Here is a 57671-nt window from a genome sequence, read left to right as displayed (position 1 = left end):
CCAGGACGCCACCTGGTTGGTCGACCTGATCACCGTGGACGACGCGCTCGTGGGCTCGTTCACCCGACTGCTCGACCGGGTGGCCGCGGTGGACGACCTGGCGGCAGCCCGCTCACTGGTGGGTGCCCTGCCGGCGGTCACGGCGGTCACGCGGGAGGGCGACGTGGTCGCCCGCTGGTACGCGGCGGGTGGGTCGGGTCGCCAGCCAGGACTGATCGAGTTGCAGGCCGCAGTCGATGAGACCGAGGCGTCCCTGGCAACGGTCACCCACGAGGCGGAACGCGAGGCCTTCGCAATGCAGCGGGCGGGCGAGCAGTTGGCGGCGGCGACGACCGAGGCGGAGTCATTGCTCGACCGCCTGCACGAGTCCGATGCCCAGTTGTCGGCGGTGACCGAGCAACTGGGTTCCCTGTCGCAGCGGCAACGTGAGGCCAGGGCCGAGGCCGAACGCCTCTCCCAGTCGATCGAGCAGGCGACTGCCTCACGCGGCAGCGACGAACAGACATTGGTCGAGCTCCAGCAGCGTCTTCAGCTGGCGTCCAGCGAAGAGGAACTGGTCGAACCCGACCCGACCACCCGGGACACCCGGGCCGCCGAGGCCAGACTGGCCCGGCAGTCGGAGCTCGAGGCGCGCCTGGCTCTCCGCACCGCTGAGGAGAAGGCCAAGGCGTTGGCCGGCAGGGCCGATTCGCTGTCGAGGGCCGCCTCGAACGAGCGCCAGGCCCGCGCAAAAGCCCTCGCTCGCGCAGAGCAGCTCCGCCGGGAGGCTGGCGCTGCCCGGTGCGTGCACGAAGCCGCCCAGTGGCTGGTCGGACAGGTTGAACTGGCCCGAGAGACGGCCACCGAAGAACGTGCTGCTGCCGAGGAGTCACGTCAGCGTGCCGAGGCAGCCCTCGGGGTCGCCAGACGTGCAGCCCGGGACGCGGGCAGACAACTGGACGAAGTGGTGCAGGGTGCTCACCGCGGGCAGCTCAACCGGATCGAGTTGCGCATGCGCATCGAGCAGCTCGAGGAGAAGGCGATGGCCGAGCTGGGTCTCGCCTCCGACGTGCTGGTCACCGAGTTCGGCCCCGACCAACCCGTTCCGGTGCTCGTCCACCCAGACGGGCGACCCGTGGATCCCGCCGACGACGAGCCGGCTCCCGACCCGGTGCCCTACGAGCGCGAGACGCAGGAGAAGCGCCTGCGAGCGGCCACCCGCAACCTCGAGCTGCTGGGACGGGTCAACCCGTTGGCGCTGGAGGAGTTCGACGCCATGCAGGAGCGCCACCAGTTCCTGGCCGAGCAACTCGACGACCTCAAGCGCACCCGTACAGATCTGAACGACATCATCGACGAGGTGGATGCGCGAGTCGAGCAGGTGTTCGCTGAGGCCTACCGCGACGTCGAGCAGGCCTTCGAGCACGTCTTCGCGCGATTGTTCCCCGGAGGTGAGGGCCGCCTGGTGCTGACGGACCCCGGCCAGTGGCTGACCACCGGGATCGAGGTCGAGGCTCGTCCGGCGGGCAAGAAGGTGAAGCGGTTGTCGCTGCTGTCGGGTGGGGAGCGGTCGCTGGTCGCCGTCGCCTTCCTCGTCAGCCTGTTCATGGCCAGGCCCAGCCCCTTCTACATCCTCGACGAGGTCGAGGCCGCTCTGGACGACACGAACCTAGGGCGGCTGCTGGGCATCTACGAGGAGCTGAGGGAGAACTCCCAGCTGCTCGTGATCACCCACCAGAAACGGACGATGGAGATCGCCGACGCCCTCTACGGTGTCACCATGCGCGGCGACGGGGTGTCGACCGTGGTCTCGCAGCGACTACGGGAGTTGGCTGAGGCCTGACCGGTCTGGGCTCCGCGACGACAGTGGTCCCCGACCTTGTCGAGGACCCTTGGCGGACACCTTGGTCGGCCCCGGCCGTTCCGCCCTCGTGTCGCAGCGGGAACTCTTGGCCGGCGAGGCACAATGGTGCCAGCGATGGCGCTTCCCCAGGACGACATGCCCCAGCCTTCGCGGCCGGTCGAGTTCGACCCGGGGTGGCCCCTGCGCCCACGCCCTGCCCACAGCTTGTCTGGAAGGAACCCCGGTGACTCTTGCCGCTGCCATTGTCGTCACCCTGGCCGTCGTCGTCGCCTCCGTCGTCGCCCTGATGGTGGCGCTCGGACTGCGTCGCACCTCTGTCGCCGACGCGGGCCTGCGTGGTCAGCTCGCAGAGGCCGGTCGGCACCTGAACGGTGAGGCCGAGGTCCCCGCCAAGTTCGCGCAGCTGGTGGCCCGCACCGGCAACTGAACGACCGGCGAATCCCTCGGGTCGTCCCACCGGCCCACCGGGCCGATCGCACCCTCCCGGGAGGGGCCCGCGGCGCGTCGCCCTAGGATGAGGGCGTGCCCACAGACCTGACGTTCATCTTCTGGATCATTCTCGGTGTGGTGCTGGCGGCCACGGCCGTCGGCATCGTCGTCGCGCTTCGCGAGCGCCGACAGCTGCCCCCGGTCGTGCCGACCCCCGAGGTCGAGGCCCCGGAGGCCGAGCCGGAGACCCGGCCCGCCCCACCCACCGTCGAGGCGCCAACCGAGGAGGCGCCCCCGGTCGAAGCGCCCACTGCCGCGACCTCCGCCCCCGAACTGGAGACGATCGAGGCCCCCACCTCTCGACTGGCACGACTCCGCCGCCGACTGGCCACCTCGAACAATGCCCTCGCTCGTGGCCTGGCCGACCTGCTGAGTCGCGACCGGATCGACGACGAGACGTGGGACGACTTCGAGATGACACTGATCAGCTCTGACCTGGGCGTGGGGCCCACCACGGAACTGACCACTCACCTGCGGCAGGCGATGGCGATCGACGGGGTGGCCGACCCCGCCCAGGCCAAGGCCACCCTGCGCCGGGAACTCGTCCGGCTCGTCGACCCGACCCTCGATCGCACCCTGCACGTCGAGGGTGCCGACGGCAATCCCGGAGTCGTCATGGTGGTGGGTGTGAACGGGACCGGCAAGACCACCACCGTGGGCAAGCTGGCCCGGGTACTCGTGGCCGAGCAGAAGACGGTGCTGCTGGGAGCCGCCGACACCTTCCGTGCGGCGGCCGCCGAGCAGCTCACGACGTGGGGTGAACGTGTCGGGGTCGAGACGGTTCGGGGCCCCGAGGGCGCCGACCCGGCGTCGGTGGCCTTCGACGCCGTCGCCCAGGGTGTCAACGCCGGGGTCGACACCGTCATCGTCGACACCGCCGGGCGCCTGCACACCAAGACCGGTCTGATGGACGAACTGGGCAAGGTCAAGCGGGTGATCGAGAAGAAGGCGCCGGTCACCGAGGTGTTGCTCGTGCTCGACGCGACCACCGGACAGAACGGGCTGGTCCAGGCTCGCATCTTCGCCGAGGTGGTGGATGTCACCGGCATCGTGCTCACCAAGCTCGACGGGTCGGCCAAGGGCGGCATCGTCGTGCAGGTGCAGCGCGAACTCAAGGTACCCGTCAAGCTGATCGGGCTCGGTGAGGGCGCTGACGACCTGGCCCCGTTCGAGGCAGAAGGGTTCGTCGCGGGACTGCTGGGGGAGTGAACCCGTGCCCCGTCGGTGAGCCCGGCGGCACCCGGCGTCGTCTTGGGTGGCGCACATAGATTGACGCCATGATGGAACTCACCGGGGCCCCGCTCGCCGTCATCGCGGTCGCCGCCGCAGTTCTGCTCCCGCTGGCTGCGCTGTTCCTCACCGGATCGACGTGGTGGCCACGCCTGGCCCGGGTGCTGCTCGTCGTGCTGTGCCAACTGGTCGCAGTGTCGGCCGTGTTCGTGCTGGTGAACCGACATTACGAGTTCTTCGCCACGTGGGACGACCTGTTCGGGGTCCCCGGTCAGGTCGAGAAGCTCACCCAGGCCAAACCTGTCGGCGCCCCGGTGCCGGTCGAGCGCATCGCCATCTCGGCCGACAATCCCCACCCGGGCGGCGAGATGGTGACCATGCACCTGCCCGACTCCAGCCCCGACTACTCCACCGGGGAGGTCTACCTGCCCGCCGCCTACTTCGAGCCCTCCCAGCACGACCGTCGGTTCCCCGTGGTGGTGATGGTGGGTGGACTGCACATGTCGGGCCCCAAGTTCGCAACGTTGTTGGATGCGCCCAGCCTCTACTCGGGTCTGATCGATGGCGGGAAGGCCACCCCGTTCATCGCCGTGCACGTCGGTGGGAGTGTCACCACCGGGGTCGACTCGGAGTGCGTGGACGTCAGGGGAGCCCGGCAGGAGACCTTTCTGTCCACCGAACTCCCCGCCGCGATCGCCAGCCAGTTCAGGGTCACCGAGGACCATCACCGGTGGTTCATGTCGGGCTGGAGCACCGGTGGCTTCTGCACCGCCCTGATGGTGGCCAAGCACCCAGACGTCTACGGCGGGGGAGCCGCTCTCGCCCCCTACTACCATCCGTTGTTCGACACGCCCTCGCTGCTCGCCGACCCCGTCGCCACCCGCGAGGCGAATGACGTAACAGCGATGGTCAGGAGCAAGAAGGTCCGGCAGTTGCCCCTGTTGAACGTGATGTCGACGGCTGACAACCAGTCATGGGGGCCGCTGAAGCCGACGGCCGAGACCGCCGACGGCAGGAACTTCCACAAGGTGGCCCGCACCACTCCCGGGGTCGCCTTCCAGTTGATCAAGGGTGGGGGCCACAACTTCGGCACCTACCTACCCCTGTTCGTGCCCAGTCTGACCTGGCTCGCCACGATGGGGCTGTGAGACTGAGCACGCCGGACGTCTATCCTTGACCGACGGGTGAGAACCACGACGATGGGATGACTTGTGTTCGACACACTGCAGGACCGCCTTGCCGCCACCTTCAAGGGGCTGCGCGGCAAGGGTCGGTTGACCGAGGCCGACATCGACGCCACGGCGCGCGAGATCCGCATCGCGCTGCTCGAGGCCGACGTCAACCTGCAGGTGGTCAAGGACTTCATTGCCGCCGTGAAGGAGCGGGCGCGCGGCTCCGAGGTGCACCAGGCGCTCAACCCCGCCCAGCAGATCATCAAGATCGTCGACGAGGAACTCGTCCACATCCTCGGCGGCGAGACGCGCACCATCCGCTTCGCCAAGAACCCGCCGACCGTCATCATGCTGGCCGGCCTGCAGGGCGCCGGGAAGACGACCCTGGCGGGCAAGTTGGCCAAGTGGCTCAAGGACGAGAAGCACTCACCCCTGCTCGTCGCCGCCGACCTGCAGCGTCCCAACGCCGTCAACCAGCTGCAGGTGGTCGGTGAGCGGGCGGGCGTGCACGTGTTCGCCCCGCAGCCCGGCAACGGTGTCGGTGACCCCATCGAGGTGGCGCGGCAGTCGATCGAGGAGGCCAGACGCCGCCAGTTCGACGTGGTGATCGTCGACACCGCCGGACGACTCGGGATCGACGCCGAGCTGATGCGGCAGGCAGCCGACATCCGTGCCGCCGTGCAACCGGACGAGACCCTGTTCGTGGTCGACGCCATGATCGGACAGGACGCCGTCAACACCGCCCTTGCCTTCAACGAGGGCGTCGGCTTCGACGGGGTCGTGCTCACCAAGCTCGACGGTGACGCCCGCGGCGGCGCAGCCCTGTCGATCGCCCGGGTGATCGGTCGTCCCATCATGTTCGCCTCGAACGGTGAGCAACTCCAGGATTTCGACGTCTTCCACCCCGACCGCATGGCGAGCCGGATCCTCGGCATGGGCGACATGCTCACCCTCATCGAGCAGGCCGAGAAGACCTTCGACGCCGAACAGTCCAAGGCCGCCGCCGACAAGTTGCTGGGCGGCCGCGGCGAGTTCGGTCTGCAGGACTTCCTGTCGCAGATGCAGCAGATGCGCAAGATGGGCCCGCTGTCGAAGATCTTCGGCATGCTGCCCGGCATGGGGGCGATGAAGGACCAGATCGCCAACATCGACGAGAAGGAGGTCGACCGCATCGAGGCGATCATCTACTCGATGACACCGGGCGAGCGGGCTGACGTCGCCATCCTGAACGGTTCGAGGCGCTCACGCATCGCGAAGGGAGCCGGTGTCGAAGTCCGCGACGTGAACCAGCTGGTCACCCGTTTCGTCGAGGCCCGCAAGATGATGCAGTCCATGGCACCGATGCTCGGCGGCGGTATGCCCGGCATGGGCGGCGGAGCCCAGCGTCGTCCCGCGAAACAGCAGGCCAAGAAGGGCCAGAAGGGCAAGGCAGCCAAGGCCAGGCGTCAGCCGCAGGACGCCCCCGCCGCACCGTCGGGCGCCCCGGGTGCCGCCTTCGGTGCCGGCAAGACGCCCACCGCCGCCGAGCTCAACCAGGCCATGCAGGACTTCCAGTTGCCGCCCGAACTGCAGAAGATGTTCAACCAGGGCAACAAGGGTCCTCGCTGAGCCACCCGGCGGGGACCACCCCTGCCGTCGCCCCCGCCGCGCTGTGTGCTTGGATCGTGGCATGACCCACAGCCACGCCCCGCACGACCTGGACGCCGACGGTGCACAACTGTTCCACGACCACGGCGACGGCCTCCACAGTCACGGACCCGGTGGCCACAGCCACGCCGCCGACGGCCACCACCACACCAGTGTCGACCCCGGTCGCCTCCACCTGCGCGGTGTCGTACTGCCCGAAGGGGTGGAGCGCGACCTGTGGATCGTCGACGGGTTGCTCAGCTTCGAACCGGTGGCCGACGCCACCACCGTGTCCGGCCGCTGCTGGATCCTCCCCGGACTGGTCGATGCGCACTGCCACATCGGTCTCAACCACGCCGGTGCCGTCGGCAGGGACGAAGCCGAGACGCAGGCGCTGACCGATCGTGACGCCGGCACGTTGCTCGTCCGCGATGCTGGTTCCCCGGCCGACACCCACTGGATCGACGACCGGGACGACCTGCCCCGGGTCATCCGCGCGGGGCGGCACATTGCTCGCCCCAAGCGCTACATCCGCAACTTCGCCGAAGAGGTCGACCCCGACGAGTTGGTGGCCACCGTCGAGAGACAGGTGGCCCGGGGCGACGGATGGATCAAGTTGGTCGGAGACTGGATCGACCGCGAGGTCGGTGACCTCGCTCCGCTGTGGCCCAAGGAGGTGGCGAGGCAGGCCATCAAGCGTGCCCATGAGTTGGGGGCCCGGGTGACGGCCCACTGCTTCGAGGAGCAGTCCGTGGCCGACCTCGTCGACGTCGGGATCGACGGCATCGAGCACGGCACGGGCATCAGCGACGAGGTGATCGACCAGATGGTGGCCAGGCAGGTGGCCCTGGTGCCCACCTTGGTCAACCTGCAGAACTTTCCCGACTTCGCCGCAGCGGGGGAGGCGAAGTTCCCCACGTATGCCGCGCACATGCGCCAGCTGTTCGCCACCCGCTACGAGGTGCTCGGCAAGGCGCGTGAGGCCGGGGTGCCCATCTTCGCGGGCACGGATGCCGGTGGTCAGATGGCCCATGGTCTGATCGCCCACGAGGTGGGGCAACTGGCCCACCTGGGCGATGCGGAGTTCGCCCTGGGGGCCGCCTCATGGCGGGCCCGTCAATGGCTGGGTCGTCCGGGCATCGAGCACGGAGCCAGCGCCGACCTCGTCGTCTACGACGCCAACCCGCTCGAGGACCTGTCCGTGGTGCACCACCCCAAGCTAGTCATACTGCGTGGCCGGGTCGTCCTGACCCGCTGAGCGTCCATGAACGAGCCCCGAGCTGGCGAACGTCGAGCCGACCGGCCGGAACGGGGAGTTTCGCCTGCGGGGGTGGTCCGTGGCAGAATGTCGGATGCATCTGTGCCGACATGCCCTCTCAACGTGTCGGCGCTGGACAACCGAACCCAGAGGCGCGTGCCCCACACGTGACCGGCGGGGTTCAACCGCCCGCCGCAACCCTGCGGCTCTTCCACAGGAGACACCACACACGTGGCTACCAAGATTCGTCTGAAGCGACTCGGCAAGATCCGCTCGCCCCACTACCGCATCATCGTGATCGACTCGCGCTCCAAGCGCGACGGCAAGGCCATCGAGGAGATCGGGCTCTACCACCCGAAGAACGACCCCTCGGTGATCCAGGTCAACTCCGAGCGTGCCCAGTACTGGCTCGGTGTCGGCGCCCAGCCGACCGAGGCCGTCGTCGCCCTGTTCAAGCGTTCGGGTGACTGGCAGCAGTTCACCGGCGAGAAGTCCGACTCCGGCATCGAGGTCGCTCCCGAGAAGAAGTCGAAGCTCGACCTCTTCAACGCAGCCCTGGCCGAGGCCGACGGCGAGCCGAGCACCGACGCGATCTCGAAGAAGAAGGCCAAGGACGAGGCACCCGCTGAGGCCCCCGCCGCTGAGGCCGAGAACACCGAGGCCTGAGCGTGCTGCAGGAAGCCCTGGAGCACCTCGTCCGCGGCATCGTCGGCAACCCCGACGACGTGCGGGTCAAGGACAAGGAACTGCGCCGAGGTCGCATGCTCGAGGTGCGCGTGCACCCCGACGACATCGGCAAGGTGATCGGACGCCAAGGTCGCACCGCCACGGCGCTGCGTACCGTGATCGCCGCCTTGGCGGGGCGGGACCAGGTTCGGGTCGACTTCGTCGACGTCGACCGCCGCCCCGGCTTCCGTTCCTGACCCTGCGCCGCCGACGCCGGTTGACCGGCGACCAGACCTGACCGTTGCCCCGCACCCACCAGGTGCGGGGCAACGCTCACATCCACCCCCGTTGGAGGAACCATGGCCGACCTGATCGAGGTCACCGTCGGTGCGATCGGACGCGCCCACGGCATTCGCGGTGACGTCACCATCGACGTGCGCACCGACGAGCCCGAACGGCGATTCGCCGAAGGATCCACCCTGACGGCCACCGACCGGGAGGGCAGGCGACGTCCGTTGACGGTTGACGACGTCCGCTGGCACTCGGGACGGCTGTTGGTGACCTTCGCCGAGGTGGCCGACCGCAGCGCCGCCGAGGCCCTGCGGGGCGCCGAGTTGTCCGTCCAGGTGCCCGCCGACGAGGTGCCCACCGACGAGGGGGAGTACTACGACCGCCAACTGGTCGGACTGCTGGCCCTCACCACCGAGGGCGACGAGATCGGACGAGTGACCCATGTCGTCCACCTGCCCGAACAGGACCTGTTGGCCATCGACGCCGACGGCACCGAACGGCTCGTTCCCTTCGTGCTCGACCTGGTTCCCACGGTCGACCTCACCGCGGGAACGCTGAGCGTGCGCCCGATCCCCGGCTTGTTGGACGATCAGGCCGAGGTCGCCGGCGGGCAGTCATGAACCAGAACGCGCCCGTCGGACCCACCGCTGTCCAGCGGATCGACGTGGTCACGATCTTCCCCGACTACCTCGCCCCGCTGCAGCTGTCGTTGGTGGGCAAGGCGATCGGTTCGGGGCTGCTCGACCTGGGCGTGCACGACCTGCGCCAGTGGACCCACGACCGGCACCACACCACCGACGACACCCCCTACGGAGGGGGAGCCGGCATGGTGATGAAGCCCGAACCGTGGGGCGAGGCCTTCGACGCGCTGATCGACGACGACCAACCCCCGACCGTGATCGTGCCCACCCCGTCGGGTGACCGGTTCACGCAGGCGATGGCCCAGGAACTGTCCGGCCACCCCCGGCTGCTGTTCTGCTGCGGACGCTACGAGGGCATCGACCGCCGTGTCTTCGACCACGCCTCCAGTCGGGCTCAGGTGCGAGAGATCAGCCTGGGTGACTACGTGCTCAACGGTGGCGAGGTCGCGGTGCTGGCGATGGTCGAGGCCATCGTCCGGCTGATCCCGGGGGTGATCGGCAACCCGGCGAGCCTCGACGAGGAGTCCCACTCCGAGGGCCAGGACGGTCTGCTGGAGTACCCCGTCTACACCAAGCCTGCGAGCTGGCGCGGTCTGGAGGTGCCCGAGGTGCTGATGAGCGGCCACCACGGACGAATCGCCGCGTGGCGCCGTGAGCAGGCCCTCGAGCTGACCAGGCGGCGTCGTCCTGACCTGCTGGACCCCACCCAATAACGAAACGTTCCAGTTGGCATATTTCCCCTAGTCGGAGCGCAACTGTCGAAATGTCGCGGTTGGGCCGATTACCCGGGGGCGTCGGTTCACTCCCGGGAGCCATGTGGCTAAGGTGCTGTGCGTGGCGACAACACTGACAACTCACCAGAGAGCAGTCCGGTCCACGGTGGCAATGAAGGCCGTCATGGCCATCACTGGCTTGCTACTGGTCGGCTTCCTGCTCGCACACATGTTCGGCAACTTCAAGATGCTCCTGCCGGATGACGGCAAGGAGTTCAACGCGTACTCCCACTGGCTGCGCGACTTCGGCTACCCGGCCATCCCGCACACGGTCTTCCTCTGGATCTTCCGGATCGTGCTGCTGCTCTCGGTCTTCCTGCACATGTACTCGGCCTTCAAGCTGCGCGTCCGCGCCGCTGCCAACACCGGCGGGTCGCGGTACGTGGTCAAGCGGAACATGGAGAAGAGCTACGCGGCCCGCACCATGATCTGGGGCGGCATCATCATCGTGCTGTTCGTGATCATGCACATCCTGCAGTACACCGCCCAGGTGCTGAAGTTCGGCTACGCCTCGGGCGTGAGCACCCTCGAGCCCTATGACCGGGTTCTCGCCGGCTTCTCGCAGTGGTGGGTCGTGCTGATCTACGCCATCGCGATGGGTGCGGTGTGCATGCACCTGTGGCACGGCGTCTGGAGCGCCCTGGCGACGCTGGGTGTGCAGGTCTCGGCCGCTTCCCGCAAGGTGCTGAAGGCCGTCGCGTACGTGATCTCCGTGGGCCTGTTCCTGGGCTTCATGATTCCGCCGGTGCTGATCCTGTTCGAGGTGATTGGAAAATGAGCGAACTTCCCCAGACCGAGGCCCAGACCCTGGTCGAGGCCGATGCCGAATCGATGACCCCCGAGACGGGATCGCAGTCGTCACCCGACTCCGCTGCCCCGGCGGCCACCGACTACTGGACGCAGGGCGACGACATCGCCGACACCAAGGCCGACCTGAGCCAGCCCATCGACAAGATGTGGGAGGCGCGCAAGTTCTCGGCCAAGCTGGTCAACCCCGCCAACCGTCGCAAGTTGACGGTCATCATCGTGGGCACCGGCCTCGCCGGTGGTGCAGCGGCGGCCACCCTGGGTGAGGCGGGCTACAACGTCCTCAACTTCTGCTACCAGGACAGCCCCCGACGTGCCCACTCGATCGCTGCCCAGGGTGGCATCAATGCGGCCAAGAACTACCGCAACGACGGCGACTCGGTGCACCGTCTCTTCTACGACACCGTCAAGGGCGGCGACTACCGCTCCCGCGAGACCAATGTGCACCGCCTCGCCGAGGTGAGCGCCAACATCATCGACCAGTGCGTGGCCCAGGGTGTCCCCTTCGCCCGCGAGTACGGCGGTCTGCTCGACACCCGCTCGTTCGGTGGCGTTCAGGTGCAGCGCACGTTCTACGCCCGCGGCCAGACCGGTCAGCAGTTGCTGATCGGCGCCTACCAGGCCCTCGAGCGTCAGGTCGCGGCGGGCACCGTCAAGATGCACACCCGCCACGAGATGGTCGAACTGATCGTGGTCGACGGTCGTGCCCGTGGCATCGTCACCCGTGACATGGTCACCGGCCGCATCGAGGCCCACTACGCCGATGCCGTGGTGCTCGCCACCGGTGGCTACGGCAACGTGTTCTTCCTGTCGACCAACGCCATGGGCTGCAACGTGACCGCCTCCTGGCGGGCCCACCGCAAGGGTGCGTACTTCGCGAACCCGTGCTACACGCAGATCCACCCCACCTGCATCCCGGTGCACGGCGAGACCCAGTCGAAGCTGACGCTGATGTCTGAGTCGCTGCGCAATGACGGACGCATCTGGGTGCCCAAGAAGGCCGAGGACTGCGCCAAGGACCCCCGCGAGATTCCTGAGGAGGATCGCGACTACTACCTGGAGCGCATCTACCCCAGCTTCGGGAACCTGGTGCCTCGTGACATCGCTTCCCGTCAGGCGAAGTACATGTGTGACGAGGGACGAGGAGTGGGCCCTGCGGTCAAGGAGCGTGACCACGACGGCAACGAGCGCGAGATGCGTCGCGGTGTCTACCTCGACTTCGCCGAGGCCATCGGACGACTCGGCAAGGACGCCGTCGAGAAGAAGTACGGCAACCTCTTCGACATGTACGCCCAGATCACCGGTGAGAACCCCTACGAGGTGCCGATGCGCATCTACCCGGCGGTTCACTACACCATGGGCGGACTGTGGGTCGACTACGACCTGCAGTCGTCGATCACGGGTCTGTACGTGGCCGGGGAGGCCAACTTCTCCGACCACGGGGCGAACCGCCTCGGCGCGTCGGCGCTGATGCAGGGGCTGGCCGACGGTTACTTCGTCCTGCCCAACACCATCAACGACTACCTGGCGGGCGCACCGTTCGACAAGATCGATGACTCCCACCCGGCCGCCGCTGAGGCCCTTGCCGCAGCGAAGGGTCGCATCGAGAAGTTGCTGTCGATCAACGGCACCCGCACCGTGGACTCCCTGCACAAGGAACTCGGCACCATCATGTGGGAGTACTGCGGCATGGAGCGTTGGGAGGACGGCCTGAAGACGGCGATCGAGAAGATCCGCGCCCTCAAGCAGGAGTTCTGGACCAACGTCAAGGTCACCGGGGTGAACGAGGACTTCAACCAGACCCTCGAACGTGCCGGTCGTCTCGCCGACTTCCTCGAGCTCGGCGAGCTGATGTGCATCGACGCCCTGCACCGTCGCGAATCGTGTGGCGGACACTTCCGTGGCGAGAGCCAGACGGAGGACGGCGAGGCTCTGCGACACGACGACGAGTACCTCTACGTCGGCGCCTGGGAATGGGGCGGTGAGGCCAGCAAGCCCGTCCTGCACAAGGAACCTCTGGTCTACGAGGCCATCGAGCTCAAGCAACGGAGTTACAAGTGAAGGTCACACTGCGTATCTGGCGTCAGGCCAAGGCCGACGCACCCGGCGGCATGGTCACCTACCCGCTCGACGGGGTCAGTCAGGACATGTCGTTCCTCGAGATGCTCGACCTGTTGAACGAGCACCTGACCGAGCGTGGCGAGGAGCCCGTGGCCTTCGACCACGACTGCCGTGAGGGCATCTGCGGGATGTGTGGGGTCGTGATCAACGGCCTCGCCCACGGTGGCCAGCACACCACCACCTGCCAGCTGCACATGCGCTCGTTCGCCGACGGGGCCACCATCGACATCGAGCCCTGGAAGGCGGGGGCCTTCCCCGTCATCAAGGACCTGGTCGTCGACCGGTCGGCCTTCGACCGGATCATCCAGGCCGGGGGGTTCATCTCCGCCAACACCGGATCGGCGCCGGAGGCCCACTCGGTGCCGGCTCCGAAGCGGCAGGCGGACCTCGCCTTCGACAACGCCACCTGCATTGGCTGCGGCGCCTGTGTGGCGGCGTGCCCCAACGGCTCGGCGATGTTGTTCACCTCGGCGAAGATCACCCACCTGGCGATGCTGCCGCAGGGCCAGCCGGAGCGTTACTCGCGCGTCAAGTCGATGGTGGCCCAGCACGACGAAGAGGGTTTCGGCGGCTGCACCAACATCGGTGAGTGCGCCCAGGTCTGCCCCAAGGGCATCCCCCTGGAGTCGATCAGCCAGTTGAACCGTGACCTGATCGCCTCGCTCTTCAAGGGCGACGGCAAGCAGGGCTGAGCCAGAACCCCAGCGCGTCACGACAGGTCCCCGGCACCGAGGCATCGGTGCCGGGGACCTGTCGTCCTGTGTGGTGGAGACCCTCGTGGGTGCTGCTCCGGCTCAGGAGTTGAGCCGCTGGACGATGGTGTCGAGATGCTGCGCGGTCTGCACCAGAGGCAGGTCGGGATTGTCGGCGTGCATGGCCGGTCCGACCGCGTTGTAGTCCATCCCCACCACGAACTGCCCGATGATCAGCACGCGGTTGCCTGAGACGACCACGAGGATGCCGTTGAACAGACCGTCCTGACCGTCCTTGCGGAGCATCTGCACCGAGAAGTCGACGCGTGCACCGGCGACCGTGGTGGTCTTCTCGTTCTCCGCAGTGGCCGCCGCCCCGCCGTAGCCGTGCACGCGACTGGCGCAGGTGGTGTTCCAAGAGCGGATCGTGTCGGCCAGTTGGGTGGCACTGGCGGCGGAGTCCATCTGCAGCAGGTGTGCGCGGCTGAACGTGCCGCCTTGGGGGAGGGTGAAGATCGCAGACTTGGACGACACGATGCCGGGCTGCTGGGCCAGGCCGTCCTCGCAGATCCAGAAGGTCTGCTCCTCCGATGCCGTGGACAGGCCGTCGGTGATGAACGGCGTCGGTACGTCACCGGGCTTCTGCAGGTAGATCTCGGCGTTGGTCGGCAGGTTGGCCACCGTGATCGGGTCGCTGATCCCGGCCGTGTCCGGGCTGGTCGGGCTGCTCGCGGTGGACGAGGGCGTGCGATCTCCGGTGGGCGTGGGGGACGTCGAGGGAGATTGGCTGGAGCTGGTGCTGGGTACCGTCGCACTGGGTACTGGTGCGCTGGGTGTGCCGGCGATGTCGGGTCCGGATCGGGGCATCCCCCCGGTTCCGAGCACGACACCGACCCCGGTGAGAGCAGCCAGGCTCAGGGTCGCCCCCGCGATCGTCACGCGTCGGGTGAGGCGGCGACGATCGCCCAGACGTCGGATCTGGTCGGGTGCAAGCATGGGAACCCCTCGGGTGTCTCGTGAGAAGGAACTCCAGGCCTGGTCCAGATCGGGCTTCGGGTGGATGTCAGGCATGACGGACCTCCAGATCATCGGAGAGCAGACGGGCCAGGGCGGCTCGTCCGCGTGACAACCGGGCCTTGACGGTCCCGGTTGGTGAGCCGACCTCGTCGGCGATCTCGGCGACGCTGAGGTCGCACAGGTGATGCAGCACGATGACTCGTCGCTGATCGGAGGGGAGTTGGTCGAGCGCCCGATCCAGGGCGATGCGGGTGGGATCGGGTGCGGAGTGGTGCTGCTGGGGCTCGAGGGCCCGGTCGGGTTGACGGAAGGCGCGGCGCGCCTTCCGCCAGCGGGAGACCGCCAGCCGATAGGCAGTGGTGCGTACCCACGCCTCGGGACTCTGCGCGGCGTCGAGCTGCTTGCGGTGGTCCCAAGCCCGGATGAACGCCTCCTGCACGCAGTCCTGTGCCTCGGCCAGGTTGCCGCACATCGCGTAGATGTGGGCGACCACCCGGGAGAAGGAACTCTGGTAGAAGGCGTCGAATGTCTGTTCGTCCATGCCCCTCGCCACCTCCTTCCAGACGGTTCGATGGTGTGCTGCGGCTTGTCACTGTGAGTACGCACCCCGCCGCGATCTGGTTGCACCCGATTGCGGCTGTTCTGGATCCGGGGCGGTCGCCGACCGGCTCTTCGCCCAATTCGCGCTCGGGTGGCCAGCATGGCAGAATGAGCAGCTGTTGCCCGTGCTGCGGCTCCTGCCATGGGGGGATCGTCCGAGGTCAGGCAACCATCCATTGAACTTTTCACGGGTGACCCATGGCACCGGCGAGGAAACAGCATGAGCCAGCTGATCGATCAGATTGACCAGTCGTCCCTGCGTGACGACATCCCCACCTTCCGCCCTGGCGACTCGGTGAAGGTGCACGTGAAGGTCATCGAGGGCACCCGCTCCCGTGTGCAGGTCTTCGCCGGCGTGGTCATCTCGCGCACCGGTGGCGGCGTTCGCGAGTCGTTCACCGTCCGCAAGGTCTCCTTCGGCACCGGCGTCGAGCGCACCTTCCCGCTGCACTCGCCGATCATCGAGAAGATCGAGGTCGAGCGCCACGGTGACGTGCGTCGCGCCAAGCTGTACTACCTGCGCGGACTGCGCGGCAAGGCCGCCAAGATCAAGGAGAAGCGCGACGCCTGAGTCGGCTTCCCGTTGAACGTCCCGGTCCCCCTGGGGGGCCGGGACGTTCTGCGTCCGGGGTCGGCACGAGTCCCACTGTCGGGGGCGTCGACCGTCGGCACCGAGGAGGTGTCGGTCGTGGGCCTCTAGGATGGGGAAGCCACGAGGCGCCACCGTGCCTCATCGTCCGAGGAGCCCGCGTGACCGACGAGCCGACCACCACCCCGGAGTCGGGCGACCACTCGGGTCAGCATCCCTCGGGTTCGGGCCCGGATTCGCGGCAGTCGCGCTCACGCAGCCCCTTGGCGGTTTTGCTGGGGTGGGCCAAGGAACTCGTCGTGATCGCGGTGATCGCCTTGGTGATCTCGTCGTTGATCCGCGCCTTCCTGGGGCAGGTGTTCGTGATTCCCTCGGGTTCGATGGAGAACACGCTGCAGGTCAGTGATCGGGTGGTGGTCAGCAAGGTGACCCACTTCAAACGAGGCGACGTGGTGGTGTTCAAGGATCCCGGTGGCTGGTTGCCGGCGGCTGATCCGTCCACCGGGTGGCGGCGTGGTCTGGAGTTCGTGGGGGTGCTGCCCAACTCCAGTTCGCAGTACCTGATCAAGCGTGTCATCGGGGTGGCCGGCGACACCGTGACGTACACCACGGGGGGCAAGCTCACCGTCAATGGCCGTCCCCTCGAGGAGGCCTCGTACCTGTACTCCGACGCCCAGGGCCAGGTCGCGCCCGCTGAGGTTCCCTTCGAGGTGGTCGTCCCCGCGGGCACCGTCTTCGTGATGGGCGACCACCGCAACGACTCGTTCGACTCGCGCTGTCACCTGGCCGACATCACCAATGACGGCAGGCCTCGCGGTGCCAGCGCCTTCGTCCCCGTCGGCGACGTGGTCGGGCCGGCGGTTCAGATCGTCGCCCCGCTCGACCGTTTCCACCAGCTGAAGCGCCCCGCCACCTTCGCATCCGTTCCTGCCGGGGCCGCCCCGCCGGCCCAGGCGAAGATCGTCCCCGAGGGGGTCGGCTGCCAGTGATCCGTCCGGGACGAGGCCTGTACGGCTACGAACGGGCCCTCACACGCGCTGGCTTCTCGCCGATCGCGGGGGCGGACGAGGCCGGACGCGGTGCCTGCGCCGGTCCGCTGGTGGCCGCCGCCGTGGTGCTCGCCGACACCCCCGCGCGGCAGATCACGGGGCTGCGGGACTCCAAGTTGCTGACCCCCAAGGCGCGGGAGCGGTGCTTCGACGAGATCATGGCGAAGGCCGTCGCGGTGAGCTGCGTCAGCATCGAGGCGGACGAGTGCGACCGGCTCGGCATGCACGTCGCCGACATCCAAGCCCTGCGGAGGGCGGTGTCACGGCTCGAGGTCACCCCCGAGTTCGTGCTCACCGACGGTTTTCCCGTCGATGGCCTGGGGGTGCCCGGTCTGGCGGTGTGGAAGGGCGACCGGGTGGCGGCCTGCGTGGCGGCTGCCTCGGTGATCGCCAAGGTGACGCGCGACCGGATCATGACCGACATCGCCGCCCACTATCCGCAGTACCGGTTCGACGTCCACAAGGGCTACTGCACCCCCGAACACCAGGCCGAACTCGACCGATTCGGGCCTGCGGACATCCATCGCCGCCGGTTCGAACTCGTCAGGCGAGCGGCTACAGTGAAGGCACCATGAGCGCCGAAGATCTCGAAGCGTACGAGTCGAAACTCGAACTCGACCTGTATCGCGAGTACAAGGACGTCGTCGGCATCTTCACCTACGCGGTCGAGACCGAACGACGGTTCTACCTCTGCAATGCCGTGGACCTGAAGGTGCGCACCGAAGGTGGCGACGTCTACTACGAGGTCTCAATGGCCGACGCGTGGGTCTGGGACATGTACCGCCCAGCCAGGTTCGTGAAGTCGGCGAAGGTGCTGACCTTCAGGGACGTGTCGATCGAGGAGATCGTGCACTCCGACCTGCAGGTGCCCGACCAGAAGTGACCCCGCGGCCGCGGGCACACGGTCCGCGCCAGGTCGCAGGATCCCTTGGAGTTGTGGACAACTCGGGTCGAGCGGCTGCTTCGCCGGTGAGCCTGTGGACATCGGCACGTCTGGGCCCGGCGCGCGTATCACTTCCCTGTGAGGGAGGTGGTCACCATGGCGGTGGCACGGATCACGGGTGTGCTGGGTCGCTGGGGCGAGGACCAGGCCGCCCTTCACGTCGCCCACCTCGGGTGGACGATTCTCGACCGCAACTGGCGGTGCCCGGTCGGTGAACTCGACCTGGTCGGCAGACAACCTGACGGCACCATCGTGTTCATCGAGGTCAAGACCAGGTCGGGGCGAGGCTACGGGGATCCCCTCGAGGCGGTGACCGTCGCCAAGGTGCGCAAGCTGCACGAACTGGCGCTGTGGTGGCTCCGGGAGCGGAACGTGTCGGCACGCCGGGTCAGGATCGACGCCATCGGCCTGGTGCGTGACCGCGACGGGGTCGACCTCACTCACGTCCGCGGGATCACCCGATGAGGGCCTCGGCATTCTCGGTGGGCCTGATCGGGCTGGAAGGCCAACTGGTCGAGGTCGAGGCGGCCCTGGGAGGTGGACTGCCCCGCACCGTGCTGGTCGGGCTACCTGACACGGCACTGTACGAGGCCCGCGATCGGGTGAAGGCGGCAATTCAGGGCTGCCGGCTGAAGTGGCCCGACCAGTTGGTGACCATCAACCTCACCCCCGCCTCCCTGCCCAAGTCGGGCACGCACTACGACTTGTCCATCGCCGGTGCCGTGTTGGCGGCCCTGCACGTGGTGCCGCCTGAGTCGGTGCTGACGACGGTGCTGCTCGGGGAACTGGGTCTGGACGGACGTGTGAGGGCCGTGCGGGGAGTCCTGCCGGGCCTGCTGGCGGCGGTCGAGGCCGGCATGACTCGCGCCGTCGTGCCCGCCAGCCAGTTGCGTGAGGCGAGCCTGGTCGAGGGTCTGGCGGTGTGGGGGATCGACACCCTGCCCGACCTGGTCGAGGTGCTCCAGGGGCGCCCCGTCCACCCCACGCTGACGCCCCGCGCGGACGAACCACCGGCCGATGCCATCGGACAGCCTGACCTCGCCGACGTGGCCGGCCAGACGGAGGCACGGTTCGCACTCGAGGTGGCCGCCGCCGGACGCCACCACTTGTTCCTGCACGGGGCTCCGGGTGTGGGCAAGTCCATGCTGGCCAGCCGCCTGCCGACGATCCTTCCCGACCTGAGCCCGGCCGAGGCGCTGGAGGTGTCGGCCATCCACTCGCTGGCGGGGATCCTCGATGGTGATCTGGTCACCCGACCGCCCTTCGCCGACCCCCTGCACAACGCCTCCATGTCGTCCCTGGTGGGGGGAGGTCCCAGGATCGCCCGCCCGGGCAGTGTCTCGTTGGCGCACCGGGGTGTGCTGTTCCTCGATGAGGCCCCCGAGTTCCCCAAGAACGTGATCGAGGCGCTGAGGACACCACTCGAGACGGGGTGGGTGACGATAGCCCGGTCCCAGGTGACCTGCAGATTCCCGGCCCGGTTCCAGTTGGTGTTGGCGGCCAACCCGTGCCAGTGCGGCAACTTCGGGGTGGTCGGCCTGCACTGCAAGTGCGCCCCGATGGCGGTGCGCCACTACCAGGACCGCATCTCGGGGCCGATCATCGACCGGATCGACCTGCAGCAACATCTCGTCCCCTTGAGGAATGCCAACCTGAAAGCCTCCCTGTCCCGTGCTGAGTCGTCGGCCGTCGTGGCGGGGCGGGTCGCCGAGGCCCGTGAGCGGCAGGGTCGACGCCTCGCTCCGCTCGGATTCCAGGTCAACGGTGAGGTTCCCGGCAGCGTGCTGCGTCACCATCTGCCCCCACCGGGGGGTGGCGAGTTGATCGACCTGGCCCTGGTGCGGGGCCAACTCAGCGCACGCGGTGTCGACAAGGTCCTGAGGGTGGCGTGGACCCTGGCTGACCTGGGTGGACGAGACGCCGTCGAGGTCGCCCACGTTCGGGCTGCCTTGGCGATGCGTCGTGGCGAGGGTGCCGAGGTGGCGGCATGAGTTGGTCGGCTGAGCGTCAGGCCAGGGCCTGTCTGGCGGCAGCCAGTGGGGGAGGGATGCGAGCTCTGGCTGATCTGGTGGCTGAGCACGGCCCCGTCGAGGTGTGGCAGACCCTGCGCGAAACCTCGAGGACGAGCTTGGCGGAACGAGCCCGCTCGGTCGACGCCGAGGAGGTGGAGCGAGCCACCAGTCGGCTCGGTCTCAGGTTCGTCGTCCCGGGCGACGATGACTGGCACACCGGTCTCGATGCCTTGTCCACACCCGATCCCGGGCGACTCGACCCCGGACTGGGCGGCATCCCGCTCGGTCTGTGGCTGCGCGGTCCGTTGTCGCTGGATGGTGCCCTCGCGGTGGGGCTGGTGGGGTCGCGCGCATCGTCGACCTATGGGGAGCGGGTCGCGAGCGACCTCGGCGCGGACCTCGCCGCCGGTGGTAGCGGCGGGGAAGGATCCTGTGTCGTGGTCAGCGGAGGCGCCTACGGCATCGACGCCGCCGCCCATCGGGGAGCTCTGTCGGTGGGGTCCACGATGGCGGTGATGGCCGGTGGACTCGACGAGTACTACCCCAAGGGGAACGAACGTCTGCTGGCCACTGTGGCCGAACGCGGGCTGCTGGTCTCGGAGGTCGCTCCCGGCGGGCGTCCCACCAAGGCTGGCTTTCTGGCCCGGAACCGCATCATCGCTGCCCTCTGCGCAGGTGTGGTGGTGGTCGAGGCTGCGCACCGTTCTGGGGCGCTGAACACAGCCGCCTGGGCCAGTCGGCTACGCAGGCAGGTGATGGCCGTGCCCGGACCGGTCACCTCGACCCTGTCGCTGGGCACCAACCGACTGCTGCAGAGCGGCGAGGCCGCGCTGGTGTCGAATGCCGGTGATGTGCGCGAGTTGCTGCTGCCACTCGACGCCACCCGCGAGGCTGCTGAGCGACCCGTTCAGGGCAGCCTCTTGGACGAGTTGCCGGAGATGCTCGTGCAGGTGCGGGAGTGTCTCTACCCGCGGCGCCCCACGTCGATGGACGAGATCGCCGAGGCGACCGGGCTGCGGCCACCCGAATGCTTGGCGGCTCTGGGTGAACTGGAGGAGCGGGGTCTGGTCGCCGCTCATCCCGCCGGATGGGTGTTGGCGCAACCGCGACGACCGACATGACCAGTGCTCATGCCGGCCGTCGGGTCGGGGCCGGGCGGTCAGGCGAGGAGTCGGTACCCCGACCCCTGCGCGTACCAGACGCCGGTGCCCTGCCAGGACTGGTTGCCAGCGTTGAGGTAACCCAGGATCTGGCCGGTGCCGGAGCTTCGACCGAGCAGGTCGCGGCGTCCGTCCCCGTTCAGGTCACCCGTCGACCACATCTGGTTCATCCCGCCCCAGCCGTGGCCCACCTGCTTCGACTCGGTCGTGTTGCCGCCGGAATTGAGGGCGTAGGCGAACAGTCGGCCGTACTTGTCGACCGCGAGCAGATCGGGCGTCGGATCGCCGATGAACTGGTCGACGGTGGTCAGCATTTGCATGTTGTCCCAGTTCTTCCCGACCACACTGGCGCCAGTGAGGTAGCCGCCCTTGGGGTTGAAGGAGTACCGGATGAGGTTCTGTCGGGCGTCGACGGCCATCAACTCGGGCAATCTGTCGCCGTTGAGGTCGTTGACGATCACCATCAGGCGGATCGAACCCCATCCCCGGCCGATCTTCTCGCCCGCGGCATAGCCACCGGTGGGCACGCTGCGGTAGAGCCACAGGCTTCCGTCGTCCCGGCGGGCGACGAGTTCGGTGAGCCCGTCGCCGTTGATGTCACCCATCTGGCTGATCCAGGTGGTGGTGGCCCAGCCTCGTCCGATCTCGAGTGGCTTGCCGCCACTGACGTCGGCCTGTCCGGGGATCCACCACAGCTTGTTCTGGGCGGTGTCGACGGCGATGACGTCACCCAACTTGTCGGGGAAGCGTGCTGTGACGAGTTGGAAGCTCCCGTCGGACTTCTGCAGCAGTGCCCCGTTCTGGAACTGCTGCACCAGGGCGCCCGACGAGGTACGGGTCTGGTCACCGACGGCGAGTCCGAGCTGGGTCTTCAGCGTCGGGTGACCGTTGAGCCAGGTGAGCACGGGCGGGGTCACGAGGGCTGCCGCCGTCGAGCTCGTCCAGTGCACCTCCCCATTGGGGAAGGTGGCGACCAGCCCACCGGAGCGGGCCACGGGATTGCCCTGCATCCAGCCCAGCGCGGCGTAACCGGCAGCGCGGGCCCGAGCAGCCATGGGTGCGTTCAGCTGGAGGATCTGCCCCCCGCTGGTGAGGAACAGGGTCCCGCCCTTGAAGTCGACGACTCGTCCGCCCATGAGGTCTCGTTCGAGTACGAAGACCGGCCCGAGCGAGCCGGACTCCCCGCCCAACTGCTGCCAGCGGCTCTGCAGCCGTGTCGTGGTGCTGAGCGCCGCCGCGACCTGGGTGCGCAACGTGGGCAGGTACGCCCGCAGATTCGTGCCGGGGCACTCGGTCTGCATCACGTCACCGTGTCCGGAGATGATGTTGATCTGCTTGCCGGCCAGCGTGACCTGTCCCTGGGCCGGGCGGTAGTTGTTGGCCAGCTTCCAGGCGATGATCCGCGTCAGCGAGGACTTCGTCGCCGCCGTCACCGCAGCGGTGTTGGAGTCCATCATCACGCTGACCCCGAACGTGTCGGTGTTCCACAGGGTCGCGTGGGCGCCGTGCACGGGGTACTCAAGGCCGCCGTGGCGTCCCTCGAAGATCTGCCCGTACTTGTCGACCAGCGCGTTGTAGCCGATGTCGCACCAGCCCCGGTCGAGCACGTGGAAGCGGTAGATGCCGCGCACGATCGAAGCGGACTGGTCCTTCGTGTAGGAGTTGGACCCCGCCGTGTGGTGCACGATCACCGCCTTGGTGGTCGTGTCGTAGTCCGGGGGCACGCAGTCGGCCCCGTTGGTCGACAGCAAGCTCTCGTCCGCGCCCCACGCCGCTCGCGTGATGACCGCCGGACGAGGCGTGTAGCCCGAGACGGCCTGGGTGGTGACCTGTGCCGGAGCGGCGTCGGAAGGCACCTGCTGAGGGTCGATCAAGGTGGCCTTGGCGTCGGTGACCGAGCCGCCATCGGTGGTGATCACGCGGGCTTCGACACCAGAGGCCTGCTCGGTGTAGACGGGGTCAGTCCCGGGCCGGCCCCGCTCGCTGGAGTCGACCTCGAGCACGTCCCAGGCCGACCAGGTGGATCCGTGCAGCACGCGGTACTGGACGGCGACCTTGCCGGTCTGCGACGACCAGGTGAATCCGACCAGGTCGAAGGGGCGGGTGGCGGTCTGCCCCATCTCGGCGACCACTGTGTAGGCCTTCTGGTCGACCGTCACCTTCTTGGAGGAGGTGGCGGGTGACAAGGAGACATGCTCGGTGTCGACGCGGGGGGCCGCCTCGGCCGGGGGAGCGGTTGCGGTGAGGGAGATGCTGGCCACCATGGCTGTCATGGCCGTGGCGGCGAGCACGTGGCGTCCGTACCTCATGGGCTGCTCACATTCGTGTGTCATGTATCGGTGCTGGATCTGTCGGGTGACTGGGTCGCGGATCGGGGTCGTTGGCCGCGTCTCGGGGGTGGTGCGTGGGGGGATCGCAGGCGAACCTGCCACTCCATCATGAACACATTCGAGGGCCATCCGCACCCCCCAAGGTGCGCCCTCCGCGAGCCGCGGGCGGTCCTGCCGTGGAAACGCTGCAGGGCTACTTGAGGTTGCCCGCTCTGCGAAGCTGAGCGATGTCGACACGATGCGGAGGGCAACGATGCGGATCTACGCCAGCGGGCGGAGGGCCACCAGACAAGCCGTGGGAGACCTCCTGGTGGTGTGCTGGGTGGTCGGCTGGGTCTGGGCCGGGGTGGTCGTCCACCGGGTGATCGCGCACCTGGCCGACCCGATCCGCCAGACGGCGAACACCTCCGGCAGCATCGCCTCCCAATTGCGGGAGGCCAGTTCGCAGCTGGGCCGGGTGCCCGCTGTGGGTGACCAGTTGATGCGCCCGTTCGACCGGATGGCCGGTGACCTCGACGGCCTGGTGGCGCAGGCCCACCAGCAGGTGGCCATGATCGGTTCGGTGGCGACGGTGCTTGGGCTGGTGACGGCCCTCGCGCCGATCGCGCTGGTCCTGACCTGGTGGGTGCCGCGACGCGTCGCGTTCGTCCGCAATGCGTCAGCGGCCCAGCGGTTCATCGACGCGGACGCCGATCTTGACCTGTTCGCGCTGAGGGCCCTCGCACACCAGCCGATGCCGCAACTGGCGAAGGTGTCCGCCGACCCGATGGGTGATTGGCGTCGGCGGGACCCGCGGGTGGTGGAGGCGTTGGCCAGACTGGAGCTGGATCGGCTGGGCATGGTCATGCCCGGCCGCGCTGAGGCATCAGCTGCTCCGGACGAGGTCGGGTGAAGCCACTCAGGGGTTGACCCCGTCTCTGTCCCGGGCTGCCATGGAGGTATGGAAGCGCGCGGAATCGACCGGAGTGACCACGACCGAGGTCGCAGTGACCGGGGTGGCAGTGACAGGGGTGGCAGTGACCGAGGTGGGAGTCACCGGAGTGACCTCGATGACGAGGACCGTCGGGAGTCCATCGAGGCAGAACTGCGTCGGGTGGACGAGGACTTCCGGCACCTGCTGACCACGGCTTCCCGGTCGGAGTTGCTGAGCCGCAGCGACGGCACTCGATGGACGAACGAGCAGTTGCTGTTCCACATGCTCTTCGGCTACCTGCTGGTGCGCAACCTGCTGGGCCTGGTGCGCGGTTTCAGCCGGCTACCGCGCTGGACCTCCCGTGCTTTCGCGACCGTACTCAACTCGCTCTGGCGTCCATTCCACGTGGTCAACTACTGGGGCTCCCTGGGTGGCGCCCGTGTGCTCGGGCATGCGCGGATGGAGCGGCTGTTCGACACCACGACGGCCGAACTGGCCCGGCGGCTGCACGCGGCGACCGCGGATGAACTGGCGCGGGGCATGCATTTCCCCACGCGATGGGACCCCTACTTCGTCGACTACATGACCCTGCATGCCGTGCTGCACTACCCGACCCAGCACTACGACCACCACCGACGCCAGTTGACCCTGTCGGCGGTCCGCGGCCCAGGGGCGGACAGGAGTCGTTGACTCGTCCCGGACGCGGCGAAACCCACAGGACCGATGCAGTCGCCAGCAGGTCGCGTCGCTCCTCACTTGCCGCGGTCCCGTCGCACTTGCCGCGGTCCCGTCGCACTTGCCGCGGTCCCGTCGCACTTGCCGCCGTCTCGTCCCACTTGCCTCCGTCCCGAGCACGTGCCCCACGCCTCCCCGGGGGCAGATGCGCCGTGCGGGGGCAGCTGGGTCGCACTGAGGGCAACACGGACGACAAGACGGCCCCTGGACCCGAGTTGTCGTCCACGAGAGCCACCGCGATCGGAAACTGCCACCATGGCCTGATGGAACAGGTTGCTCGGTTCTACGGTGGCCCCGGAGGCCTCGTCCAAGCGGTCCGCACGGCTCTGGAGGAGGCGGGACTCGACCCCTGTCGGCTACGACCTGACGACCTTGCACCGCTGGACGAGTTCCACATCCGCGGTCGGGCAGCGTCGATGGAGATCGTCGCAGCCCTGGCTGTGACGTCCGACTCCCACGTGGTCGATCTGGGCAGCGGGTTGGGCGGTCCCGCACGGACGATCGCCAAGACCACTGGCTGCACGGTCACCGGCGTCGACCTCACCCCGGAGTTCGTCGAACTCGCCACCGCGCTCTCGCAGTGGACGGGCCTCTCGGACCGAACCCACTTCATGGTGGGGGACGCGACGGCGACTGGGCTGCCCGAGACCTCCGTTGATGCGGTCGTGACCGTCCACGCAGGCATGAACATCGCTGACAAGGCAGCCCTGTACGCCGAGGCATTCCGAGTGCTTCGCCCAGGCGGACGATTCGTCCTCTACGACGTCCTGCAGGGGGAGGGCGGTGAGGTCCACTACCCGGTGCCATGGGCGAAGGACGAGTCGACCAGCTGGTTGGCAACCCCGGACCGGACACGGCAGCTGCTCGTTGAGGCCGGTTTCGAGGTGGTGGAGCAGGCGGATTCCTCCGACGAGAGTCTCGAGTGGTTCCGGCAGGTGCGCGCTCGCATCGAGCGGGAGGGCCAGCCACCGGTCACGTTCGCGACCTTCCTCGGCGACGCGTTCGCTGAGATGGCGGCCAACCAGGTGACCAATCTCGCTGAGCGGCGAATCCGCACCGTGATGGTGGTGTGCTCGCGGCCCCAGTGAGGTGGTTTGGGTCATCCAGACCGGAATCGCCAGATGCCCACGTCCTGCACCACCTGCCCTCGTGCCGCTCACCTGCCCTGCCCTTGGACGGGGGCAAGCGCACGGAATCAGGGCAACTGGCACGGAACGGAGGCAAGCGCACCGAAGGAGGGCAAGTGGCACCGAATGAGGGCAACCGCCCCGCGATGGCAACAACTGCGCCGGCCGGCCTCCGCCTCGAAAAGGGCCTGACGAACAAGAAGTCCCGGGACATCAATCGATGTCCCGGGACTTCTCACCAGTGTGTCCGAGAGAGGACTTGAACCTCCATGCCCTTAACGGGCACTAGCACCTCAAGCTAGCGCGTCTACCTATTCCGCCACCCGGACTCCACTGCCCGGTCGCCCGGACAGCCCTTGAACAATAGCACCAGCCGCACGGCACCAGAAATCGAGTCGCGCCGACTGGGCGACCCCGCCGCGACTTGGCAGGATGAGTCACATGACCAGCCGTCAGCCCTCGTCCCAGACCCCTCCCGTGCAGACCGAGAACGCCTCACGCAGGCCGGACGCGGAGGTGGTTGACATCTGTCGCGACCTGATCACCCACGACACCACCAACTACGGTGCCGGGGAGTCCAAGGGCGAGCGCGAGTGCGCAGAACGGGTGGCCGAGTACTTGGCGGAGGTCGGCATCTCGTCCGAACTGATCGAGACCGAACCCCGCCGCAGCACGCTGGTCGCGCACTGGGAACCCGAGGGAACCGACAGTTCCGTCCCACCACTGCTGATCCACTGTCACACCGACGTCGTGCCGGCAGTGGCCGGCGACTGGTCCGTGGATCCGTTCGCGGCCGAGGTCAAGGACGACATGCTGTGGGGACGCGGAGCTGTCGACATGAAGGACTTCGACGCCATGCTGCTCTCGGTGGTGCGATCGAGGGTGCGCGAGCGACGTGCCCCACGTCGTCCGATCCGGATGGTGTTCTTCGCCGACGAGGAGGCCGGGGGAGAGCTCGGTTCCCACACCCTCGCCCGCACCCGTCCCGAACTGTTCAACGACTGCACCGACGCCATCAGCGAGGTGGGCGGGTTCTCGCTGACCGTCCGCGAAGACCTGCGCCTGTACCTGGTGCAGACCGCCGAGAAGGGGCTCGTCTGGTTGAAGTTGATTGCCGAGGGCCGCGCCGGCCACGGGTCGATGCGCAACCACGAGAACGCCATCACCGAACTCGCCGGCGCCCTGCACCGGATCGGTACCCACCGATGGCCCGACCGCCTGCACCCGGCCCAGAAGGCCTTCCTGGCCGAGGTCGAGGACGCCTTCGGCATCGAGGTCGACAACGACGACGTCGAACAGACCCTGGAACGACTGGGTTCGATCAGCCGCATGATCGGCGCCACCATGCACAACACCGTGAACCCCACCATGATCGAGGGCGGCTACAAGGCCAACGTCATTCCCGGACGAGCGGAGGCCCAGCTCGACGGGCGCTTCATCCCGGGGTTCGAGCAGGAATTGATCGACACCGTCCGAGAGTTGGCCGGACCGACCATCCAGGTGGAGACGACCGTGCGACGCCGAGCAGTCGAGACGGAGTTCGCCGGCGGTCTGGTCGACGCCATGCAGTGGAGCCTCAGCCAGGAGGACCCGCACGCCAAGGCCGTCCCCTACCTGCTGAGCGCGGGTACCGACGCGAAGGGCTTCGAGGGCATGGACATCAACTGCTTCGGGTTCGCCCCGCTCCGCCTCCCCCCGGAGTTGGACTTCACCGCGCTGTTCCACGGGGTGGACGAGCGGGTCCCGCTCGAGTCACTGGAGTTCGGCGCCCGAGTGCTCGACCACTTCCTCGACCGAGTCTGAGCCTCCGTCGGCCCGCCTTCCCTGACCTACGAGAGATGACGGGCGACGTTCGGGCCACCGGAGATGTCGTCGAGGGCTGCGGTGATCTCACCGGGAAGACGCTGGCCCACCACCCCCATCAGCTCGTCGAGGTGGGCGACCGATCGCGGGCCGACCAGCGCCGACGCCACCCCGGGTGCGTCACGGGTCCACAGCAGCGCGACCTGGGCAGGTGAGAGTTCGAGCCCCTGGGCCGCGGTGGCCACCGCATCGGTGATGGCACGCGGTTTCGGCTCGAGATACGGCTCGACGAACCAGGAGAAATGGTCCAGGGCCCCACGTGACCCTCGCGGCACACCGGTGCGGTACTTGCCGGTGAGCACCCCCCGGCCGATCGCCGACCACGCCAGCACGCCCAGGCCGAGCGCCTGAGCCGCCGGCACCACCTCGACCTCAGCCCGGCGGGCCAACAGGGAGTACTCGACCTGCGCCGACACCAGTGCCGCCCGGCCCGGCAACGCTCGCTGCCAGGTGGCTGCCTGGGCGGTCTGCCAGCCGACGAAGTTCGACACCCCCACGTATCGGGCCATCCCCTTGCTGACGGCTTGGTCGAGGGCCTCCAAGGTCTCCTCCAGCGGGGCATCGCCCCACGCGTGCACCTGCCAGAGGTCGACGTGGTCGGTGTGCAGACGCCGCAGCGAGGCTGCGAGGTCGGTGAGCATGGTGCGTCGCGAGGTGTCCACCACGCGGCGACCGTCGTGGAGGCCGAAGCCGGCCTTGGTGGCGATCACCAGGTCGTCTCGGCGCAGGTCGGTGTGGATCGACTTGCCGATGATCTTCTCGGCGATCCCCTGGCCATAGGCGGGCGCAGTGTCGACGAGCGTGCCGCCGGCGTCCACGAAGCCGCGAAGCAGGTGGCGCCCCACTTCGGGCGAGGTGTCACGCCCCCACGTCATCGTGCCGAGGCCGACGGTCGAGACCTTCAGTCCCGACGCGCCGACGTGGCGTTCCTCCATGCCCTTCACGCACGACACCCTAGCCACCGGCTGGGTAGTGTCGCCCCCATGAGCACTCTGGTCGTGGTCCGCCACGGACGAAGCACGTCCAACGCTGCGGGCACGCTGGCGGGGCGCACCCCTGGCATCGTCCTCGACGAGGTCGGCCACCAGCAGGCCGCCACGCTGGGTGAGCGGCTGGCAGGGGTGAGGCTCGCCGCCGTCGTGTGCAGTCCTCTGGAGCGCTGCCAGCAGACCGCCAGCCGCGCTCTCGACATCGCGGGCATCAGCATCGAGGTCTCCACCGACGAGCGGGTGCAGGAGACCGACTACGGGCATTGGTCGGGCCGTCTGCTCAAGGACCTCGCGAAGGAACCCGCGTGGCGCACCGTGCAGACCGCTCCCAGCCAGGCCCAGTTCCCCGGCGGTGAACGCATGCTCGAGGTGCGTGAACGGGTGGTCGACGCGGTGCTCGACTGGAATGCGCGTCTGCCGGTCGACGCAGTCTGGCTGTTGGTCAGCCACGGCGACCCGATCAGCGGGCTGCTGACTTGGGCGCTGGGGATGGACTATGACCGGGTGCAGTCCCTCATGGTCGACCCCGCGTCCGCCTCGATCATCCACCTGCCGCCTCCCGGTGCCGAGGCCGGTAGTCCGCAGGCCATCGTCCGGGTGGCGACGGTCAACTCGGTTGCCGGGCCGATCGGGGCTTTCGTCCGCACCCCTGACGCGGCGGGTGGTCAGGTCGGTGGGGGAGTGGGTGCCACCGGTGGCGCCCCCGTGGGCAATGACCCGACCGATTCCGACGCATCTTCTACAGTGGCCCCATGAGTCGGTCCACCTTCAGCTTCCACGACCCCGACCGTTTCGTCTCGGGCACCATCGGCCAGCCGGGCCAGCGCGCCTTCTACCTGCAGGCCCGCGAGGGCAACCGCATTGTCAGCGTGTTGTGCGAGAAGGAACAGGTGCAGGTGTTGGCCGAGCACCTCGAACGCATCCTCGACGAGCTGACCAAGCTGGTCGACCAGCCTCAGCAGGTCGCGGCTCCCGTGACCGTCGCCGACGACCTGGACCCGCTGGACCAACCCTTGGACGAGGAGTTCCGGGTGGGCTCGATGTCGCTCGCGTGGGACTCGGGACGGCAGAAGATCGCCATCGAACTGTTCAGTGTCGATGACGAGGACGAGTCCGGTGACTCCGTCGACGTGAGGCTCAGCACGGGGCAGGCGCGTCAGTTCGTCGCCCGGTCGAAGGCACTGGTCGAGTCGGGCCGGCCCGCGTGCCCCTTCTGCCTGCAGCCGATCAACCCCGACGGTCACATCTGCCCGCGGGCCAACGGGTACCGGCGGCCGTTGTTCGCTCGCGAATGAGCCACAGGTGACTGAGCAGTCGAGCGCTCCCTCCGAGGACGACGAGGAGGAGTTCGACCTCGTCCAGCCCCCGGGCTTCAGCCACGACCTGGCCGAACCGCCACGCGGCGAACTCGTCGTGACCGGGCGGTTGGTGCGGGCATCCAATGCGACCTTCCTGGTCGCGGACGAGGCGAACCGCAAGTGGGTCTACAAGCCCGTGCGCGGGGAGGCGCCCTTGGCCGACTTCCCGATCGGCACCCTGGGCCAGCGGGAGATCGCCGCCCATGACCTCTCCCGAGCCGTGGGGTACGACTGCGTACCCTTCACCTGTCGCGCCGATGGACCGTTCGGGCCCGGATCGGTGCAGCACTGGGTCGATGACGCCATCGACGACCTGGCCGCGCTCGTGCTGGTCGACGACGTGCCGGCCGACTGGTTTGGCATGCTCGTGGGCGCGGACGAGAGTGACCGCGACATCGCCCTGGTGCACGCGAACCATCCGCGGCTGCGCCGGCTGGCCCTCTTCGACCTGGTCACCAACAACGCCGACCGCAAGGGGGGCCACATCCTGCACCGGCCCGCGAGTGACCAGGTGCTCGGCGTCGATCACGGACTGACGTTCAATGCCGACCCGAAGCTGCGCACCATCCTGTGGGGCTGGGCCTCTGAGCCCTTCACCAGCGACGAGCAGCACCTGCTGCAGCGCACCCTCGAGCTGGCCGAGGACATCGTCGGGCCCTGGCTCGCCGACGACGAGATCGACGCCCTCCACGAGCGCGTCACCGAGGCCCTCGTCCGCGGCACCTTCCCGGAACCACGCGACGAGGGCTGGCGCACGATCCCCTGGCCCCCCATCTGAACCCTCGCCGGTGCAGGTTCGCGGAAACCTTCCCCCGGCGGGCCACCGGTCGTAGCGTTGGAGCATTCCGACAAGGGGGTGGGTCATGCCAGGGGTGGTCAGGTCCGATTCGCGGCTGGCGGTGGTCGAGGTCGACGGGGTGCAGGTCGGCATCACCGATTCGGTGACGGGGGGTGCGTTGTCGAGCATGATCGTCGGTCTGCCAGGTCCCGGCGACACCATCAACCAGCACGTCTCGCACCCGCTCTACGAACCCCTCTCCTGGACAATGGGCGCAGCCCTCGACTCCGGTCTGCCCGACTGGATCATGGCAGCGGTGAACCAGCGCACCGTTCCCTCGCGCGGGTCGCTGTCTTTTCGTTCGACCACCGGTGAGGAGGCGCAACGTCTGGAGTGGGGAGAGCTGACCGAACTGCACGTGGCCTTCCCCCTGTTGGACGCCACTCGATCCGAGCGGGGAGTGGTGACGGCAACCCTGCACGCCGGTCGCCTGCACCGCACCGCGGGCTCGCCCGCCGCCAGCGCCACCCCCAAGGAGGCTCGGCAGCCACAGTGGTTGGTCAACAACTTCAGGCTGACGATCGACGGGCTCGACTGCTCCCGGGTGAGCCGGGTGCAGCCGCCAGAGGTGGTGGTGACCATCCCGTCGACAGCCGTCGGTGAACGTCGCGAACCCACGGGTGCCGTCTCATCGAGGGTCGGCAACCTGAGTCTGCAGCTGGAGGATGCAACCGGGTTCTTCGCCTGGTACGAGGACGTGGTGCAGGGGGGCAACAACGGAACCGCCGGCGAGCGGTCCGGACGGTTGGAGTGCTTGGCCCCCGATCTCAAGCAGGTGTTGTTCTCGGTCGAGTTGACCGGCCTGGGGATCATGCGGATCGCCCCGCAGTGGACCGCGACCTCGGGGAAGCCCTCCACCACGGAGGTCGACCTGTACTGCGAGGGACTGCTGGTCAAGGCCCCCACCGCGAAGCAGGACTCGGCCGACCGCGAATCGCTGACGGACGACACCCGGACCAGCGCAGACCCAGCGGCTGGCGCGGGCACCAGCACCACGCCGATCATCGAGACACCCCTGCGGAACCGGCCACCGATCGGACGAACCATCCCCGACCTTCCGCCGTTCACCAGGCCGCGCTGACGGCCTCCGCGAACCACTCCTGGGGATCCTCGGCATGACCTCGGCGGGTGAACCAGTCGCACAGGTTGGTGCAGTCGCGCAGCAGCCATTCGTGGGCCTGGGGATGCACCACCAACTCGACTGCTTGGGGCACGTCGATGACCACCAGTCGTCCCTCGTGCACCAGCGTGTTGTAGGGCGACAGGTCGCCGTGCACCCAGCCGAGTTCCGCCAGCCGGACGACCACCCGACGAGCCTGTCCAGCCAGATCGGCCAACTCGGCGGGGTCGGGTGAGGTCTGCACCAGGCGGGGCGCAGCCTGCTGCGCAGGGGCGTCACCGATGAACTCCATCAGCAGTTCTGTCCCGGTCACCTGCACGGGGTACGGCACCGGTAGCCCCGCCGACCAGAAGGTCGACAGCAGGTCGAACTCGCGACGCGCCCATTCGACGACGGCGACCTCCCGACCGAGGTCGGTCCCCTTGCGCTTGGCGCGGCCCTCACGCGTGTTGCGCGTGCGTACGCCCGCCAGGTAGGTGTCGAACCCGCCGAACGAGCGATGGTCGTGGGACCGGTACCGCTTGGCCACCAGCATGGACCACTCGCCGACAGCGCCGGTGCGCTCGGCGGGCACCAGTGCACGCTCGATCAGGTGGGCGTCGGCCTCCTTGCCGGTCTTGAGCACGCCGAGTTCGGTGTCACGGGCGGCCTCGTGCTGCACCACCCAGGCGGGCTGTGGTGGGGGGCCCTGGGTGACCCCGATGTCTGGCCACGTCGACCATCGTTGGTTCTCGTCGAGGTCGGTGGCACCGAAGGTGAGATCGACTGTCGACCAGTCGAAGGAAGAGGGGTTCAAGGCAGGTCTCCTGGAGAGTCGGAGGTCTGTCAGGCAGAACCCCCGAGGACGAAACGGGTGTGGGCATGCAGCCGTCCATGGGCCATGACGTCCTCCTTCCAGTGGGCCCGCTCCGTGGCGGGATCTCGATGCGCTCACCGTAGGCCCTCGTGTGGTCGTCCCGCATTTGCTTTTTGGTGCGGTCCCCGGGGCGGGGTGGGCAATGACCCTGAACCGGGGGCTCACCGGGCCCCGAGCACAGCTCTGGACCGGGCCTGTTCGCTCCCGGCTGATGCGCCGCGTGGACGGCTGGACGGGCGAGGTGTCGGTGCCGGAGCCACAGCTAGGCTGACCGCCATGCAGGCTTGGACTCGTCCCTTCGTCCCCCGCGTCACGGTCGAGACCGATGACGCCCCCTCGCGACTGAGGGTGCATGACACCGCCCGTGAGGAGCTGGTCGAGGTGGGCCCGGTCGACGGCACGGCTCGCATGTACGTCTGCGGAATCACCCCCTACGACGCCACCCACCTCGGTCATGCGAACACCTACCTGACCTTCGACCTGATGAACCGGGTCTGGCGCGACCTCGGTCTCGCGGTGAACTACACCCAGAACGTCACCGATGTCGACGAACCGCTGCTGGAGCGGGCCGAGCAGACGGGAGTGCGCTGGCAGGACCTCGCCCTCGACCAGACCGACCTGTTCCGCAGTGACATGGAGGCGCTGAGGGTGATCCCGCCTGACCACTACATCGGGGCCGTCGAGTCAGTCCCGTCGGTGCTGGGCTTGCTCGAGTCGATGCTGCCGAGCGGGGCCGTCTACCAGGTCGACGACCCTGAGCACCCGGACTGGTACTTCGACGTGTCGACCGCTCCCGGCTTCGGGTCGATCAGTCACCTCGACCACGACGCACAGCTCAAGAAGTTCGTCGAGATGGGCGGGGACCCCGATCGGGAGGGCAAGCGCAACCCGCTCGACTGTCTGGTCTGGCGCCTCCATCGCAACGGCGAACCCCACTGGGAGTCGACGGCGCTCGGTGAGGGACGACCCGGCTGGCACATCGAGTGCAGCGCCATCGCCCTGGGCCATCTCGGGCCACATTTCGACGTGCAGGGGGGCGGGTCCGACCTCGCCTTCCCCCATCACGAGATGTGCGCCGCCCAGGCGCGGGTCGCCTCCGGCGAACCCCTCGCCGATGCCTTCGTCCACTCCGGCATGGTCGCCCTGGACGGCGAGAAGATGTCGAAGTCGAAGGGCAACCTGGAACTTGTCTCACGCCTGCGCGCGAACGGTGCCGAACCGACCGCCATCCGGGTCGCGCTCCTCGACCACCACTACCGCTCCGACTGGGAGTGGACCGACACCCAACTCGAAGCTTCCGAGCAGCGACTGGCTACTTGGCGTCAGGCAGTGTCGCGGGCGGAAGGTTCCGCGCCGGTCGAGGCGCTCGTCAAGGGCCTTCGGACCAGCCTCCGCGACGACCTCGACGCACCGGCGGCGTTGGTCGTGGTGGACGACTGGGCCCGACGCACGCTGGCCGGTGAGGGTGCCGACGACCCGGAGCAGGCCGTCGCGGCGATCGACGCGCTGCTGGGCGTCTCGTTGACAGCCTGAGCGGAACAGGGCTTCCGGCGCCGGGCCGGTGAATCCCTTGGGGTGGCTGGCCGTCCACCGAGGGAACAAAGTTCGGCGGCATGTCGTTGTGAGTGCCAGAATCCATTGGTCGCCGACAGGCGACGCAGCACAGTGTTCCGGGGTCGGTGAAAGTCCGAGCCGGCGGTGACAGTCCGCGACCCGAGGCCGTTGGGAGACCAACGCCGAGGTTGAACTGGTGGAACTCCAGTACCGACGGTGAAAGTCCGGATGGGAGGAACACGAGGTCAGCTGGCGCGCTCCGCGTGCCTGCCTGTCCTTCTCGCCCCGGTGCATCGCTGCAACCGCGCGAAAGGACACCCATGTTCGACCTCCTCACCCGGTTGCTGGATGCTCAACTCGACCTCGGTCTCGGCAAGCCCATCCTGTGGCGCGAGATCATCGGCAACGGTTTCGGCTTGGCGTCGGCAGTGCTCGGCATGCGCCGCAGGGTCTCCGCCTGGCCGATCGGCATCCTCGGCAACGTCATCCTGTTCACCGTCTTCCTGGGCGGTGTCTTCCACACCCCGCAGAACCTCGACCTGTGGGGGCAGGCCGGACGCCAGGTCTTCTTCCTGATCACCTCGGTCTACGGCTGGATCACCTGGGCCGCCTACCGCCGGCGACACGAGGACGAAGGGGTGGGCGTCCAGCCTCGGTGGGCTGGCAAGTGGGGGCTGCTGCAGCTGGGCGTCGGGGGTGTGGTCATCTTCGTGGCCAGCTTCTACGTGCTCCGGGCACTCGGCTCGTGGGGTCCCGCAGCAGATGCGTGGATCCTGACCGGCAGCATCCTCGCGACCTACGGCATGGCCCGGGGCTGGAACGAGTTCTGGCTGATCTGGATCGCGGTCGACATCGTGGGCGTACCCCTGCTGTGGAAGGCCCAGTACTACCCGAGCGCGCTCATGTACGTCATCTACGGAGCGTTCGTACTCTGGGGGTTCGTCACGTGGCTGCAGGTCCAGCGGCGCAACCGTGCCGTGGAAGCGGACGCAGCGCACGACCAGAGCCCGAGCGGGGTCAGCGTCAGCCTCTGATCCTCGCGGGTCTCGCCACGATGCGCGGGGTGGGGGCACTGTCCCCACCCCGGTAGTCTTGCTCCACGTGAGCAAGTCCTTCGAAGAGCTCTACGCCGAGCTGAGTCACACCGCCGCCACCCGCCCCCAGGGATCGGGCACCGTCCAGCGCCTGGATGCGGGCGTGCATGCCATCGGCAAGAAGGTGGTCGAAGAGGCCGCCGAGGTCTGGATGGCCGCTGAGTACCAGTCCAAGGACGAGGCCGCCGAAGAGATCAGCCAGCTGCTGTACCACCTGCAGGTGATGATGATCGCTCTCGACCTCTCCCTCGAAGACGTCTACAAGCACCTGTGAGGACTGACATGACTGACGAATCGGGTGCGCCGCTGCTGCGGATCGCGGTCCCCAACAAGGGGTCACTGTCCGAGTCCGCGATCCAGATGCTGCGTGAGGCCGGGTATCGCACCCGTGCCGACACCAAGGAACTGGTGCTGCTGGACGAGCAGAACCAGGTGGAGTTCTACTACCTTCGTCCCCGCGACATCGCCGTCTACGTGGGGGAGGGAACCCTCGATCTGGGCATCACCGGACGCGACATGCTGACTGACTCCCGAGCTTCCGCCAACGAGATCATGGGTCTGGGCTTCGGCCGCAGCCGTTTCCGTTTCGCCGCTCCCGGCGGCGCGGACTGGCAGGTGGGTGACCTCGAGGGCACCCGGATCGCGACCTCCTACCCGGGCCTGGTCGAGGCCTACCTGGCCGAGCGTGGAGTGACGGCTCGCCTTATCAAGCTGGACGGGGCGGTCGAGTCGTCGATCCGGTTGGGAGTCGCCGACGCCATCGCAGACGTGGTCGAGACAGGGACGACGCTGCGCAAGGCCGGCCTCGAACTGTTCGGCGAGCCCATCTGCATCTCCGAGGGCATCCTCATCGAGAGGGTCGGGCTCGAACACAACGCACTGGTCGAGCAGGTGCTCCGACGGTTGTCCGGCGTGTTGGTCGCCCGTGACTACGTGCTGGTCGACTACGACGTGGCCGCCGAGCACCTCGACGCGGCCTGTGCCATCACCCCGGGGCTGGAGGGTCCGACCGTTTCGGCCCTGGCCAAGCCGGGATGGAGCGCCGTCCGCTCGTTGGTGCCCAAGGCGCAGGCCCAGCGGTTGATGGACGAACTGTGGCAGGTCGGGGCGCGAGCCATCCTGATCACCGAACTGTCGGCCTGCCGGCTGTGAGGGGTGCCTACGTGAGCGAGCGCCTGCAACCCGGCGAGAAGCGGGTCTTCCGTTCACTTCCCGTGATGCGGACCGCCATCAGCCTGTCGGTGCTGCTGGTCAGTGCCTCGCTGTTCGGTTGGTTCATGCTCGACCCACGCGTGCGAGCGCAGTTCACCGTGCCGCAGATCGCCACCCTGCTGTTCTTCGTGGCGCTGATGGTTGGGCTGATGATGACCGTCGGCCTGTCGTCGGCCGTGGCCACCACGGAGGGTCTGAAGGTACGCAACGTGGTCAGCACCCGTCGCTACGGCTGGGACGAGCTCGAAGGAGTCAGCATCGGGTCAGGCGACGCCTGGGCCTACCTCACCCTGGCTCCTTCCCAGGACCACCCCGAGGGAGAGACCAGCATGCTGCTGGCCATCCAGCGGGCCGAAGGGGTCGAGGCGTCGGTGGAGAGGGTGCGGGAACTCCGCGAACTGATCGAGGCCAACCGCTCCTGACGGTCTCTCGATCGGCGCTCCTGACCTCAATCCTCGGTGTGGTCCGGACCGTTCGGGCCCTGGACATGGCCGAGGGGACGCCGCAGCCTCGCCCGTCCCGAACGCTCCAGATGGGCCAGTGCCGCGAGCAGGCCGAACGCCAGCAGGCTCACTGTGACGCCCGCCACCAGTCCAGGTTGACGGTAGGCGCATCGAACGCTCTTGGCGCCCCTGACGTCGAGGGCCAACAACCCTTCGCGATCGGTCGTGGGCGCGCGAGAGCCGTCGATCGAGCAGCTCCATCCGGGCTGCGCGACGGTGGCGATGACCACGGTGCCAGTCTGGGGGCTCGCATAGTCGGCCATCACGAGCCCCGGCTCAAGGCGTATCGTCGGCACAAGGGTCGACCTGATCTGTTGGCTGAGGGCTTGGGTGTCGACGCATAGCGGAGTGCCCGGAACGATGGCAGTCCTGGTGCCGGGGTGGATTGTCACGTTCGCCCGCCCGGTCGCGGCACCGGCCAGGCCCACCACAAGTTGACCGTTGGTCTGGTAGCGGGTGCCCTTTCCGCCCTTGTCAGCATTGATGCTCGACCAGCGCACTGACGGCATCAGGTAGCTGGGTGTGCCGGCGGTGCAGATGACCGCCTGGCGAAAGATCGCTTGCGGACCCGGAGCGGGGATCGTGCCGCGATCGTTGCGAAGGACCGGGCTGCCGTCGCTCCACGATTCCCTGACCTCGGGCAGTCTGACCACTGGGGAGTTGAACAGGGAGTTCCACGCGTCGGCGGTGGACTGGGTGACGGCCTGGGAATCGGAAGGGGCTGGCGATCCCCCGGGCTCGGAAGGGGCCGGTCTGTCGACGTCTGGCGAAGTGATCACGCGCACCATGGGCATCACCTCCGATACCTTGACCGCCCGTCCCGACCAACGGGTTGAGATGGCCAGTACGGCGTCGGTGAGTACTGAAGGTTGTTCCACGACCCGCCTCGGTGCGTGGCCGACACCCAAGGGCGCCAGTGCGGTCTCAATCTCGGCGGGCAGCACGGAGGTGTAGCCGGAGACGCCCGGGAGCCCGTACAACAGAGGGTCGTTGGCGTGGTCGACGAACAGTCCCGGGCCGCCAGTGGGCTGGCCTGAGCGGTGGTTCGGCCAGTCAGACTGTGCGAGCAGATGGCTGGCGGTCTCGCGCTGTTGTTTGGACACGTGTACGTAGGGTTCGCTGGTCAGGTAGATGTCCCAGGCCGCAGGCAGCATCGCTTGACCGGACCAGGCGAGTTCACACACCAGAGCGACCGTGGTCAGGATCTGCAGGCTACGCAGGGCAGGTGCCGATCTCACCAGCGTCTGGCCCAGAACTGCCAACCACACCACCGCGGGGGGCAGCCACCACCACCACTGGGTCGGCGTCGCCCCCGACGCGGCGGCCCCGCGCCCGTGTATGGCCAGTCCGGCCACCAGCAGGCCACTGACGGCGAGCTGGGGAAGAGTCAGCCAAGCTGGGGGTGAACCGGTGCCCGTGGGAGCCCTGTCGGGCAAGGCGTGCCAGGCTGTGATGACGAGCAACCCCGTGAAGATGAAGATCCATCGGTAGGCATTGCCGTTGGGGATGTCGCCACCGTTCATCAGAATCAGGATAGGGCGCAGGCGAGGGGCTATCAGCAGGACCAGGCAGAGTCCGCTCCACACGGCACGGTGTCGCCACGTGACCCTTGGCGTGAGAGCGACCGCTGCGGCAGCGAGAAGTGCGAGGCTTCCCGTGAACATCAGGGGCATGAAGGTGGCGCCGGCCGTGAATCCGAACCAGTTGAGGCTGAGCGCCTCCCCGGGGACCATCACCAGATCGCTCCTGGCGGGTGCCGCCCTGCGAACGGCCAAGAAAGTGGGCAGCAGCATCCATGCGGAGGTTGCCACTCCCAGAGCGCCGGCGAGGGCGAACCGGATGAGGGCCTTGGCCAAAGGGAGTCCGGTGGCCAGGCACCACGTGACGCAGAAGATCGCAGCTCCGATTGACGCCATCAAGGAGGAGTAGTAGTTCGACCACCACCCTATGGCGACCAAAGCCGCGGCGACCACCAGACTGTGCCCACGAGCGACGAGGACGGCTGCGAGGCACATCACCGGGAAGGCCAAGAGGCCGTCCAGCCATTGAGGCGAGATCATACCCAACTGCACCACCCACGAACTGCTGGAGTAGCCCACCGCGAGCACGACCCCGGGCAAGCGCTCGGCGGTCGGCCGGAGCACCTGCAACAGGCCCATCATCGCGGCCGCGGCGAGTCCCAGCCTCAGCAGTGAGACGGCGAAGATGGCCGCGTCCATCCAACGCAGGGGGAACAGCGCAACCACGGGCGTGAAGGGTCCCGCTAGGTAGGTGGCGTAGGTGGGGAGAAACCCAATTCCCGCGCCTGACTCCCAGGAGAAGAGGATGTTGCCGTGCGCCGCCCCGTGGAGGACGTCGTACAGGTAGACGTGGAAGGGCAGGTATTGGGCCCCGTAGTCGCCCACGGCTCTGCCCTGGCCACCGAACGGAGTGAACCCCATGGCGACCGCGACCCACACATGGATGCTCACGGCTAGGGCTCCCGCCAGGAGGGGGGCTCGGACGGCGGCCAGTAACCGTTGCCGGGGAAATGGTGCACGGCCCCCGGCCGGGCGTTCTGCCAGCACAGCAGTGGTGACCAGGTAGGTCAGCGGAATCGCGAGGATGCCCATCACCAGCGTGACGTAGCGCTTGTCGGCCCCGAACATGGTCACGGCGACCAGCGACCCGAGCGTGGTGAAGGCGACATTCACAGCTGTGGTTGCCGGGAACCCGAGGAAACGTCGCCAGGTCGGGGGCACGCGGTAGGTGAACCTACAGTTGGCGAAGAAACTGAACATGAAGGAGATGGCCCACGCGATGAGATGGGCGCCAAGGTACGGCATCGGTGTGGTCAGCAGACCCCGATAGAACCCGTAGTAGACGGCTGTGTTGGCCACACCCACGGTGCCGAAACGAAGCAGCCTCGCGACCGGTGGTTGCCTAAGGAGCAACGGCAGCCGATGTCTTGTCGCGCCCGACGTTTGACTCACGCGCCCCCCTCGATGTCGGTCTCCACCACGGCGGTGTCGTCGGTCCGTGCCGGCAGATCCCTGTGCTGCACTGCGGGGGGTTCCAGCACTGCGCGATGCCTGCCGTCTGTGTTGAGACGCTCGGCCACCACGTAGTGGGGACGCTGCTTGACCTCCAGGTAGATGCGTCCCACATACTCGGCAATGATGGCGAGACTGACCAGCTGTACCCCACTCATCAGGATCACCAGACCGACGGTGGTCAGGTAGCCGGGCGAGTCGACCCCGTGCCGGATCCATTTGACGAGCAACCAAACCAGGTAGAGCAGCCCCACGGTGATGGCACCGAGGCCGAATGCCAGCACCCCTCGCAAGGGCTTGCGATTGAAGCTGATGACTCCGTCGATCCCGTAGTTGAGCAGGGAACCCAACGTCCACGAGGATTCACCCGCGTCCCGCAGCACGTTGCGGTAGCTGATCACCTTCGTGGAATACCCGATCCAGCTGAACAGGCCCTTGGAGAAGCGATTCTGTTCATTGAGTTCCAGTAGCGAGTCGACCGCGCGCCTGCTGAGAATGCGAAAGTCTCCGACACCATCTGTCAATTGCACGTCGACCAGATTGTTGACGAAGCGGTAGAAGATCTTGGAGAGAATCTTGCGCGTCGCGGAATCCCCATCGCGAGACCGTCGGGCAACCACCTGGTCGGCCCCGCCCTGGGCGAGCACCTCGACCATGTCTCGCACCATCTGTGGAGGGTGCTGCAGGTCAGCGTCCATGATGACGACCGCGTCCCCCTTGGCTGCACGCAGGCCGGCCAACATGGCAGGTTCCTTGCCGAAGTTGCGACTGAACGAGAGCACCACCACGCGCGGGTCGTTCGCTGCCAGTCGCCGAGCGACCTCCAGTGTCCGGTCGCGGGATCCATCATCGACCAACACCAGCTCGTAATCGCCGCTGACCTCGGCCATGGCGGCGCGCGTCTCAAGGTACAGTCGGTCAAGTGACTTCTCCTCGTTGTGGCACGGAACCACAAGCGAAATGAGTGTGAACAACCCAGTCTCCTCGTGACGGTTCCGCCATCCGAAATGGCGACAATCCCACCCGTAGACTACTGAGCGACCGGGCAAGTTCAGGGAGCGATCCGCATCCCTTGCTTGGGTGTGAAGCAGATCACTCGATCCCGCGCTTCTTCAGCAGCGCCTCGATCTCGGCCATCTCGTCATCCACCGGAGCCGAACTGCGCCGCTGCTGGGGCACCGGAGCAGCCGCCTGACCGGCCGACCCACGCGCGGCAACCGCCTTGGTCGGCCCCGCGCCCTTGACGCCCGCCGAGGGACGACGGGACTGGCGGACCTGCTTGGCCTCCTGCCGGGTACGAGGATTCAGTCGTCCGCCCGCGATGAACATCAGCACGGCCACCGCAAGGACGCCGAGCCCGATCATCATGGCGAGCGTCATGGTGGCGTGCTGGAAGTACTGGCCCACGGCCTGGGCGCCGATGACCACCGGGCGCATGGCGCCCGTGACCAGCAGTCCCACGGGAACCAGGGCGAACGCCGACCAGCGCAGCACCGGGCGCGGCCCCAACCCGCGCAGGTGGGAGTGGACCGCCCCGCCGACACAGAGCAGGCTGAGCACGACTGTCGCGATGACGGTCCAGGTGAAGATGTCCATGTCGCAAGCGTGTCACACGCAGCCATCCACCCCGACGCCGTTGGCATGCGCCACGGGGCGAATCAGGGCTGTTCCGGGGAACCGCGCGACGACGGTGCGGTCAGGTGAGGGGCCTAGGCTGCTCGTCATGAAGCAGCTCTCCCAGCCCAACGCGGCCTGGCTCGACGACGACGGACGTGCCGACCCCTGGCTGCGTGGACGACTGGCCGAATCCGAGGGCAGGCTGGGATACCTGAGGGCCGTGGCGGCGCTGGGGGGTGCCCGGCTGCTGTTGCCGATCGTGGCGTCCGGAGACGAGTCGATGGACCGACCGGACCCCGATCGTCACGCCGAGATGGCGGCAGTGACCCTCGACCACCCCGAGTTGGGCCGGGCCCTGGTCGCCTTCTCGGGGATGGACGCCCTGCTGGCCTGGAACCGCGCTGCGCGTCCGGTTCCGTGCACCCTCGACGACCTCGCTGCCACGGTTGCCGAGGCCGGGGCCACCCTGCTGGTGATCGACCCCGCAGGCCCCCATCCCGTCACGGTGCTGGACGACGTGGTCACCGAACTCGCCCGGGGTCGAAGGCTGGTCGAACTGGACGACGGAACCTTCGGCTGGGCCTTCGTCGAGACCGACAACGGCGCTGCCCGGACGGGAACGGCCGATTCGGCCAACAGCCGTCCATGAGCTAACATGGGGCATCGGTGATCGGTCCACGTCGACGATCCAAGCAAGTGGAGGCCTGACCTCCCACCCGCCTCGAATCCAGGTTCGACGGGTCGGCACCCGCAGTGGGGTGGAGGAACGCACACGCGTTCTCGTCCACCCAGTCTGCATCGTCAGGCCTTCGCATGCGCGGAGGCCTTTTTCGTCGGCCGAGCACCCGTCAATCAACCTTGGAGGACACATCAGCACCGAACCCCGCATCAATGAGCGGATCCGCGTTCCGGAGGTCCGCTTGGTCGGCCCTGCCGGCGAGCAGGTCGGAATCGTGCGCATGGAGCAGGCGCTCCAACTTGCGCGCGAGCACGACCTCGACGTGGTCGAGGTCGCGCCGCAGGCTCGCCCGCCCGTGGTCAAGCTCATGGACTACGGCAAGTTCAAGTACGAGAACGCCCAGAAGGCTCGTGAGACACGTCGTAACCAGACGAACACGGTCATCAAGGAGATGAAGCTCCGTCCCAAGATCGACCAGCACGACTACGACACCAAGAAGGGCCACGTCGTCCGCTTCCTCAAGGCAGGCGACAAGGTGAAGATCACCATCATGTTCCGCGGACGCGAGCAGTCGCGCCCCGAACTGGGTGTCAACCTGCTGCAGCGACTGGCCGAGGACGTGGCCGAGTTCGGCTACGTCGAGTCCTCGCCGAAGCTGGACGGCCGCAACATGCTCATGGTGTTGGGCCCGACCCGCAAGAAGACGGAAGCCCGCGCCGACGTCAAGGCCGAACGTGACCGCCGCATGGCCGAGCGTCAGGCTGGTCACGACGCCGAGCGCGAGCTCGAGGCCGAGTTGCGCGCAGCACACCAGGCCCAGCCCACCCCGAAGAAGAAGCGGGGGCCGGCGGACAACCTGGACCCCGACATCGACGTCTGAGTCGATCCACCACAGACCTCTGACGGGAAACCGTCAGGACCCGGACCGGGCCTGCCCCGATCCGGCCACCACATGAAGGAGAGCGGCGACATGCCCAAGAACAAGACGCACTCGGGAACCAAGAAGCGCTTCAAGGTCACCGGTTCCGGCAAGCTCATGCGCCTGCAGGCCGGCCGCAAGTCCGGCGCTGCGTTCGCCTCGGCGCCCACCACCGGGAGCCGCAACAAGCACCGCCAGAAGAGCGGGCTGGTCGAGGTCTCGGCCGCAGACCTCAAGACCATCAAGAAGCTGCTGGGTCGCTGACCCTTCCCTGATCCACCCCTTCCCGAAGCACCCCCTTCCTGATCCACGAGGAGAAACACCATGGCACGCACCAAGCGTTCTGTGAATGCGCAGAAGAAGCGTCGCGAGGTACTGGAGCTCGCATCCGGTTACCGAGGACAGCGCTCGCGCCTGTACCGCAAGGCCAAGGAGCAGCTGCTCCACTCGGCCACCTACGCCTACCGTGACCGCCGCGCCAAGAAGGGCGACTTCCGCTCGCTGTGGATCCAGCGGATCAACGCCGCGTGCCGCGCCGAGGGCATGACCTACAACCGTTTCATCAACGGGCTGAAGAACGGTGGCATCGAGGTCGACCGCAAGATCCTCGCCGAACTGGCCGTCAACGACGCTGCGACCTTCACGGCGCTCGTCCAGGTGGCCAAGGACAACCAGCCGGTTGCCGCGGCCTGAGTCTGGCCCCGTCGACGTGACTGACGACAGCTTCGAGCCGGTCGCAGCCCTTCCCCTGGTCTCCAAGGGACAGCTGCGGTCGGCTCGTCAGCTTCTGCAGCGTCGCGGACGAGACGAGTCCGGGCGATTCCTGGTCGAGGGCACCCAGGCCGTGCGGGAAGCTCTCAAGCGTCCCGAGATCGTCGAGGCGGTCATCGTCGACGACCCGGCGCGCCACGCCGAACTGCTGTCGATGGCGAACCCCGACCTGTGCTGGGCCGCGACCCCGTCCGACATCGCCCAACTGGCCGACACCGTGACCAGCCAGGGCATCTTCGCGATCTGCCGACAGCTGGAGTCCAGCTGGGACGACGTCCCCGCGCCGAGACTGGTGGTCATCTGCTCACAGGTGCGTGACCCCGGCAATGCCGGCACGGTCATCCGTTGTGCCGACGCATTCGGTGCCGACCTGGTCGTGCTGACCAAGGGTTCGGTCGAACTGCACAACCCCAAGACGGTGCGTGCCTCCGTCGGGTCGATCTTCCACCTGCCCGTCGTCACAGGGGTGACCCTCGACGAGGCAGTGGCCCACCTTCGAGCGCACGGCATGGCAGTGCTCGCCGCCGATGGTGGCGGCGCCTCACTCGACCAGGTCGAGCACTCCGGGGGTCTCAGCGGACCCACGGCCTGGATCTTGGGCAACGAGGCCTGGGGGCTTCCGGAGAGTGACCGGGCGTTGGCCGACCACGTGGTCGGGGTACCCATGTGGGGCCAGGCCGAGTCACTCAACCTGTCGACCGCCGCCGCCGTGTGCCTGTACGCCACCGCCAGCGCCCAGCGGGCCGCTCTGGACGAGCCCGGCGCCTCATCCTGAGGCTGCTGCACCCGTCACCGGGCCCACAGCTGCGCAGGGGCGTCGACTGCTAGAGTCAGCCGCATGCGTGGACTGCGATTTCGGTGCCCCCGGCCGGTTGGCCGTGGGAGGCGCCACGCGTCCTGACCCGCGGTGACCGGTCGGGGGAGAACCGACCCACCCTCCTCCCCCGAAAGGACGGCGCCCAATGAGCGGGCCCAACACGAACTACGACCCTGTGCAGGTCACCCCCTTGAAGGCCGACCAGATCGAGGCGATGGTCGCCGAGGCCCTCGCCGCGATCGACGGGGCCTCCACCACCGACGAACTCAAGGCAGTGCGCCTCGCCCATGTCGGCGAGAAGTCGCCCCTGGCTCTGGCCAACCGCGAGATCGGCGCCCTGCCGCCGCAGGCGCGCAAGGACGCCGGCCAACGCATGGGCCGCGCGCGTTCCACGGTGAACCAGGCCATCACGGCACGTCAGGCCGAACTGGCCCGGGCAGAACTCACCGCCAGACTTGCCTCGGAGCGCATCGACATGACCCTGCCGGTGGAGCAGCATCCGGAAGGTGCCATCCATCCCCTGACCGCCATGATGGACATGATGAGCGACGTCTTCCTCAACCTGGGTTGGGAGGTGGCAGAGGGTCCCGAACTCGAGGCCGAGTGGCTCAACTTCGACGCGCTCAACACCGGGCCCGACCACCCAGCCCGGGGGCTCACCGACACCATCTTCGTCGAGCCGCTGGCGAACCACATCCTGATGCGGACGCAGACCTCGCCCGTGCAGGCGCGAACGCTGCTCACCCGTGACCTGCCCGTGTACGTCGTCTGCCCCGGCAAGGTGTACCGGGCCGATGAGTACGACGCGACCCACCTGCCCGTCTTCCACCAACTCGAAGGGCTGGTCGTCGACCGGGGCATCTCGATGGCCCATCTGAAGGGCACCCTCGACCACCTCGCCCGCTCGCTGTTCGGTGACATCTCCACCCGGCTGCGCCCGCACTACTTCCCGTTCACCGAGCCGAGCGCCGAGATCGACCTTGAGTGCTTCGTCTGCCATGGCGCGTCCGTCGGCAACCCGGATCGTCCCTGCCGCACCTGCCGGTCGGAGGGATGGATCGAGTGGGGCGGCTGCGGTGTGGTCAACCCGCGCGTGCTGATCGCCGCTGGAGTCGACCCCGACGTCTACTCCGGCATCGCCTTCGGCATGGGCATCGACCGCACGGTCATGTTCCGCAACAACGCCTCCGACCTGCGCGACTTCGTCGAGGGCGACATCCGTTTCAGCCGCTCGCTTCTGGGAGGAGCACGATGAGGGCACCCCTGTCATGGCTGCGGGAGCTCGTGCAGCTGCCCGCCGACATCACCACGACCCAGATCGCCGACCGCTGGACCCGCGCCGGCCTCAACGTCGAACGCATCGAGTCCACCGACGGGGACGTCAGTGGTCCGGTGGTCATCGGACGTGTGCTCAGCCTGGTCGAGGAACCCCAGAAGAACGGCAAGACCATTCGCTGGTGCCGGGTCGACGTCGGCCCGCAGTTCAACGAACCCGCCACCGCGGACGAGCCCGCGGGTCGGGGTATCGTCTGCGGCGCATCAAACTTCAAGGTGGGCGACCACGTGGTTGTGGCACTACCCGGAGCGGTTCTGCCGGGGGACTTCGCCATCGCGGCCCGCAAGACCTACGGGCACGTCTCCGACGGCATGATCTGCGCCGAGGACGAGCTCGGGTTGGGCAGCGACCACGCCGGAATCATGGTGCTGCCGGAGGTGCTCGACGGACGTCCGCTGGTGCTGGGTGACGATGCCCTTGACGTGCTGAAGGCCCGCGACGAGGTGATCGAGGCCGACATCACCCCCGACACCGGTTACTGCCTGTCGATGCGAGGACTGGCGCGCGAGACGGCACAGGCGTTCGGCGTGGGCTTCACCGATCCCTACTCGTCACCAGTGCCACCGGAGACCTCGTCCGGTCACCCGGTCCTGGTTGACGACCCATCGGGGTGTTCGTTGTTCACGGCGACCGCCGTCACGGGGATCGACCCCCATCGTCCCTCGCCCAGCTGGTTGGTGCGCAGGCTCGAGGCCTCGGGCATGCGTTCCATCTCACTGGTGGTCGACATCACCAACTACGTCATGCTCGAGTCGGGTCAGCCGCTGCACGCCTACGACGGCGACTCCCTGCAGGGTGCGATCGTGGTGCGGCGGGCGCGTGAGGGCGAGACGTTGACGACCCTGGACGACGTCACCCGCGACCTGCGCGTGGGCGATGACCTGCTGATCTGCGACGACTCCGGCCCGATCGGTCTCGCGGGTGTCATGGGGGGCGCCACGACGGAGGTGACGGCCTCGACCACGACCGTCGTCCTCGAGGCGGCAACCTTCGATGCCGTGACGATCGCTCGCGCTTTCCGCGCCCACAAGCTGCCCAGCGAGGCCAGCAAGCGGTTCGAGCGCGGGGTCGACCCCGCCCTGGCGTGGGCGGCGGGTCAACGTGCCGCCGCCTTGATGGCCGAGCTCGCGGGGGGCACTGTCTCAGCCGCTGCGACCATCGTGGGGGGCCCTCGTGCCATGCCTGCACAACGCATTTCCGCCGACCTGCCGGCCACCATCCTGGGCGCCGACATCGGTCATGACGAGGTGATGGAGGTGCTGCGCGCGTCCGGGTGCGAGGTCGAGGTGATCGGCTCCGAACTGCGGGTGGTGCCGCCCACCTGGCGCGGTGACCTGGTCGACCCCTACGACTACGTCGAAGAGGTCGGACGCAAGGTGGGCTTCGAACGCATCGGCTCCGTGCTGCCCGTCGCCACCTCGGGGCGCGGACTCACGAGCGGGCAGCGGGGGAGACGCACCGTTGGCCGGGCCGCCGCGGACGCCGGGTTCGTGGAGCTGATCACCCTGCCATTCGTCTCGGACGATGAACTCACCCGCCTCGGCCTTCCCGAGGGCGACCCCCGACTGTCGGCAGTGAAACTGCAGAACCCCTTGTCGGATGCCCAGCCGTATCTGCGCACGTCGCTGCTCGGTGGACTGATGACAGCGGTGGGGCGCAACACCTCACGAGGTCAGGACGATCTGGCGCTGTTCGAGATCGGCAGTGTGTTCCATCAGCGTGGGGATGCCGTAGCGGCGCCGATGCCCTCGGTGTCGGCTCGTCCCTCCGAGGACGACATCGCCGCCCTCGATGCGGCACTGCCTGACCAGCCACGCATGCTCGCGGCGATCGTCACCGGCCAGTGGCGCGCGGCGGGTTGGCGGGGACCTGCCGTCCCGGCGGACTGGACCCATGTGGCAGCGCTGGCCGAGGCCGTGGCAGCCTCGGTTGGTCTGCGACTGGTCCGCCGAAACACCGAGCACGCCCCTTGGCACCCCGGCAGATGCGCCGAACTCCTGGTGGGTGGCGCTGTGATCGGCCATGTCGGGGAGTTGCACCCGGAGGTGGCACGGGCGTGGGGTCTGCCCGAGCGTCCCGCTGCGCTCGAACTCGACCTCGACGCGCTGTTGGCGGCCGCGCCGGGGCCCGGGGAGGTGGCACCCCTGCGCACGGCCATGGTTGCCAAGGAGGACGTGGCCCTGATCGTGGACGAGAGCGTGGCCTCGTCCGACGTACGCGATGCCTTGGTGGAGGGTGCAGGAGACCTGCTCGACTCGGTCCGGTTGTTCGACGTGTACCGCTCCGAGCAGGTGGGCCAGGGCAAGAAGTCCCTCGCGTTCGCTCTCAAGTTGCGGGGGGCGGCCACCCTCACCGACGCCGAAGCGGCTGAGGCGCGTGAACGCGCCGTCGCGGTCGCCGTCGAGCGGTTCGGCGCGGTGCACCGAGCCTGAGGGCTCTCGCCCGTCTCACCCGGCGGCGACGACTGGAATAAGTATGCCGTGACCGGCATACTTATTCCATGAGTTACACAGTCGCCGTCGCCGGGTGCACGGGCTACGCGGGTGGGGAGGTGCTCCGGCTGCTGCTGGGTCATCCCGACGTCACCATTGGGGCATTGACCGCCGGCTCGTCCGCCGGGACACTGGTGGGTCAACACCACCCCCACCTCGCCCCGCTGGCCGAGCGAGAGGTGATCGAGACGACCGCCGCCAACCTCGCCGGTCACGACATCGTGTTCCTCGCTCTCCCGCACGGCACCTCCGGTGCGATCGCAGCGCAGCTGGACGATGACGTGCTGGTCATCGACGCCGGCGCCGACTTCCGTCTGAGCAACCCGGACGACTGGGCCCACTGGTACGGCACCGAGCATGCAGGTACCTGGCCCTATGGCCTGCCCGAGTTGCCGGGCCAACGAGAGGTTCTCGCCAGCGCCCGCACCATCGCGGTGCCCGGCTGCTACCCGACGACCGCAACCCTGGCCCTGCTGCCGGCGGTCACCTCAGGGCTGATCACCGGTGCCGACGTCACCGTGGCCGCTGCCTCCGGCGCCTCGGGCGCCGGCAAGGCGGCCAAACCCAACCTGCTCGGATCAGAGTTGTTCGGTTCGGCGTCGGCCTACGGCCTCGGAGGTGCGCACCGCCACACCCCGGAGATCCTGCAGAACCTCCGGGTGCTGGGGGCGGAGAACCCGAGCATCAGCTTCACCCCGCTGTTGGTGCCGATGTCGCGCGGCATCCTGGCCGTCTGCACCGCCCCCTTGGCCCCCCACAGGTCCGCCAGCCCGCAACGGGTGCGAGAGGCCTATCTCGACGCGTACGCCGACGAGCCCTTCGTCCGGGTGCTCCCCGAAGGGCAGTGGCCGCAGAGTCAGCACGTGGTCGGATCCAACGCCGTGCAGGTGCAGGTGACCGTCGACCCATCGGTGAACAGACTGATTGCCGTGGCCACGCTCGACAACCTGACCAAGGGCACGGCCGGGGGAGCGATCCAGTCGATGAACCTCGCGCTCGGACTACCCGAGACCACCGGGCTCACCGCTGTGGGGGTCGCACCGTGACCATCACACGATCGGGACGTGGTGTGACCGCACCACTGGGCTTCGTCGCGGCCGGCGTGACCGCTGGCCTGAAGCCCTCGGGCAGGCCAGACCTGGCGCTCGTGCAGAACCTGGGCCCCAGCAAGGCAGCAGCGGCCGTCTTCACCAGCAACCGCGTCGTCGCAGCGCCCGTGGTGTGGTCGCGCGCGGCGGTCTCCGACGGGTCGCTCGACGCGGTGGTGCTCAACTCCGGCGGCGCCAACGCCTGCACCGGGCCCGGCGGGTACGCCGATGCGGTGACCACGGCCGAGCGTGTGGCCGCGGCTCTCCACCTGCTACCCGCACAGGTCGCCGTCTGTTCCACGGGACTGATCGGCGAGCGGTTGCCCATGCCAGTCCTCCTGGCAGGTGTGGACGATGCGGTCAACCAGCTCTCGTCCGAGAGCGGGGGGTCCGCGGCCACGGCGATCATGACCACCGACACCGTGTCGAAGTCGGTCGAGTTCACCCATGGAGACGGGTGGACGATCGGGGCCATGGGCAAGGGAGCAGGGATGCTCGCACCAGCCCTGGCGACCATGCTGGTGGTCATCACCACCGATGCGGTCGTGCCTCCCGACGTCGCCCAGGAGTCCCTGCGCAGCGCGACGGGTGTCACGCTCGACCGGCTCGATTCCGACGGGTGCATGAGCACGAACGACAGCGTCCTGCTGTTGGCCTCCGGCGCCTCGGGGATCACCCCTTCGGCCGAGGACTTCCGGTCGGGACTCACAGCCGTGCTCCACGACCTGGGCCAGCAACTCCTGTCGGATGCGGAAGGAGCCCACCACGACATCACCATCGCAGTCAGGGGAGCCGCCAGCACCGCAGACGCACTCGAGGTCGGACGGGCGATCGCGCGCAACAACCTGTTCAAGTGCGCCATCTACGGCGGCGACCCCAACTGGGGCAGAGCCCTTGCCGCCATCGGCACCACCGCGGCCCAGTTCGACCCCGAGCGGCTCGACGTGAGCTTCAACGGGGTGATGGTCTGCCGGTCGGGGGAGGTCGGGGACGACCGAGCACTCGTCGACCTGGGTCCCCGCGCTGTCACCGTCGAGGTCGACCTGCACGCCGGCGAGGAGTCGGCCACCATCTGGACCAATGACCTGACCCACGACTACGTCACCGAGAACTCGGAGTACTCCACATGAGCCGCGTGCGCGCCGACGACACCGAAGCCCTGCAGCGCAAGGCGTCCACCCTGATCGAGGCGCTGCCCTGGCTGAGCGAGTACGCCGGGAAGATCGTGGTCATCAAGTACGGCGGCAACGCCATGGTCAACGACGATCTCAAGCGAGCCTTCGCCGAGGACATCGTCTTCCTGCGCCGTTGCGGGGTGCTACCGGTGGTCGTGCACGGGGGCGGTCCGCAGATCTCGTCGATGCTGAAGCGGCTCGACATCTCATCCGAGTTCCGGGCCGGTTTCCGCGTGACCACCCCCGAGGCCATGGAGGTGGTCCGGATGGTGCTCGTCGGCCAGGTCGGACGAGAACTCGTCGGTCTGATCAACGCCCACGGCCCGTTCGCCATCGGTATGTCAGGAGAGGACGGGGGGCTGTTCACGGCAGTCCGTCGTGGGGTCGAGATAGACGGTGAGGATGTCGACCTGGGACTGGTGGGCGACGTCGCCGAGGTGCGCGCCCAAGGGGTGCTCGACCTGGTGCACAAGGGCCGCATCCCGGTCGTGGCCTCGGTCGCTCCCAATGCAGAGGGCGAGGTGCACAATCTCAATGCCGACACCGCCGCAGCCGCCCTCGCCGTTGCCCTGGGGGCCGAGCGACTGGTGATGATGACCGATGTCGCGGGCCTCTATGCCGACTGGCCCACCTCCGACACCGTGATCACGCAGATCTCGGCGGACGAGCTGCGCGAGCTCATGCCCCGGCTGGAGTCGGGCATGGTGCCGAAGATGGAGGCCTGTCTGCGTGCCGTCACCGAGGGGGTGCCCAAGGCGACCATCATCGATGGGCGTGTGCAGCACTGCCTGCTGCTCGAGATCTTCACCGACGACGGCATCGGCACCCTCGTCCAGAACGAATCCTCGTCCTTCCCCACACCCGAGAGTGGAGCCACCGCATGAGCCAGCCCACCGCAGCCGACCTGACCCTGCCCGAGGCCTCCGACGCCCCAGCCCTCAGCGAGCGTTACCAGCAGGTGATGATGAATGCCTTCGGAGGGCCGAAGCGGGTCTTCGTCCGCGGTGAGGGCTGTCACGTGTGGGACGACCAGGGCCGAAGGTACCTCGACCTTCTCTCCGGGCTCGCTGTCACGGCACTCGGCCACGCCCACCCGGCGGTGCTGTCGGCGATCACCTCACAGCTGTCGACCCTGGGTCACGTGTCCAACTTCTTCGCCACCCCCGCCCAGGTCACCCTGGCCGAGAAGCTGGTGCACCTGGTCGCCCCCGCCAGCGGAACCGGCCAGGCCCGGGTCTTCTTCACCAACTCGGGTACCGAGGCCAATGAGGCTGCCTTCAAACTGACCCGGTTGACGGGCCGCACCAAGATCATCGCGATGGAGGGAAGCTTCCACGGACGCACCATGGGAGCTCTGGCGATCACGTCCAACGTGAAGTACCGCGAGCCCTTCGCCCCGCTGCCCGGCGACGTCACCTTCGTGCCCTACGGCGACTCCGAGGCCTTGGCCGAGGCGATGGACGACCGGACGGCAGCAGTCGTGATCGAACCCATCCAGGGCGAGAACGGCGTGGTGGTGCCCCCCGATGACTTCCTCACCCACGCCCGGGAACTCTGCGACGCACACGGTGCCCTGCTGTGGTTCGACGAGGTGCAGACCGGTATGGGACGCACCGGTCGGTGGCTCGCCTCGCACCCGGTCACACCCGACCTGGTGACCTTGGCCAAGGGGTTGGGCAACGGGTTCCCGGTGGGGGCGTGCATCGGAATCGGACGGGCTGCCTCACTGTTGCAGCCGGGCCAGCACGGCACCACCTTCGGTGGCAACCCGGTGGCCGCCATCGCCGGCCTCGCGGTGATCGGGGTGATCGAGCGAGACGGTTTGCTCGGCAACGCCATCGAGCGGGGGGAGCAATTGGTGCGCGAGGTCGAGGGGTTGCACGATCCCCTCGTCGACCACGTGCGCGGCGCCGGTCTGCTACGCGGCATCGTGCTCTCCGAGCACGTCGCCACCAGTGTGTCCGATGCGCTGCTCGATGCCGGTTTCATCGTCAACGCCCCTCGCCCCGATGTCATCCGGGTCGCACCGCCGTTGATCATCACGGAGGGGCAGATCGGTTCCTTCGTCCAGGCGTTGGCCACAGCCCTGAGGGATGCCCGGCCATGAGTGACCGGGCGGGTGAGAGGGGAGTCTCGCGCACGGCCCGACAAGGGCTGGTGGCCACTCTGCTGCAGACCCACGAGGTGACCAGTCAGACAGAGTTGACAGACCTTCTCGCCGCGGAGGGTGTCGCTGTCACCCAAGGGACCGTCTCGAAGGACCTGCTGGAACTGGGCGCAGTACGCACCAGGTCGGCGAGCGGGGCGGTGGTCTACTCCCTTCCCGACGAGGTGGGCGGCGATCGCGACGGCGCGAACCAGAAGCTCGCCAAGGTGTGCACCGAGCTGCTCGTCTCGGCGGACGCCTCCGCCAACCTGGCCGTGGCCCACACGCCGCCGGGCGCGGCGCAGTACTTCGCGTCCGCGCTCGACCGGGCAAACTGGTCGGACGTGCTCGGCACCATCGCCGGCGACGACACCATCATGATCATCACCCGCGACCCCGAAGGGGGTGCCACGGTGGCGGAACGGTTGCTGAGCCTGGCAGCCACCCCCCGGGCGGGCAGAACCAGGAGCATGCCATGACCACTGCCGAGGGACACGACAGCGTCGACGGGCGCGGTGATGCGGGACCGATCGACCAGCCCCGGGGGGACCAAGGACGTCTCTGGGGTGGCCGCTTCGCCGGTGGCCCGGCCGACGCCATGTTCGCGCTGTCGGTCTCGACCCAGTTCGACTGGCGGCTGGCCCGGCATGACATCGCAGGGTCGCGGGCACACGCGTTGGCCCTGCACGCCGCCGGGCTGTTGACCGAGGACGAACTCACCCAGATGCACGCGGGCCTGGACCGGCTCGAGGCGGACGTTGCCTCGGGTGCATTCCGGGCCGCGCCCTCCGACGAGGACGTGCACGGTGCACTGGAGCGCGGACTGCGCGAGATCGTGGGTTCCGAACTCGGTGGACGACTGCGCGCCGGGCGCAGCCGCAATGACCAGATCGCCACGCTCATCAGGCGTTGGCTGCGGGAGCAGGTGCGCTCGCTGAGTCTCGACATCTCCGCGGTGGTCGACGCCCTGCACCACCAGGCCACCCGCAACCTCGGCGCCATCATGCCGGGGCGAACCCACCTGCAGTCGGCCCAGCCGGTACTGCTCAGCCATCACTTGCTGGCCCACGCATGGCCCCTGGTGCGCGACCTGCAGCGTCTGCGTGACCTCGACACCCGACTGTCGGTCAGCCCGTACGGCTCCGGGGCCCTGGCCGGTACCTCGTTGGGCCTGGACCCGGAACTTGTCGCCCGGGAACTGGGGTTCGACAGTTCTGTCGCGAACTCGATCGACGGCACCGCCGCGCGTGACCTGGTGAGCGAGGCCGCGTTCGTGCTGGCACAGGTGGGTGTCGACCTCTCACGACTGAGCGAAGACGTCATCCTGTGGTGCACCCACGAGTTCGGGTTCGCCACCCTCGACGATGCCTGGTCGACGGGCTCGAGCATCATGCCGCAGAAGAAGAACCCCGACGTGGCAGAGCTGGCCCGCGGCAAGGCGGGACGACTGGTCGGACACCTCGCCGGACTGTTGACCACGTTCAAGGGGCTCCCGCTCGCCTACAACCGCGACCTGCAGGAGGACAAGGAACCGATCTTCGACGCGGTCGACCAGTTGCACGTGCTGTTGCCGGCCGTGGCGGGCATGGTTTCGACCCTGACCTTCCACCACGACCGGATGGCCGAGGTGGCCCCGCGCGGATTCTCGCTCGCCACCGACATGGCCGACTGGTTGGTGCGCCAGCGCGTGCCGTTCGCCCGGGCCCACGAGATCACGGGACGAGCGGTGCAGTTCTGTGAGGCGAACGGTGTCGAGCTGCAACAGCTGACTGACTCCCAGTTGGCCGAGATCTCGCCCGAGCTGACCGGCGACGTGCGCGAGGTGCTGACGATCGAGGGTTCAACCGCTTCGCGCAACGGCCGTGGCGGAACGGCGGAGCCTCGGGTCCGCGAGCAGTTGGACGAACTCTCGGTCGCACTCGCCCAGGCGCGCGCCTTCGCAGCGAGCTGAGCGGGCGCGAGGCGTCCCGGTGTTCACCGGGGATGGTGGGGCGGACTCGAGCGCGCACGCTCGGTAGGCTGATCGGGTGAATGCGGTCTTCGACGAACTGTCCTGGCGCGGCTTGGTCGCGCACTCCACCGATGCCGAGGCGCTCGCCCAGCATCTGGACGATGGGCCCGTCACGTTCTACGTCGGCTTCGACCCCACGGCACCGAGCATCCACATGGGCAACCTGGTGCAGTTGATCGTTGCGCGACACCTGCAAGCCGCCGGCCACAAGCCCCTGCTGCTGGTGGGCGGTTCGACCGGCCTGATCGGCGACCCCAAGGAGTCGGGGGAGCGGGTCATGAACCCCGTGGACCAGGTGCACGCCTGGGTGGAGAAGATCAGGGCTCAGGTGAGTCGGTTCGTCAGCTTCGAGGGTGCCAATGCTGCCGAGGTGGTCAACAACTACGACTGGACGGCCAACCTGTCGACCCTCGACTTCCTCCGTGACGTGGGCAAGCACTTCCCCGTGAACCGGATGTTGGCCAGGGACGTGGTGTCTCGTCGCCTCGAGTCGGGGATCAGCTACACCGAGTTCAGCTACGTGCTGCTGCAGAGCCTCGACTACCGCGAGCTGTTCCGGTCGAAGGGCGCCACCCTGCAGACAGGTGGCTCGGACCAGTGGGGGAACATCACCGCTGGGGTCGAACTGATCCGCCGGTCGGAAGGGGCACGCGTGCACGCCCTGGCGACACCGCTGCTCACCAAGGCCGACGGCAGCAAGTTCGGCAAGACGGAGTCCGGCACCGTCTGGCTCGACGCCCAGATGACCTCGCCCTACGCCTTCCACCAGTTCTTCCTGAATGCCGAGGACGCGAAGGTCATCGAGTACCTCAAGGTCTTCTCACCCCGCGGGCGTGACGAGATCGGCGAACTCGAGCGCCAGGTGACCGAGGAACCGTGGAAGCGAGCCGCCCAGAAGGCCTTGGCCGATGACATCACCGACCTGGTGCACTCCGTGGACGACCGAAGGGCTGCGGTGGCTGCCGCCGAGGCGTTGTTCGGAAAGGGTGACCTTCGTGCGCTGCCCGCGGCCACGGTGCGGGCCGTGGCCCACGAGGTGGGAGGCGTCGAGCTGACGGACGGCAGCTTGCCCAACGTCGTGGATGCACTCGTGCTGGCCGGGGTCGTGGACTCCAAGGGAGCCGCCCGCCGCGCCGTGGACGAGGGCGGTGCCTATCTCAACAACGAGAAGGTCACCGACCCCGAGCGCCGACTCGTGGCTGACGACCTGCTGCCGGGCGGAGTGGCACTGCTCCGCCGAGGCAAGCGGACGCTTGGCGCCCTGCTGCTGCCCAAGGGCTGACCGAGCCCGGGAGGGAGCGAACCCGGTCTGGCTTGGGGCTGCGCGATGTCGACAAGCTCACACCGACCGGGTTTGCGCGATCGGTGACCTGCGCGTAATGTTTACCGAGCCTTGAAGGTGAGACGGACGGCGGAGCTCCTCGGAGTGGAGCCGGACGGACCCAGGGCCACATCTCTTGAACATCCCTCACGGGATGAGTGTGCGTACAGCTGGTACCCACTCGGATCGTGAATGACGCAAGAATGTGCAGGGAGGCGGATTTGACCCGGCTCCCGAATACAACTAAAGTTCATCAGGTTGCCCCACGGGGCGGCTGATCCTCGGAGAAGAAATGAAATCCATTCCTGGATGACATTGAATCGAAAAGGAACCAAGCCGGCGGATTTGACTCCGAAGGCGAGGAAGAAGTAAAGTTTCACGAGTTGCCCCTTGCGGATGGCCTTCGGGTTGGATGTGTGGGTCGCACCCGAATCTTGAGAACTCAACAGCGTGCTTTATAGTCAATGCTATGTAATGACAGTATTTTTTGTCTCGTGCCTGGGCTGGCCTTTTGGGGTTGGTTTGGGTGGAGATTCCTTTGATGAATGACAGTAAGATCCAGCAATGGTTTCTTTTGTCGGGATTCGGAACTCTTGGCTGCCTCGCCTTTTGTGGTGGGGTGGTTGTTGTTTTCAACGGAGAGTTTGATCCTGGCTCAGGACGAACGCTGGCGGCGTGCTTAACACATGCAAGTCGAGCGGTAAGGCCTTTCGGGGTACACGAGCGGCGAACGGGTGAGTAACACGTGAGTAACCTGCCCCAGACTTTGGGATAACAGTTGGAAACAGCTGCTAAT

The 57671-nt window shown here is 67.8% G+C and carries 55 protein-coding genes, 1 tRNA gene, 1 rRNA gene and 1 riboswitch (1 of these 58 running past the window's edge); of the genes, 48 read left to right on the top strand and 9 right to left on the bottom strand.

The window, feature by feature from the left end; genetic code table 11:
- The 13 genes from smc to QQZ11_RS00225 form a co-directional block, all read left to right on the top strand.
- A protein-coding gene (smc, locus tag QQZ11_RS00285; protein WP_284548070.1) for a chromosome segregation protein SMC crosses the window boundary here: on the top strand, positions 1-1822 show its 3' portion. Its footprint begins 1751 nt before the window's first position; the window shows 1822 of its 3573 coding nt (coding positions 1752-3573); its start codon lies beyond the left edge, outside the window; its stop codon occupies positions 1820-1822.
- A gap of 244 nt (positions 1823-2066) precedes the next feature.
- Positions 2067-2270, top strand: coding sequence for a hypothetical protein (locus tag QQZ11_RS00280; protein ID WP_022909874.1), 204 nt, complete (start codon positions 2067-2069; stop codon positions 2268-2270).
- A gap of 95 nt (positions 2271-2365) precedes the next feature.
- Entirely contained in the window at positions 2366-3541 is a 1176-nt protein-coding gene (gene ftsY / locus QQZ11_RS00275; protein WP_284548068.1) for a signal recognition particle-docking protein FtsY, read from the top strand.
- A gap of 68 nt (positions 3542-3609) precedes the next feature.
- Entirely contained in the window at positions 3610-4710 is a 1101-nt protein-coding gene (locus tag QQZ11_RS00270; RefSeq protein WP_284548066.1) for an alpha/beta hydrolase, read from the top strand.
- Positions 4711-4773: 63 nt separating this feature from the next.
- Entirely contained in the window at positions 4774-6342 is a 1569-nt protein-coding gene (gene ffh, locus QQZ11_RS00265) for a signal recognition particle protein (protein WP_284548064.1), read from the top strand.
- 88 nt (positions 6343-6430) lie between these two features.
- Complete coding sequence (locus QQZ11_RS00260) at positions 6431-7618, top strand: amidohydrolase family protein (RefSeq protein ID WP_446698821.1); 1188 nt, start codon at positions 6431-6433, stop codon at positions 7616-7618.
- 231 nt (positions 7619-7849) lie between these two features.
- On the top strand, positions 7850-8284 hold the full coding sequence (gene rpsP / locus QQZ11_RS00255) for a 30S ribosomal protein S16 (RefSeq protein WP_022909879.1): 435 nt from the start codon (positions 7850-7852) through the stop codon (positions 8282-8284).
- A gap of 2 nt (positions 8285-8286) precedes the next feature.
- Entirely contained in the window at positions 8287-8541 is a 255-nt protein-coding gene (locus tag QQZ11_RS00250; RefSeq protein ID WP_284548061.1) for an RNA-binding protein, read from the top strand.
- Between the two features lie 102 nt (positions 8542-8643).
- Entirely contained in the window at positions 8644-9195 is a 552-nt protein-coding gene (rimM, locus tag QQZ11_RS00245) for a ribosome maturation factor RimM (protein WP_284548060.1), read from the top strand.
- Positions 9192-9929 (top strand): tRNA (guanosine(37)-N1)-methyltransferase TrmD, encoded by a 738-nt coding sequence (trmD, locus tag QQZ11_RS00240; RefSeq protein WP_022909882.1) that lies wholly within the window; start codon positions 9192-9194, stop codon positions 9927-9929. The genes rimM and trmD overlap by 4 nt, the downstream gene beginning before the upstream one ends.
- Before the next feature lie 184 nt (positions 9930-10113).
- Positions 10114-10767, top strand: a complete 654-nt coding sequence (locus tag QQZ11_RS00235; RefSeq protein ID WP_022909883.1) for a succinate dehydrogenase cytochrome b subunit — start codon at positions 10114-10116, stop codon at positions 10765-10767.
- Between the two features lie 53 nt (positions 10768-10820).
- The gene (locus tag QQZ11_RS00230) at positions 10821-12857 is read left to right on the top strand and encodes a fumarate reductase/succinate dehydrogenase flavoprotein subunit (protein ID WP_284550111.1); all 2037 of its coding nucleotides are present in this window, start codon (positions 10821-10823) and stop codon (positions 12855-12857) included.
- A complete protein-coding gene (locus tag QQZ11_RS00225) occupies positions 12854-13609 on the top strand; it encodes a succinate dehydrogenase/fumarate reductase iron-sulfur subunit (RefSeq protein ID WP_022909885.1) in 756 nt (251 codons plus the stop codon). Before QQZ11_RS00230 ends, QQZ11_RS00225 begins: the two co-directional genes overlap by 4 nt.
- Before the next feature lie 102 nt (positions 13610-13711).
- On the opposite strand, the gene QQZ11_RS00220 is transcribed toward QQZ11_RS00225, so the two are convergent.
- Together QQZ11_RS00220 and QQZ11_RS00215 are read right to left on the bottom strand one after the other, a co-directional pair.
- The gene (locus QQZ11_RS00220; RefSeq protein WP_284548058.1) at positions 13712-14605 is read right to left on the bottom strand and encodes a hypothetical protein; all 894 of its coding nucleotides are present in this window, start codon (positions 14603-14605) and stop codon (positions 13712-13714) included.
- 67 nt (positions 14606-14672) lie between these two features.
- Complete coding sequence (locus QQZ11_RS00215; RefSeq protein WP_022909887.1) at positions 14673-15167, bottom strand: RNA polymerase sigma factor; 495 nt, start codon at positions 15165-15167, stop codon at positions 14673-14675.
- 279 nt (positions 15168-15446) lie between these two features.
- Here QQZ11_RS00215 and rplS point away from each other — a divergent pair, with 279 nt between their 5' ends.
- The 7 genes from rplS to QQZ11_RS00180 all read left to right on the top strand — a co-directional run bounded on the left by rplS (position 15447) and on the right by QQZ11_RS00180 (position 20940).
- The gene (gene rplS, locus QQZ11_RS00210; RefSeq protein WP_022909888.1) at positions 15447-15797 is read left to right on the top strand and encodes a 50S ribosomal protein L19; all 351 of its coding nucleotides are present in this window, start codon (positions 15447-15449) and stop codon (positions 15795-15797) included.
- A gap of 179 nt (positions 15798-15976) precedes the next feature.
- Positions 15977-16804, top strand: coding sequence for a signal peptidase I (gene lepB, locus QQZ11_RS00205; RefSeq protein WP_284548056.1), 828 nt, complete (start codon positions 15977-15979; stop codon positions 16802-16804).
- Positions 16801-17439, top strand: a complete 639-nt coding sequence (locus QQZ11_RS00200) for a ribonuclease HII (RefSeq protein WP_022909890.1) — start codon at positions 16801-16803, stop codon at positions 17437-17439. Before lepB ends, QQZ11_RS00200 begins: the two co-directional genes overlap by 4 nt.
- Positions 17436-17747: a DUF2469 domain-containing protein gene (locus QQZ11_RS00195; protein WP_022909891.1), complete on the top strand. Its 312-nt coding sequence runs from the start codon at positions 17436-17438 to the stop codon at positions 17745-17747. The genes QQZ11_RS00200 and QQZ11_RS00195 overlap by 4 nt, the downstream gene beginning before the upstream one ends.
- A 156-nt stretch (positions 17748-17903) precedes the next feature.
- Positions 17904-18272: a YraN family protein gene (locus QQZ11_RS00190; RefSeq protein ID WP_040437961.1), complete on the top strand. Its 369-nt coding sequence runs from the start codon at positions 17904-17906 to the stop codon at positions 18270-18272.
- Entirely contained in the window at positions 18269-19798 is a 1530-nt protein-coding gene (locus QQZ11_RS00185) for a YifB family Mg chelatase-like AAA ATPase (RefSeq protein ID WP_022909893.1), read from the top strand. Before QQZ11_RS00190 ends, QQZ11_RS00185 begins: the two co-directional genes overlap by 4 nt.
- Positions 19795-20940 (top strand): DNA-processing protein DprA, encoded by a 1146-nt coding sequence (locus tag QQZ11_RS00180; RefSeq protein ID WP_284548055.1) that lies wholly within the window; start codon positions 19795-19797, stop codon positions 20938-20940. Before QQZ11_RS00185 ends, QQZ11_RS00180 begins: the two co-directional genes overlap by 4 nt.
- 38 nt (positions 20941-20978) lie before the next feature.
- Here QQZ11_RS00180 and QQZ11_RS00175 read toward each other — a convergent pair whose 3' ends face one another.
- Entirely contained in the window at positions 20979-23312 is a 2334-nt protein-coding gene (locus tag QQZ11_RS00175; protein ID WP_284548053.1) for an FG-GAP-like repeat-containing protein, read from the bottom strand.
- 292 nt (positions 23313-23604) lie between these two features.
- Between QQZ11_RS00175 and QQZ11_RS00170 the strand changes: the two genes are divergently transcribed.
- From QQZ11_RS00170 to QQZ11_RS00160, 3 genes are all read left to right on the top strand, one after another.
- Positions 23605-24201, top strand: coding sequence for a hypothetical protein (locus QQZ11_RS00170; protein ID WP_284548052.1), 597 nt, complete (start codon positions 23605-23607; stop codon positions 24199-24201).
- A 48-nt stretch (positions 24202-24249) separates the two neighbouring features.
- Entirely contained in the window at positions 24250-24912 is a 663-nt protein-coding gene (locus tag QQZ11_RS00165) for a DinB family protein (protein ID WP_284548051.1), read from the top strand.
- Positions 24913-25220: 308 nt separating this feature from the next.
- Complete coding sequence (locus tag QQZ11_RS00160; protein ID WP_284548050.1) at positions 25221-26045, top strand: class I SAM-dependent methyltransferase; 825 nt, start codon at positions 25221-25223, stop codon at positions 26043-26045.
- A 283-nt stretch (positions 26046-26328) separates the two neighbouring features.
- On the opposite strand, the gene QQZ11_RS00155 is transcribed toward QQZ11_RS00160, so the two are convergent.
- Positions 26329-26413: transfer RNA gene (locus tag QQZ11_RS00155), tRNA-Leu, on the bottom strand.
- A gap of 112 nt (positions 26414-26525) precedes the next feature.
- Here QQZ11_RS00155 and QQZ11_RS00150 point away from each other — a divergent pair.
- On the top strand, positions 26526-27887 hold the full coding sequence (locus QQZ11_RS00150) for a M20/M25/M40 family metallo-hydrolase (protein ID WP_284548048.1): 1362 nt from the start codon (positions 26526-26528) through the stop codon (positions 27885-27887).
- A gap of 26 nt (positions 27888-27913) precedes the next feature.
- Here QQZ11_RS00150 and QQZ11_RS00145 read toward each other — a convergent pair whose 3' ends face one another.
- Entirely contained in the window at positions 27914-28882 is a 969-nt protein-coding gene (locus QQZ11_RS00145; RefSeq protein ID WP_284550110.1) for an aldo/keto reductase, read from the bottom strand.
- A gap of 48 nt (positions 28883-28930) precedes the next feature.
- Between QQZ11_RS00145 and QQZ11_RS00140 the strand changes: the two genes are divergently transcribed.
- The 4 genes from QQZ11_RS00140 (at position 28931) to QQZ11_RS00125 (ending at position 32213) form a co-directional block, all read left to right on the top strand.
- A complete protein-coding gene (locus QQZ11_RS00140) occupies positions 28931-29692 on the top strand; it encodes an MSMEG_4193 family putative phosphomutase (protein ID WP_022909901.1) in 762 nt (253 codons plus the stop codon).
- Positions 29689-30231 carry a DUF3090 family protein gene (locus QQZ11_RS00135; protein WP_022909902.1) on the top strand — a complete coding sequence of 181 codons (543 nt, stop codon included), beginning with the start codon at positions 29689-29691 and terminating at the stop codon, positions 30229-30231. Before QQZ11_RS00140 ends, QQZ11_RS00135 begins: the two co-directional genes overlap by 4 nt.
- A 7-nt stretch (positions 30232-30238) precedes the next feature.
- Positions 30239-31072, top strand: coding sequence for an SCO1664 family protein (locus QQZ11_RS00130; protein WP_284548046.1), 834 nt, complete (start codon positions 30239-30241; stop codon positions 31070-31072).
- A gap of 85 nt (positions 31073-31157) precedes the next feature.
- A complete protein-coding gene (locus tag QQZ11_RS00125) occupies positions 31158-32213 on the top strand; it encodes a hypothetical protein (RefSeq protein ID WP_284548044.1) in 1056 nt (351 codons plus the stop codon).
- Here the strand turns inward: QQZ11_RS00125 and QQZ11_RS00120 are convergent.
- A complete protein-coding gene (locus QQZ11_RS00120; protein ID WP_284548042.1) occupies positions 32197-33048 on the bottom strand; it encodes a serine protein kinase RIO in 852 nt (283 codons plus the stop codon). The two genes, QQZ11_RS00125 and QQZ11_RS00120, sit on opposite strands and share 17 nt — an antisense overlap.
- A 336-nt stretch (positions 33049-33384) precedes the next feature.
- On the opposite strand from QQZ11_RS00120, the gene mshC reads away from it, so the two are divergent.
- From mshC to QQZ11_RS00095, 5 genes are all read left to right on the top strand, one after another.
- Positions 33385-34641, top strand: coding sequence for a cysteine--1-D-myo-inosityl 2-amino-2-deoxy-alpha-D-glucopyranoside ligase (gene mshC, locus QQZ11_RS00115; protein WP_284548040.1), 1257 nt, complete (start codon positions 33385-33387; stop codon positions 34639-34641).
- 129 nt (positions 34642-34770) lie between these two features.
- A riboswitch (FMN riboswitch) is annotated at positions 34771-34906 on the top strand.
- Between the two features lie 76 nt (positions 34907-34982).
- Entirely contained in the window at positions 34983-35696 is a 714-nt protein-coding gene (pnuC, locus tag QQZ11_RS00110) for a nicotinamide riboside transporter PnuC (RefSeq protein WP_022909907.1), read from the top strand.
- A 67-nt stretch (positions 35697-35763) separates the two neighbouring features.
- Positions 35764-36030 (top strand): phosphoribosyl-ATP diphosphatase, encoded by a 267-nt coding sequence (locus QQZ11_RS00105; RefSeq protein ID WP_022909908.1) that lies wholly within the window; start codon positions 35764-35766, stop codon positions 36028-36030.
- An 8-nt stretch (positions 36031-36038) separates the two neighbouring features.
- Positions 36039-36908 (top strand): ATP phosphoribosyltransferase, encoded by an 870-nt coding sequence (hisG, locus tag QQZ11_RS00100; RefSeq protein ID WP_284548038.1) that lies wholly within the window; start codon positions 36039-36041, stop codon positions 36906-36908.
- Positions 36909-36919: 11 nt separating this feature from the next.
- Positions 36920-37390 carry a PH domain-containing protein gene (locus QQZ11_RS00095; RefSeq protein ID WP_284548035.1) on the top strand — a complete coding sequence of 157 codons (471 nt, stop codon included), beginning with the start codon at positions 36920-36922 and terminating at the stop codon, positions 37388-37390.
- A gap of 26 nt (positions 37391-37416) precedes the next feature.
- Here the strand turns inward: QQZ11_RS00095 and QQZ11_RS00090 are convergent, their stop codons facing one another.
- From QQZ11_RS00090 to QQZ11_RS00080, 3 genes are all read right to left on the bottom strand, one after another.
- Positions 37417-40356 (bottom strand): GtrA family protein, encoded by a 2940-nt coding sequence (locus QQZ11_RS00090; protein ID WP_284550109.1) that lies wholly within the window; start codon positions 40354-40356, stop codon positions 37417-37419.
- Positions 40357-40439: 83 nt separating this feature from the next.
- Positions 40440-41552 (bottom strand): glycosyltransferase family 2 protein, encoded by a 1113-nt coding sequence (locus QQZ11_RS00085; RefSeq protein WP_284548033.1) that lies wholly within the window; start codon positions 41550-41552, stop codon positions 40440-40442.
- A 43-nt stretch (positions 41553-41595) separates the two neighbouring features.
- A complete protein-coding gene (locus QQZ11_RS00080) occupies positions 41596-42099 on the bottom strand; it encodes a hypothetical protein (protein ID WP_284548031.1) in 504 nt (167 codons plus the stop codon).
- Positions 42100-42226: 127 nt separating this feature from the next.
- On the opposite strand from QQZ11_RS00080, the gene QQZ11_RS00075 reads away from it, so the two are divergent.
- From QQZ11_RS00075 to QQZ11_RS00005, 15 genes are all read left to right on the top strand, one after another.
- Positions 42227-42769: an SseB family protein gene (locus QQZ11_RS00075; RefSeq protein WP_284548030.1), complete on the top strand. Its 543-nt coding sequence runs from the start codon at positions 42227-42229 to the stop codon at positions 42767-42769.
- Positions 42770-42917: 148 nt separating this feature from the next.
- On the top strand, positions 42918-43679 hold the full coding sequence (infC, locus tag QQZ11_RS00070; RefSeq protein ID WP_157438912.1) for a translation initiation factor IF-3: 762 nt from the start codon (positions 42918-42920) through the stop codon (positions 43677-43679).
- A 90-nt stretch (positions 43680-43769) separates the two neighbouring features.
- Positions 43770-43982 (top strand): large ribosomal subunit protein bL35, encoded by a 213-nt coding sequence (locus QQZ11_RS00065; RefSeq protein ID WP_022909914.1) that lies wholly within the window; start codon positions 43770-43772, stop codon positions 43980-43982.
- A gap of 60 nt (positions 43983-44042) precedes the next feature.
- Positions 44043-44411: a 50S ribosomal protein L20 gene (rplT, locus tag QQZ11_RS00060; RefSeq protein WP_022909915.1), complete on the top strand. Its 369-nt coding sequence runs from the start codon at positions 44043-44045 to the stop codon at positions 44409-44411.
- A gap of 16 nt (positions 44412-44427) precedes the next feature.
- Positions 44428-45264 carry a TrmH family RNA methyltransferase gene (locus tag QQZ11_RS00055; RefSeq protein ID WP_284548029.1) on the top strand — a complete coding sequence of 279 codons (837 nt, stop codon included), beginning with the start codon at positions 44428-44430 and terminating at the stop codon, positions 45262-45264.
- A gap of 187 nt (positions 45265-45451) precedes the next feature.
- The gene (gene pheS / locus QQZ11_RS00050) at positions 45452-46561 is read left to right on the top strand and encodes a phenylalanine--tRNA ligase subunit alpha (protein ID WP_022909917.1); all 1110 of its coding nucleotides are present in this window, start codon (positions 45452-45454) and stop codon (positions 46559-46561) included.
- On the top strand, positions 46558-49074 hold the full coding sequence (gene pheT / locus QQZ11_RS00045) for a phenylalanine--tRNA ligase subunit beta (RefSeq protein ID WP_284548028.1): 2517 nt from the start codon (positions 46558-46560) through the stop codon (positions 49072-49074). Before pheS ends, pheT begins: the two co-directional genes overlap by 4 nt.
- Positions 49075-49142: 68 nt before the next feature.
- Entirely contained in the window at positions 49143-50180 is a 1038-nt protein-coding gene (gene argC / locus QQZ11_RS00040) for an N-acetyl-gamma-glutamyl-phosphate reductase (protein WP_284548027.1), read from the top strand.
- A complete protein-coding gene (gene argJ / locus QQZ11_RS00035) occupies positions 50177-51352 on the top strand; it encodes a bifunctional glutamate N-acetyltransferase/amino-acid acetyltransferase ArgJ (RefSeq protein WP_284548025.1) in 1176 nt (391 codons plus the stop codon). Before argC ends, argJ begins: the two co-directional genes overlap by 4 nt.
- A complete protein-coding gene (gene argB / locus QQZ11_RS00030; protein ID WP_284548024.1) occupies positions 51349-52281 on the top strand; it encodes an acetylglutamate kinase in 933 nt (310 codons plus the stop codon). The genes argJ and argB overlap by 4 nt, the downstream gene beginning before the upstream one ends.
- Entirely contained in the window at positions 52278-53504 is a 1227-nt protein-coding gene (locus QQZ11_RS00025) for an acetylornithine transaminase (RefSeq protein ID WP_284548022.1), read from the top strand. The genes argB and QQZ11_RS00025 overlap by 4 nt, the downstream gene beginning before the upstream one ends.
- Complete coding sequence (argR, locus tag QQZ11_RS00020; RefSeq protein ID WP_284548021.1) at positions 53501-54022, top strand: arginine repressor; 522 nt, start codon at positions 53501-53503, stop codon at positions 54020-54022. Before QQZ11_RS00025 ends, argR begins: the two co-directional genes overlap by 4 nt.
- Positions 54019-55494, top strand: coding sequence for an argininosuccinate lyase (argH, locus tag QQZ11_RS00015; RefSeq protein WP_284548020.1), 1476 nt, complete (start codon positions 54019-54021; stop codon positions 55492-55494). Before argR ends, argH begins: the two co-directional genes overlap by 4 nt.
- Positions 55495-55570: 76 nt before the next feature.
- A complete protein-coding gene (gene tyrS, locus QQZ11_RS00010) occupies positions 55571-56836 on the top strand; it encodes a tyrosine--tRNA ligase (RefSeq protein WP_284548017.1) in 1266 nt (421 codons plus the stop codon).
- A 671-nt stretch (positions 56837-57507) separates the two neighbouring features.
- Positions 57508-57671: ribosomal RNA gene (locus tag QQZ11_RS00005) — 16S ribosomal RNA — on the top strand; the annotation flags it as partial.

It is taken from the genome of Aestuariimicrobium sp. T2.26MG-19.2B, assembly GCF_950101875.1.
GTDB classification, from domain to species: Bacteria; Actinomycetota; Actinomycetes; order Propionibacteriales; family Propionibacteriaceae; genus Aestuariimicrobium; species Aestuariimicrobium kwangyangense.
This window is presented reverse-complemented; position numbering and strand designations above follow the sequence as displayed.

Bases quoted from the DNA above. Each gene is read 5' to 3' on its own strand.
- QQZ11_RS00270 (WP_284548066.1), top strand. From the start codon at position 3,610: ATGATGGAACTCACCGGGGCCCCGCTCGCCGTCATCGCGGTCGCCGCC.
- rimM (WP_284548060.1), top strand. From the start codon at position 8,644: ATGGCCGACCTGATCGAGGTCACCGTCGGTGCGATCGGACGCGCCCAC.
- trmD (WP_022909882.1), top strand. From the start codon at position 9,192: ATGAACCAGAACGCGCCCGTCGGACCCACCGCTGTCCAGCGGATCGAC.
- QQZ11_RS00235 (WP_022909883.1), top strand. From the start codon at position 10,114: ATGGCCATCACTGGCTTGCTACTGGTCGGCTTCCTGCTCGCACACATG.
- QQZ11_RS00230 (WP_284550111.1), top strand. From the start codon at position 10,821: ATGACCCCCGAGACGGGATCGCAGTCGTCACCCGACTCCGCTGCCCCG.
- QQZ11_RS00220 (WP_284548058.1), bottom strand. From the start codon at position 14,605: ATGCTTGCACCCGACCAGATCCGACGTCTGGGCGATCGTCGCCGCCTC.
- QQZ11_RS00215 (WP_022909887.1), bottom strand. From the start codon at position 15,167: ATGGACGAACAGACATTCGACGCCTTCTACCAGAGTTCCTTCTCCCGG.
- rplS (WP_022909888.1), top strand. From the start codon at position 15,447: ATGAGCCAGCTGATCGATCAGATTGACCAGTCGTCCCTGCGTGACGAC.
- QQZ11_RS00195 (WP_022909891.1), top strand. From the start codon at position 17,436: ATGAGCGCCGAAGATCTCGAAGCGTACGAGTCGAAACTCGAACTCGAC.
- QQZ11_RS00190 (WP_040437961.1), top strand. From the start codon at position 17,904: ATGGCGGTGGCACGGATCACGGGTGTGCTGGGTCGCTGGGGCGAGGAC.
- QQZ11_RS00185 (WP_022909893.1), top strand. From the start codon at position 18,269: ATGAGGGCCTCGGCATTCTCGGTGGGCCTGATCGGGCTGGAAGGCCAA.
- QQZ11_RS00180 (WP_284548055.1), top strand. From the start codon at position 19,795: ATGAGTTGGTCGGCTGAGCGTCAGGCCAGGGCCTGTCTGGCGGCAGCC.
- QQZ11_RS00175 (WP_284548053.1), bottom strand. From the start codon at position 23,312: ATGACACACGAATGTGAGCAGCCCATGAGGTACGGACGCCACGTGCTC.
- QQZ11_RS00165 (WP_284548051.1), top strand. From the start codon at position 24,250: ATGGAAGCGCGCGGAATCGACCGGAGTGACCACGACCGAGGTCGCAGT.
- QQZ11_RS00160 (WP_284548050.1), top strand. From the start codon at position 25,221: ATGGAACAGGTTGCTCGGTTCTACGGTGGCCCCGGAGGCCTCGTCCAA.
- QQZ11_RS00150 (WP_284548048.1), top strand. From the start codon at position 26,526: ATGACCAGCCGTCAGCCCTCGTCCCAGACCCCTCCCGTGCAGACCGAG.
- QQZ11_RS00145 (WP_284550110.1), bottom strand. From the start codon at position 28,882: ATGGAGGAACGCCACGTCGGCGCGTCGGGACTGAAGGTCTCGACCGTC.
- QQZ11_RS00140 (WP_022909901.1), top strand. From the start codon at position 28,931: ATGAGCACTCTGGTCGTGGTCCGCCACGGACGAAGCACGTCCAACGCT.
- QQZ11_RS00135 (WP_022909902.1), top strand. From the start codon at position 29,689: ATGAGTCGGTCCACCTTCAGCTTCCACGACCCCGACCGTTTCGTCTCG.
- QQZ11_RS00125 (WP_284548044.1), top strand. From the start codon at position 31,158: ATGCCAGGGGTGGTCAGGTCCGATTCGCGGCTGGCGGTGGTCGAGGTC.
- mshC (WP_284548040.1), top strand. From the start codon at position 33,385: ATGCAGGCTTGGACTCGTCCCTTCGTCCCCCGCGTCACGGTCGAGACC.
- pnuC (WP_022909907.1), top strand. From the start codon at position 34,983: ATGTTCGACCTCCTCACCCGGTTGCTGGATGCTCAACTCGACCTCGGT.
- hisG (WP_284548038.1), top strand. From the start codon at position 36,039: ATGACTGACGAATCGGGTGCGCCGCTGCTGCGGATCGCGGTCCCCAAC.
- QQZ11_RS00080 (WP_284548031.1), bottom strand. From the start codon at position 42,099: ATGGACATCTTCACCTGGACCGTCATCGCGACAGTCGTGCTCAGCCTG.
- QQZ11_RS00075 (WP_284548030.1), top strand. From the start codon at position 42,227: ATGAAGCAGCTCTCCCAGCCCAACGCGGCCTGGCTCGACGACGACGGA.
- QQZ11_RS00065 (WP_022909914.1), top strand. From the start codon at position 43,770: ATGCCCAAGAACAAGACGCACTCGGGAACCAAGAAGCGCTTCAAGGTC.
- rplT (WP_022909915.1), top strand. From the start codon at position 44,043: ATGGCACGCACCAAGCGTTCTGTGAATGCGCAGAAGAAGCGTCGCGAG.
- pheS (WP_022909917.1), top strand. From the start codon at position 45,452: ATGAGCGGGCCCAACACGAACTACGACCCTGTGCAGGTCACCCCCTTG.
- pheT (WP_284548028.1), top strand. From the start codon at position 46,558: ATGAGGGCACCCCTGTCATGGCTGCGGGAGCTCGTGCAGCTGCCCGCC.
- argC (WP_284548027.1), top strand. From the start codon at position 49,143: ATGAGTTACACAGTCGCCGTCGCCGGGTGCACGGGCTACGCGGGTGGG.
- argB (WP_284548024.1), top strand. From the start codon at position 51,349: ATGAGCCGCGTGCGCGCCGACGACACCGAAGCCCTGCAGCGCAAGGCG.
- QQZ11_RS00025 (WP_284548022.1), top strand. From the start codon at position 52,278: ATGAGCCAGCCCACCGCAGCCGACCTGACCCTGCCCGAGGCCTCCGAC.
- argR (WP_284548021.1), top strand. From the start codon at position 53,501: ATGAGTGACCGGGCGGGTGAGAGGGGAGTCTCGCGCACGGCCCGACAA.
- argH (WP_284548020.1), top strand. From the start codon at position 54,019: ATGACCACTGCCGAGGGACACGACAGCGTCGACGGGCGCGGTGATGCG.